Below are 56,616 nucleotides of genomic sequence, written 5' to 3' on the forward strand. Positions count from 1 at the left end.
CCGTCGCGAGGCCGCCAGGTGGCGACCAGCTCGGTGCGCGCCGGGAGGACCGCGGCGAGATCAGCGAGGTCGCCCTCCGCCTCCGCCGACGTCGGCCAGCAGCAGACGAGCTCCGCCGAACCCCGCTCGCCCGCCCGGAGCGCCGTCCAGAAACGTCCCGTCGGCCCGAGCCCCGCCGCGTGCACTCGGGTGGCGAGCGCGCCGAGGATCTCGTTCGCCTCGTCGTCGCCCGGCCCGTCGGCCTCGTCCAGGGCGATCGTGAGGACCTGGCCGACGTACGGCTGCGCCGGCATCGTCCGCTCGGCGACCTCGACCGGCACGGCGAGCGCCCGCAGCGTCACCTCGGCGGCCTCGAACGCCCGGTCCTCCTGCTCCCGCTCCGCGAGCACGCGCTCCGTGTGCGCCAGCAGCGCCTCCGCCGCGGTGCCGGCTCGAGTCGCCGCCGCGACCTCGGGCAGCGGGACCCCCGCGCTCCGGAGCGCGCCGATCACGACTCCGACCCGGACCTGCGCGTCGGCGTACCGGCGGTACGACGACCGCTCGTCGACCTCCGCCGGGACCAGCACGCCCTTCTCGTCGTAGTGCCGGAGCGCCTTCACGCTCAGACCCGTGATGCCTGCGTACTCCCCGATGCCCACCATGCCTCCAGCATCCCGTCTCCCCCGGCGGGAGGGTCAACGGGCGGCGAGGTCGACCGGCAGGAGGGTCGACCGGCGGGACGGGTCGACCAGCGGGACGGCTAGCAGCGGAGCCGGGCGGGAGGCGACGCGACCGGCGTCGGCGGACCCGACCCCGCATCACGCCACGCGCCCCCGCCTCAGCCCGCCCGCCTCACCGCGCGCTCACCAGCCCTCGGGCCCCGCGCTCCCTGCCTCGTACTCGTCCAGTGGAGCGTCGCCCGCGGCCCAGGCGGAGAGCACCGGAGTGATGATGCGCCAGCACTGCTCGGCCACGTCGCCCGGGACCGAGAGCAGGGTGTCGCCCTGCAGGATCCCGGCGAGGACCTGCGCGTAGGGGTCGAGCGTGGCCGCGCCGGGCTGCGCCGTCAGGGTGGTGCGCTCGAGATCGGTCAGCTCGTCGGCGCTGTTCACGACCAGGTCGAGGCTGACGTCGCCGCCCTTGAGGCCGATCCGGAGGACCGTCCCGGCGTCGCCCTCGGCCGCCTGCAGGCCGCGCGGGGGCGTGGCGGCGCGGAAGTGGATCGCCACCTCGCGGCGCGGGTCGCCGATCGCCTTGCCGGAGCGGAGGACGAAGGGGACGCCCGCCCAGCGCGGAGTGTCGACCTGGAGCAGCAGCTGCGCGAGGGTCTCGGTGCCGGTCTCGGGGTCGACGTCGGGCTCGTCGACGTAGGAGGGGAAGAAGCGGCCGTCGACGCGGCCCTCGGTGTAGCGGGCTCGGCGGGCGGAGGAGGGGTCGTCGCGCCAGAGCCGCACGGCGCCGAGCACCTCGGCCATGCGCGCGTGGACCTCGTCGGGCGCGACCTCGTCGGGGCGCTCCATCGTGGTCAGCGCGAGCACCATCAGGAGGTGGCTCTGCAGCATGTCGCGCAGCGCGCCGGTCTTCTCGTAGAAGGCCGCGCGGCCCTCGATGCCGAGCGTCTCGTCGTAGACGATCTCGACCTTCTCGATCCACTCGGCGCTCCAGCTCCCCTCGAGCAGGCTGTTGCCGAACCGCAGGCCCAGCATCCCCAGCACGGTCGCGTTGCCGAGGAAGTGGTCGATGCGCCAGAGGCGGCTCTCGGGGAGGACCTTCGCGAACGCCGCGTTGAGGGCGATCGCGTCGTCGAGGTCCTCGCCGAACGGCTTCTCGATGGCGACGACCAGCTCCTCGGGGAGGTCGAGCTCGGCGAGCGAGGCGGCGACCTTGTGCCCCATCGCAGGCGGCAGGGCGACGTAGAGCACCGGGGTCGACGGGCAGGCGTCGAGGAGGGCCTTCAGCTGCTCCGGGTCGGAGGCGTCGGTGGCGACGAAGCGCGCCCGTGACGCGAGGGCCTCGACCGTGTGCGCGGCGACTCCGGCCGCCTCGAGGCTGCGGCGGACGAGGCCCTGCCACTCCTCGTCGGTCTGGGGCGTGCGCGCCGCGCCGATCAGCGTGAGCTCGAGGTCGCGCGCGAGCTCGGCCACCCGGCCCAGGCCCGGCAGCAGCAGCCGCTCGGTGAGGTCGCCGCCCGCTCCGAGGATCGCGATGCTCCGCCGCTCGCTCCCCAGTGCCGCGGCCTCGGGGATTCCGATCTGCTCCGTCATGGTGTCTCCCTCGTAGCCGTCGTGAGTCAGCGGCCACAGTACGCGCCGGGCCCTGGCGCGAGGCCGGGAGCCGGGAGGGGTTGAGGAAGCGGGCGCGGAGTGGCAGGGCGGCGCGGTCGGGAGCGAGAGAGCTGGACAACCTCCGCTGAGACGCGGCCTGCCGTGTCGGGGCAGGGACCCCCCTTCTCAGCCGACGTCGGGCCGCGACCCACGACGCCCGGCCCGCCGCAGCCGTCCCGCACAGCACGTCATCCCTCTCCGGTGCCGTCCGGCGGTACCCTGCCCGCATGCGCCTGCGCCAGGTCGTCCTCGACACGGAGGACGCCCGCGCCCTCTCCGCCTTCTACCTCGCCCTGCTCGGCGGCGAGTACCGCCCCGGCGACGAGCCGCCCGCGGACGGCTCGGACGACGAGGCAGAGTGGGTCGCGATCGTCACCGCCGACGGCGCGAAGCTCACGTTCCAGCGGGTGGCCGCCCTGCCGCGCGCGACCTGGCCGGAGGGGCCCGTCCCGCAGCAGCTGCACCTCGACTTCATGGTCGCGGACGCCGACGAGCTCGACCGGCAGAAGACCCGGGCGCTCACCCTCGGCGCCGAGCTGATCGAGGACAGGAGCGAGGACCCGGAGGAGGCGCTCCACGTCCTCGCCGATCCGGCCGGCCACCCGTTCTGCGTCTTCGTCGCGCCCGACTACCCGGCGGAATAGGGGCGCGCGGCTTCAGCGAGTCGCACGCGTCGGATCACATGCCGGTGATCGTGACCGTCGTCGTCGCCGCGATCACCGCGGCTCCCGTGACGCTCGCGGCGGTTCCCGCGAGGACGGCGGCGGCCGCCGGCCCTGCCCAGTGCTGCGCCGCGAGCGACCGGATCGCCTGCCGGTCCGGAATGCCGGGCCTCGGCGAGAGCGCTCCGGCCGCGTCGAGCAGGCCGATGAGCGCCGCGTCCGACGGAAGGGGCGCCGTCCGAGCCGCGAGGACCTCGGCGACCCGGATCCGCAGCCGCTCGTCCTCCGCCGGCTCCACGGCGGCGACCCGCTCGAGGAGGGCGGCATGCAGCTCCCTCCGCGTGAGGCGGGCGATCCACCAGGAGACGCTGCGCGGTGCTCGCTCCGCTGCGATCCACCCGAGTGCCCCGTCGAGCACGGCGTCCCCGAGCGCCGACCGCTCCGTCCCGAGGGCGACCGCTCCGGCGTCCACCTCGACGCGCCGCTGGAGGGAGAGCTCCGCGAGGACGGAGGCGGCCAGGACGGTGTCGAGAGCGCCCGACGAAGCCGCGGGCCGCCCGTCGCTCCGCCGCAGCAGGAGGAGGAGAGCGACGGGGAGGGGCGGCTGCCCGGCTCCGGGGGGCGCAGCGGCCGGCGGGGTGGTGGGAGGCGGCTGTTCCGAGGAGTTCCGTGTCGAGTCGTCCATCCCTCGAGCCTGACACCGACCCCTCGAGACCGCATCCGCCGGGCGACGGGTCCTCCGTCGTCCCACCGATCGACCGGCCGGACACGCCCGAGAGCCCACGTCGCGCCCCGAAGCGGACAGCCCCTCGGCCCGTCCGGCGTCAGACCACCCCCGCCGCCGTCCCCGATACGATCAGGTCGGCGCGGTCGCGAGTGGCCTCGATCAGCAGCGCGTTCCGCCCGTCGACCTCGGAGGCCCAGGCGGAGGCCGCCTCGGGGGCGCGGCCGAAGGAGACGTGGCGGTCGACCAGGCGCTCGAAGCGCTCGGTCTCGGGAGTCGCGCAGAACCAGGCCTCGTCGAACTCGGCGCGCAGCAGCGCCCACGGGCCCTCGTCGACGAGGAGGTAGTTGCCCTCCAGCACGACGAGCGACGCGGAGGGGTGCACCGCCAGCGCGCCGGCCACTCCCTCGTCGACGGTGCGCTCGAAGGTGGGCGCGTAGACGACGTGGTCGGTCTCGGCGCGCAGCCTCCGCACCAGGGCGAGGAAGCCCCAGCCGTCGAACGTGTCGAGGGCGCCCTTGCGGTCGTGGCGGCCGAGCTCGTCGAGCGTGGCGTTGGCGAGGTGGAAGCCGTCCATCGGCACGAAGGCGGCGGTCCCCTCCCCCGCGAGCTCGTTCGCGCGGGCGACCACGGCCCGGGCGAGCGTGGTCTTGCCGGCCCCGGGGCTGCCGGCGATCGCGACGATCGCGCGGCGGCCCGGCGAGGTCAGCGCGAGCGCGCGCCCGGCCAGCTCGTCGAGGCCGGGCCGCACCGCGTCGGGCGCGACCTCGGTCTCAGGCCTCGCCACGGCTGCTCTCCAGCGCGTTCACCAGGAAGCCGTGGGCGTGGCGGGCGAGCGCGGGGCCGTCGTTCCAGAGGTTCCGCCACACGGCCAGGTCGTTCGAGAGGGTCGGCGAGACGACGGCCGACGAGAACGACTCGAAGGTGATGGGTCCGCGGTAGTCGATCGCGGCGAGGGCGTGGAAGAACGTCGTGAAGTCGAGGTGGCCGCTGCCGAGGTAGCCGCGGTGGTTCTCGCCGATGTGGACATACCCGAGACGATCCCCGACCAGCAGCACCGGGCGGAAGAAGTCGTCCTCCTCGATGTTCATGTGGTACGTGTCCAGGTGGATCAGGACGTTGTCGGCGCCGATGTCGTCGGCGAGGCGCAGGGCGTCCGCGGCGGTGTTGATGACATTGGTCTCGTAGCGGTTGCAGATCTCGAGGCCGAGGGTCATGCCCTTCGTCGCAGCCTCGGCGGCGAGGTCGGTCAGCACCGAGACGACGTTCGCGCGGCCCGCGGCCGAGAGGGGCGCGCTGTACTTGCCGAGCGCGCTGTAGAGGGCGCCGGTGAAGTGGGTGCCGCCGAGCGCGTGGGTGGTCTCGAGGGAGTCGGCGAGCAGCTTCGCGCCGCGGGCCACCACCTCCGGGTCGTCGCTGGAGACGTCGGCCGAGAAGGCGAGGCCGCGCGAGCAGACGATGCCGAGGTCGTTCGCCTCGAGGGCGGCGCGGGCGGAGGCGGTGTCGAGGTTCTGCACGTCGTGCAGCGAGAGCTCCAGCAGGTCGAATCCGGCCGCCTTGGTCTGCTCGATCGTCGCGGTCACTTCGTCGGGGGTGGTGCCGCCGGCGAAGACGAGGGCGTGCACTCCGAGAGGGTTCGTGGTCATGGTGGTGCTCCTTGGTTCGAGAGGTTCAGGAGCGGCGTCGGGCCGCGGGGTCGGTGTCGAGCAGGTCCGCGAGGAACGCGTGACCGGAGGTCGCGAGGGCGACGGGGTCGTGCCAGAGCTCGCGCCAGAGGCCCATGCCCTCGGCCGAGGCCGGGGGCTGGACGGCGGGCGAGAAGCTCTCGAGGGTGAGCGGGCCGCGGTAGCCGGAGTCGGCGAGCGCCGCCGCGAGCCCGGTCCAGTCGGTGCTCCCGGTGCCCAGCTCTCCGCGGTGGTTCTCGGAGGCGTGGAGGTAGCCGAGCAGGTCGCCGGCGTCGCGGACGGCGCTCGCGAGGTCGACCTCCTCGAGGTGGGCGTGGAAGGTGTCGAGGTGCAGGAGCACGTTCGGCGCGTCGAGCTCGCGGAGGAACGCGGCGGTCTGGGCGGCCGTGTTCAGCAGGTTGCTCTCGTAGCGGTTCACGTACTCCGCTCCGACGACGACGCCGGCGGGAGCGGCGGCCGCGGCGACCCTCCGCAGCACGTCGAGCGAGCGCGAGCGGGCAGCCGCGTCGGCCGCGTGCTCGTACTTGCGCATGGCCGAGTAGGTGACTCCGCCGACGTACCGCGCGCCGATCGCCTCGGCGAACCGCACGGCCGCCAGGAGCCGCTCCTCGCCGCGGCCGGCCGTGGCCTGGTCCGTGATGTCGGAGTCGGCGTCCAGCGCGAGCGAGACGACCGCGTCGATCCCGTGCTCGTCGAGCAGGTCGGCGGTCCACGCGGAGGCGTCGGGGTCGTCGGGCGCCGGGATCTCGATCAGGTCGAAGCCGATCGAGGCGGCGGCGCCGATCGCGCGGCGCCCCGACTCCGGCGTCCAGTCGCCGACGAGCAGGCCCGCGTGGACCCCGATCGGCGACGAGCGCTCCGTGCTCCCGCGGTGCAGGAACTCGGGGTGCATCAGGCGGCCTTCGCGCCCGTGATCAGCGAGACGAGCTCGTCGCCGCTGGTCTCGGCGGTGCGGCGGCCGGCGACGGCGAGGCCCGCGCGCATCACCCACACCTGGTCGCTCAGGCGCATCACCTGGTCGAAGTTGTGGCTGATCAGCAGCACGGCCACTCCGGCGTCGCGCAGCTTGAGGATGATCTTCTCGACGCGCGCCGTCTCCTGGACGCCGAGCGCCGCGGTCGGCTCGTCCATGATCACGATCTTGCTGCCCCAGCCCGCGGCCCGGGCGATCGCGACCGCCTGGCGCTGGCCGCCCGAGAGGCGGCGGACCTTGCTGGTGACCGGCGGGACGTTCACGGCGAGGTCGCCGAGCAGCTCCTGGGCCGTCTTCTTCATCTGCGTCCGGTCGAGGAACCGCACCCCGGGCACGCCCTTGGTGAGCTCCCGGCCGAGGAAGAAGTTCTGCCACACGGTCAGGTCCTCGACCAGGGCGAGGGTCTGGTGCACCGTCTCGATGCCGCCGTCCCGGGCGCCGAGCGGAGTGGTGAAGTGCACCACGTCGCCGTCCAGGGTGATGGTGCCGGAGTCGGCGGGGTGCACTCCGGAGAGGCAGCGGACGAGGGTGGACTTGCCCGCGCCGTTGTCGCCGATCAGGGCGGTGATCTCGCCGCGGCGCATCGACATCGACGCTCCCTTGAGAGCGTGGACGCCGCCGAAGGACTTCTTGATGTCCCGCGCTTCGAGCAGGATGTCGCTGGTCATGGCTGGGCTCACTTCTTCTGGTAGCGGGTGATGAGGGCGGCGAGCACGACCACCAGGCCGACGGCGAGGGGCTGGTAGAACTGCGAGACGCCGAGCAGGGTCAGGCCGTTGGTCAGCGCGGTCAGGAGGAACGCTCCGATGATCGGGCCGACGATCTTCGCCTTGCCGCCGGTGAGGCTCACTCCGCCGAGCACGACGGCCGCGATGGAGTTGAGCAGGTACTGCGTGTTGATGGCCGGCTCCGCAGCGCCGACGCGGGCGACGAGGAGGAGCGAGCCGACTCCGGCGAGGACGGCGGCGATGATGTACACCGCGATGCGCACGCGTCCGGCCTTGATGCCGTTGGCGACCGCGCTCTCCTCGTTGCCGCCGACCGCCTGCACGTGCAGGCCGAAGCGGGTGCGGAACATGACGACCCAGGCGACGACTCCGATGACCGCGGCCAGGATGATCGGGTAGCCGATGATCCCGATCGAGCCGGTGGTGAGGCGGAGCAGCTCGGGGCTGCCGACCGTGATCGGCTTGCCGTCGGAGACGATCAGCGCGAGGCCGGTCGCCACCGAGAGCGTGCCCAGTGTCGCGATGAAGTCGGTGACCTTGCCCTTCGCGATCAGGAAGCCGTTGATCACTCCGATCAGCCCCGCGAAGAGCAGGGCCGCGAGCGCCGAGAGCCAGAAGCCCCAGCCGGCGCTCCAGCCGATGCCGAAGCCGACCGCTCCGACGGTCATCGTCGCCGAGATCGAGAGGTCGATGCCGCCGGTGGTGATGACGAAGGACTGGCCGATCGAGAGGATGACCAGGATCGCGGCGGCGACGAGCATCGCCTTGATGTTGCCGAGGCTGAGGAACGTCGGCGTCGCGATCGAGAACACGATCACCAGGGCGACGAGCCCGATCGGTGCGGCGTTCTCGGCCCAGAAGCTGAGCTGACGCAGGTTCGCCAGCAGCGGGGAGGCGCTGGCCGGGGGTCGGGCGGTGACTGAGGTCATGGTCGCTTCCTGGGTTGCCATGGGCGGGAGGTCCTACTTGCTGGGGACGAGCGCGGCGAGCGGGTTGTCGAACTCCTCGAACGGCTGGGGGAAGGCGCCGAGGGCCTGCTCCGCGGTCTCGGAGGTCACGAGCGCGGTGGGCGACTCGATCTCGGCGGGGATCTCCTCGCCGGCGCCGACGGCCTCGCACGCCTGCACGCCGAGCTGGCCGATCGCGTAGGGGTACTGGGCGACGGTGGCGGTGAGCCCGCCGTCCTTCACCGACTGCAGCGCGTCCTCGTTGCCGTCGACGCTGACCACCTGGACGGAGCCGGTGAGGCCCGCGTTCTCGACGGCCTTGACGATGCCGAGGCCCATGTCGTCGTTCGCGGCGAAGAACGCCTTCACGTCGGGGTTCGCGGCGAGGATGTCGGTCGCCTTGGTCAGCGCGACCTCGCGCTTCCAGTCGGCCGCGGCCTCCTGGACGACGGTGAGGTCGGAGCCGATCGCGGCGGTGAAGCCGTCGACGCGGGCGGCGCTGGTGACGTCTCCCGAGACTCCGCCGATGACGGCGACCTCGGAGCCGGCGGGCAGCTGCTGCAGGAGGAAGTCGCCGGCCTTGCCGCCCGCGGCCTCGTTGTCGGTGCCGATGTAGGTGGTCACGTCGAGGTTCGCGGCCTCGACCGCGTCGGGGTCGAGCGGGCTGTCGATGTTGACGATCGTCTTGCCGGTGGCGGAGGCGAGGGCCTGCACCAGGTTCGTGCCGCTGATCGGGTTGACGATCAGGCAGCCGAAGTCCTGGCCGGCGACCGTGGTGAGCTTGTCGGCCTGGCCGGTGGTGTCGCCGATGTCGGCGGCGGCCTGCACCGAGACGTCCACGGAGTCGTCCTTCGCGGTGTCCTCGATGCCGTTCTCCATCGCCTGGAAGAAGGGGTTGTCGAGGCCCTTGATGACCGCGGCGACCTTGGTCGATCCGGAGCCGCCGGCGGCCGTGTCGCCACCCGAGGCGCAGCCGGTGAGGAGGAGTGCGAGGGCGCCGACCGGTGCGAGAACCGGGAGGAGGCGGCGTGCTGTGCGGTTCATCGTCATCCTTGAGGATCAGTGGCACCACTGCGTGCCGGTGTGTGAAAACTACCGGGGCTTTCGCGTTACCGCAATACGAAAGTCGGGGAACTTCAGGTTTCCCGTCGGCAGGCATGTACGCTGACCGTGACAAGAGGGGGAGCGATGACGGGGTACTCCACCGGCGAGGCCGGTTCGCACGTGGCCGACGTCCTCGCGCTGTTCCGCGAGCAGGGCGAGGTCTCGCGCAACGCGGTGATGGAGCAGACGGGGCTCTCCCGCTCCACCGTCAACCAGCGCCTCGCGACCCTTGTGGAGCTCGGCCTGATCGCCCCCACCACCGGCGGCGAGTCGACCGGCGGGCGCCCCTCGAGCATGTTCGCGATGAACCTCGTCGGCACGGTGTTCCTCACCGCCGACATCGGGGCGAGCGGATTCGTCGCCGCCGCCTGCGACCTGCGCGGCACCCCCCTCCGGCACGAGAGCGGCGTCGTCGACGTCTGGGAGGGACCGGACGCCGTGCTCTCGCTGGTGCTCGCCGCGTTCGAGCGGCTGCAGCAGGGCGACGCGGTCGCCGGCATCGGCGTCGGAGTCCCGGGGCCGGTCGAGTTCGCCGCCGGGCGCGTGCGCAATCCGCCGATCATGACCGGCTGGGACGACTTCGACATCGCCGGCTACTTCGCCCAGCCGTACGAGGGCGTGCAGGTCGTCATCGAGAACGACGCGAACGCCCGCGCCCTCGCCGAGTCGCGCCACCACGGCTCCGACAACCTGATCAGCCTGAAGCTCGGCACCGGCATCGGCTCGGGCCTCGTCTTCAACGGAGCGACGATCCGCGGAGCCGTCGGCGCGGCCGGCGACATCGGCCACACCCGCGCGGTCACGGGCACGGTCGACGCGGATCCGCTGCCCTGCCGCTGCGGCAACGCCGGCTGCGTGGAGGCGTATGCGAGCGGCTGGGCCCTCGTCCGCGACCTCTCGGCCGACGACCCCTCGATCAAGCACGTCGCCGACGTCACGGCCCGCGTGCTCCGCGGCGACATGCGCGCCACCCAGGCGGTGCGCCAGGCCGGCCGCGTCCTCGGCGAGGCGGTCGCCGACCTCGTCAACATCCTCAACCCGCGGACCATCGTGATCTCGGGCCAGCTCGGCGACTGCGGCGAGGTGCTGATGTCGGGCCTGCGGGAGCGCGTCTACCTGCGCACCCACCCGCTCGCCACGCGGCACCTGACCATCCACACGTCGGACCTGGGCGAGCTGGCGGGCGTGATCGGCCTCGCTCTGACGACCGCCGACCAGGTCTTCAGCCGCGAGCGCTTCGACCGCGAGGCGAGCGCCGAGAGCCCCCGCGCGGCGGCCGCCGCGAGCTGAGCGGGAGCGGGTTCAGTGACGCAGGGTCGCGGTGATCCGGCAGAGCACCTGGACGTGGGACGGGGCCTCGGGGTTCACCTTCTCGGCGACCGCCTCGACCTCCCATCCGGACGCCATGAGCGCGGCGACCTCACCGCACAGCCAGTCCGGCACCCATCCGATCCGCTCGCCGGACACCGAGGCCACCTCGTAGGCCTCCGGGTTGCGGAGGTTCGAGGCGTCGGGCACGAGGACCAGCCCGTCGCCCTGCTCGAGAGGCAGCACCGGAAGCGGGAGCTCGGCCCGATGGCGGACTCCCGCCACGAAGAAACGACTGATGAGGGTCTGCGCGGTGCGGAGAGGCTTCTCCACGACATGGAAGGTGTCGGTCGCTCGCGCCGCGCCGGTCCGGACCATGATCTCGACGGGGAGGTCGGGGGACGCCGCCTCGAGACCGAGCCACCCCAGGTACTCCTCGTACGAGCCGCGCTCGGACGACATCACCCTGTTGGCGAAGAACGGCGGAAGGGACGAGCTCCGGTACTCCGCGTCCACACGGGGGAACTCCGCGAGCGGGAAGAAGTCCTCGTCGGCGACAGCCGCCGGCTCGTACCGGAAGAGGAAGCCGTCGACCCCGACGGACAGCACCGCCGCGCGGAGGAACCGGCGAGTACGAGGGTTCTGCCAGACGAGCAGCAGCTCGCGGACACCAGGGGTCGGACGCGGCGCCGGTCGATCAACGAGGAGAGTCATCGAGGATCCTCCTCCGTGTCGCTGCCAGCAGTCCTTCCGTGAAACTAGCGCACGTCTCCGACATCAGGGTCGGAGGCACCGCCGCGAGGACCTCGCGGACTGCAGAGGGATCGACCGCTCGGAGGCGAGCAGGCCAGAACGCCTGCGCCTCCGGAGAGGCCGCCGCGAGGGCCTCCGCTGCGAGGTCGACCAGCAGCGGTCTCCCGGCGAAATGGTGACTCCTTCCTCTCCGCACCCACCGGTCGAAGAGAGCCTCATCGGCGAGGCAGGCGGCGCGCTTCTCCTCGGTCTCCTGGAACCCGAGGGCATTGCCGTGATCGAACGAGGGCGAGAGGGTCCGATGACCGCGTCCGGCGATGACGGCCCAGTTCTCGTCGTGTCGATCCCGTCCAGCTACCCAGGCATCGAACAGCAGGTAGCCCGCCCACACGTCGAAACCGCTCAGTCCGGCGACGGCGTCGAAGCCTGCAGGAGCGTCGACGCCGTCGAGAGCACGTCTCACCGCATCGACGGTGTAGCGGTCGTTGGGCCGCCTCCGAGCGTGGTCGTAGTGGCGATCGGAGTGGCGCAGCAGGCTGTTCCCGATCTCGAGGCTCTGGATCTGCTCGCGCTCGATGACGTTCCTCGACATGATTCCGCGCCGACCGCCCACCGTCGCAGGTCGGATCTCCGCGCACGGGACGTCGAGCATCCGCGCGAGATGGAACGACACCCACTCCGCCCAGTCCTCACCGCGGGTCTCGTCTCCTCGCTGGCGGGCGAACTTGAAGAGCCACAGATCGCCGTCGGCGACGAGCCAGAACTTCTCCTTCGTCCCCATCGGCTCGTCCGACCACCCCTCGTCGAAGGCGCGCTCGATGGTCGTCGACTCCCACTTCGGCTGCATCCGGTCGCGGTAGCCCGCGTGCTGCCGGCCGCGGCGGTCCTGTCGCGTCTCGCGGCCGCGACCCCCTCCGCCCCGCGCACTGTTACGCCCGGCGACGAAGGGTTACGCCGGGCGACGCGGGCCGGGACGGGCGGGCCCGCGGTGCTCCATCATCGTGTCCGGGACGACGCGGAGAGGCCGCGGCCGCCCGACCCGTCCGAAGGAACGCGATGATCCGGCTCGAGCAGCTCAGCAAGTCGTACGGTCCGGCGACCGTGCTCGACCGCCTCGACTTCTCGGTCGCGACCGGCGAGATCTTCGCCGTCGTCGGCCCGAGCGGCGCAGGCAAGAGCACGCTCGCCGCCTGCGTGAACCTCCTGGAGCGGCCCACCTCGGGCACGGTCGTCGTCAACGGGGAGGCGCTCTCGCAGCTCTCGGAGGAGCGGCTGCGCGTCGCCCGCCGCCGCATCGGCACCGTCTTCCAGTCCGACGGACTCTTCAGCCGCCGCACGGCCGAGCAGAACGTGGCCCTGCCGCTGGAGTACCTCGGCGTCACCGCCGCCGAGACGAAGCGCCGCGTCGCGGAGCTGCTCGAGCGCGTCGGCCTCTCGGACCGCGCGCGCTACTACCCGCACCAGCTCTCCGGCGGTCAGCGCCAGCGCGTCGGCATCGCCCGCGCTCTCGCCCTCCGCCCCTCGGTGCTGCTCTCGGACGAGGCCACCTCGGGCCTCGACCCCGCCTCGACCACCGCGATCACCACGCTCCTGAAGGAGCTGCGCGACGACCTGGGCCTCTCGATCCTCTTCATCACCCACGAGATGGAGACGGTGCGCCAGGTGGCCGACTCCGTCGCCCGCCTCGACCACGGCCGCATCGTGGAGTCAGGCCGTCTCGTCGACCTGCTGCGCGACCCCGCGTCCCCGCTCGGCCTCGCCCTCAACCCGGTGCGCCCCGCCGTCGCGCCCGGCCCGGGTCTGGGCGAATGGGTGGTGGGCTACTCCCGCTCCGGAGTGCCGACCGACTGGGTCACCCGGCTCGCGGAGGCGGTCGGCCCCGTCTCGCTGCTCGGCGCGGCGATCGAGACGGTGGACGGGCAGGCGGTCGGCCACGCGACGATCGGGCTCGGCCCGGTCGACGAGGCGCGGCTCACCCGTGCGGCGGCCGAGCTCGGCCTGTCGGTCCGGCCCGCCGGCGTGCGCGTCCTCGCCGAGGAGGTGGCGGCATGATCCTCCACCTCGACAACAAGGTCCCGCTCGAGCAGATCCCCGCGCTGGTGCTGCCGGCGCTCGGCGAGACGCTGATCATGGTCGGCATCGTCATGGCGATCGTGGTGCTGGTCGGCGTGCCGCTGGGCGCTCTCGTGCACAACCTCGCTCCGGGCGGGCTGGCCGAGAACCGGGCCGCTCACCAGGTGCTCAGCGCCGTCATCAGCGTCGGCCGCTCGCTGCCGTTCCTCATCCTGATGGCGTCGATCATGCCGTTCACGCGCCTGATCACCGGCACCAACATCGGGATCGCGGCGGCCGTCGTGCCGATGTCGATCGCGGGGATCGCCTTCTTCACCCGCATCGTCGAGAACGCGCTGCGCAGCGTGCCGCTCTCGCTCACCCGCGTCGCCCGCGCCTCCGGAGCGTCGCGGCTGCAGGTGGTGCGGACCGCCCAGCTCAGCGAGGCGGTGCCGCAGATCATCGGCGGCCTGACGATCAACACGATCGCGATGATCGAGTACTCGGCGATCGCCGGCACGATCGGCGCCGGCGGCATCGGCTACGTCGCGGTGACCTACGGCTACCAGCGCTTCGACACCACCGTCATGCTCGCCACCATCGTGATCCTGGTCGCCACCGTCGCGACCGTGCAACTCACCGGCGACGCCCTCGTCCGCGCGACCACGCCCGGCGCCTCCCGCTCGCGGCGAGCGCCGCGGGTCGCGGCCGCCGTCTAGAACCACCACTCCTCCTCCTGCGCCCTCGGGCGCCCCTCCCGCGCGCCCGCGCACCCCCTCTTCGAAAGGCACCGCCATGTCCACTCCCGTTGACCTCGGATTCGATCTCAAGAAGAAGCGCCGCTGGCCCTGGATCGCCGGAGCGGCCGTCGTCGTGGTCGGCGTCGCCTCCGCGATCGCCGTCCCGCTCCTCTCCCCCGCCGTCTCGGCCAACGAGCAGGAGGGAGCGACGCTCTACGTCGCGACCGCCGAGGGCAATGCCTCCGAGCAGGCCCTGGTCGACTTCGTCGCGAAGGAGGTGGCGCCGCGCTACGGCATCACCGTCGCCTTCAAGGGGCTCTCGGACAGCAACACCATCAACCGCGCGGTGAGCGAGGGCGAGGTCGCGGCCACGGTCTACCAGCACAAGCTCTGGCTGGGACAGGTGCTCGAGGCCAACCCCGACTTCGAGGAGGAGGCGGCCACCCCCGTCTTCCGCTGGGGCTTCGGGCTCTGGAGCGACAAGTACTCCGACGTCTCCCAGATCCCCGACGGCGGCACGGTCTCGCTCTACTCCGATCCCGCCAACGAGGCGCAGGGCCTCTGGCTGCTGCAGAACGCCGGCCTGATCACGCTGAAGCCGGGCACGGAGCCGGGCACCGCGACCCAGGACGACATCGCCGAGAACCCGAAGAACCTGCAGTTCACCCTGCTCGACTTCGCCGCCCAGTCGCGCGCGCTGCCGGACCTCGACGCGGCCGTCGGCTACACCGAGTACTACCTCGCCGCCGGCATCCCGATCGAGCAGCAGATCTTCGCCCCGCAGGCCCCCGACGACTTCGCCGGGCAGCTCACCATCGGCTCGAAGTACCGCGACACCGAGAACGTGAGGAAGCTCGTCCAGGCCTTCCAGGATCCGGCCGTGCAGGAGTTCCTCGCCACGGACGAGACGGTGAAGGGGATCCTGCTGCCGATCGACGGCTGAGCAGGGCCGGAGCGACGGGGTCGCCTGAGGAGTCGCGCGCGGCTTCTCGGGCGACTCGGCGTCTGCGGACGTAGCGTGGGCTCATGAACACGTTCACTCTCCACAACGGTGTCGAGATCCCCGCCCTCGGACTCGGCGTCTTCCAGACTCCGCCCGACGAGACCCGCGCCGCCGTCGCCGCCGCGCTCGACGCGGGGTACCGGCACATCGACACGGCGGCGGCCTACGGCAACGAGCGCGAGGTGGGCGAGGCGATCGCCGGCCGCGACGACGTCTTCCTCGAGACGAAGGTGTGGATCAGCGACTACGGCTACGACGAGACGCTGCACGCCTTCGACAAGAGCGCGGGCAAGCTCGGCGTCGAGCGGATCGACCTGCTGATCCTGCACCAGGCCCTGCCCGAGGCCTTCGACCGCACCCTCGACGCCTACCGGGCGCTCGAACGGCTGCTCGCCGACGGGAGGGTGCGGGCGATCGGCGTGAGCAACTTCATGGTCGAGCACCTCACCCGCCTGCTCACCGAGACCGACGTCGTCCCCGCGGTGAACCAGCTCGAGGTGCACCCGTACTTCCAGCAGCGGCGGGTCGAGCGCTTCGGCTGCGAGAACGACATCCTCACCCAGGCCTGGTCGCCGATCGGCGGCATCACCGCCTACCGCGACTCCCCGCGCCGCAGCTTCGACGACCCGGTGCTCCTCGAGCTCGGCGCCAAGTACGGGAAGACGGCCGCGCAGGTGATGCTGCGCTGGCACCTGCAGGAGGGCCGCCAGGTCATCCCCAAGTCGACCCGCCCCGAGCGCATCGCCGAGAACATCGACGTGTTCGACTTCGCGCTCTCCGGCTCGGAGCTCGCCCGGATCGACGCCCTCGAGGCCGGCGTGCGTGGCGGACCGGAGCCCGAGGCCGTGACGCTGGAGGCGTACGGCCGTGACATCCCCGAGGCGTGAGGACGGCGCCCGCGACGGGAACACCGGAGCCGTCGCGGGCGTTGCCCTCACCATGAGCGTTCCCCTCTCCATCCTCGACCTCGCCCCCATCGCCCCCGGTGAGACCGCTCGCGACAGCTTCGCCGCCTCCGTCGCCCTGGCCCAGGAGGCCGAGCGGAACGGCTACCGCCGCGTCTGGTACGCCGAGCACCACAACATGGCGAGCATCGCCTCCAGCGCGACCTCGGTGCTCATCGCGCACGTCGCCTCGCAGACCTCCACGATCCGCCTCGGCTCCGGCGGCGTCATGCTGCCGAACCACTCCCCGCTCACCATCGCCGAGCAGTTCGGCACCCTCGAGACGCTGCACCCGGGCCGGATCGACCTCGGACTCGGCCGCGCCCCCGGCAGCGACCAGGCGACCTTCCGCGCGCTCCGCCGCGACCCCGACTCCTCCGAGCGCTTCCCGCAGGACGTGCTGGAGCTGCAGGCCTTCCTCGCCGGCGAGTCCCGCATCCCCGGAGTGAGCGCGACGCCCGGTGCCGGCACCCGCGTCCCCCTCTACATCCTCGGCTCCTCGCTCTTCGGCGCGCAGCTGGCCGCCGCGCTGGGCCTGCCGTACGCGTTCGCCTCGCACTTCGCTCCGGACGCGCTGCACCAGGCCGTCGCGGAGTACCGCCGCGGCTTCCGCCCCTCCGAGCAGCTCGACGCGCCCTACGTGATCGCCGGGATGAACGCCATCGCCTCCGACACCGAGGAGGACGCGCAGGAACAGTTCGCGCAGATGAAGCGCGCCCGTTTGATGATGCTGCTGCGCCAGAGCGGGCAGATCCCCGTCGGCCAGACCTTCGACGATGAGGAGCTCGACGCCCTGCTCAGCGCCCCGATCGGCGCCCACGTCGCGAGCATGACCACCTACACCGGTGTCGGCACCGGCGACCAGGTGGCTGACTACGCAGCCGACTTCGCCCGCTCCGCCGACGCCGACGAGGTCATCGTCGCCCACGCGTCGCTGCAGACGGAGGCGCGCCTGCGCTCGGTCGCTCTCCTCGCGCAGTCGAACGCGCGCGTCGCCGTCTGAGCCCGTCCGCAACCGAGGTCGAGCGGCCCGGCACCGGCCTGATGGCCACTGTCGGACGCTCCGGGCCTCGGTTGCGCACGGCCGGCCCTGGGCAGAGTGGGGGTCGGGCGGCGCACATCAGCGGACGCGAGCAGAAGTGAGCCTCTAATGGGGGCCACCTCTCGGGGCACGACCCCGGGAGGAGCGCGTCCGCGGTGCCAGGCTGAGCCCTGTGTCGACGATGACGGGCAAGCGGCGTGAGCCCGGGGACGGCCCTGCGCGGTCAGCGGCCCTGCTGCTGCGGGTCTGCGCGGGCGACCGGACCGCCTTCCGGCAGCTCTACTCGCTCACCGCGGGCCGGGTCGTCTCCGTCGCGGACGCCGTGCTCGACGACCGCGCCGCAGCCGAGGAGGTCGCGCAGGAGGTCTACCTCGAGCTCTGGCGCACCGCGCGCTCGCTCGACCCGGGCCGTCCCGTGCTCGCCTTCCTGGCCCAGGTCGCGCACCGCCGTGCCGTGGACCGCGCCCGGGCGGACCGGTCGGCGCGGCGCCGGGAGCTGCAGTACACGGTCCTCGACCGGCCGCGCGATCACGAGTGGGAGCGCTCGGACGTCCGGCTGGCCCTGGCGCCCGCGGCCGGCGCGATCCGGCAGCTCGCCGCCATCCACCACGACGTCCTCTACCTCGCCTACGTCCGCGGGTACAGCCACTCCGAGATCGCGGAGGAGCTGTCGATCCCGCTCGGCACCGTCAAGACCCGGCTGCGCATCCGCCTGCACACCCACCTGCAGTCCGCCGGCCCGGCGGATCCGGACGGCGGACCGGGACGGCGCATCCGGCACTGACCGGTGGCGCGAACACCTCTACGCGACCGGGGTTCCACGCTTCAGGACCGTGTCCGGCCCGCTCAGCCCGCCTGCGTCGCGCCCGAGACCGCGAGCCCGACGATCACCGTGAGCACCGTCGTCCACAGCGCGATCGCGACGCCCTGCCAGAGCAGGATCCGCCCGCGGCCGACTCCGGCGCCCGCCAGCATCACCGCGGTGAAGTGCGTCGGGAGCAGCAGCGGCCCCAGCAGGCTCACGCCCGGGACGCCGTAGCGGGTGAAGGCCCGCTGGAACTTCTTGCGCCGCGGAGTCGTCCGCTTCGCCTCCGAGCGGCCCGTGATCGCCGAGCGGACGCCGGTGCCCAGCAGCACGAGCAGCGCCACGCAGACGAAGTTGCCGATCGCCCCCGCAAGCCCGGCGACGACCGGGTGGATGCCGCCGATGATCCCGATGCTCGCCGCCCCCTCGCCCTCGATGAAGGGGACGGCCCCGGCCGCGGCGACGACGAGGGGCTGCACGAGCTCGGGAACGCGGCCGATCAGGTCCTGGAATCCGAGGATCGCGTCGCTGATGATCGTCATGGTCGTGCCTTCCGGTACGTGGCCCCGGCTCTCGGGACTCCTCCATCCGACCGTGTCCGCGCCCGCTGCGGCAGTGCCGCCGGATCACCGCGTCCCGGGAGGATCGACGGCCCGAGGGGTGACAAGTGTCATGGTCGTAGCCTGGGCCGCATGGTGAACACGACCGAGGCGGATCCGCCCGTGCGCGCAGGCCGCGGCGTCGCCGTGACCTGGTGGTACACCCTCGCGTCGGCCGCCTCCTTCGTGGTGGTCGTCCTGGCCGTCTGGTCCGTGGCGGTGCTGAGCGCCGAGGCCGAGGAGTGGCGGAAGGCCGCCTACTTCCTGGGCGCGGCCGCCTGGGTCGCGGTGTTCTCGCCGACCGCGCTCGCGTACCGGCGCGCCGACCGCGAGGGCCCGGTGCGCCTCCGGGCCGCGCCGACCCTGGTCTTCTGCCTCGGAGTGGCGGCCGCCGCGCTCACCGGCACGGCCGCCGGGAGCCTCGCGCTCGGGCTCTCGCTCGCCGCGACCCTGGTCGCCGTGCTGCCCTGGCAGAGCGGCGTGCGGCTCCGGGTGATGGTGCTCTGCACGATCGTCCTCGCGGTCGCGGCGGTGCTCGAGCAGACGCGCGCGGCGCCGGACACGTCGGCCGCGCTCTCGACCCTCCTGCTGTTCGCGACGCTGCTGCCCCTGACGGTCGTCAGCGCGCTGTGGTGGTGGGACATCGTCCGCGAGCTCGACCGGGCGCGCGCCGCCGAGGGCCGGCTCGCCGCGGCCCAGGAGCGCCTGCTGCTCGCCGGCGACGTGCACGACCTCCAGGGCCACCACCTCCAGGTGATCGCGCTGCAGCTCGAGCTCGCCGAGCGCCTCCTCGGCAGCGACCCGGACGCCGCGCTCGAGCAGCTGCGCGCCGCCCAGCGCTCGGTCGACGGCGCCCGCACCGGCACCCGCGAGCTGGCGACGCGCTTCCGCAGCGTCCCGCTCGTCGACGAGCTGGCCAACGCGGCCGACCTCCTCCGCTCGGCCGGGCTCCGCGTCGAGCTCGAGGTCGACCCGGCGGCGGCTCACGCGCCGGCCGAGACGTTCGGGCCGGTGGTCCGCGAGACGACGACGAACATCCTCAAGCACGGCGGCGGCTCCAGCGCGCGGCTGCGGCTCGCGCGGGAGCAGGACGAGTGGCGGTTCGAGGCGGTGAACGACCTGGCACCGGACGCGGAGGAGGCGGACGGGACCGGCTCGGGCGTCCTCGGCATGGCGGAGCGGGTCGAGCGGGCAGGGGGGACGCTGCGCGCCGGGGCGGTCCGCCGCTCCTTCGAACTGGACGCGCGCCTGCCGGTGGGGAGCGACTCGTGATCCGGGTGCTGATCGCCGACGACGAGGACATGATCCGCACGGCGCTGGCCGCGCTCCTCCGCCTCGAGGAGGACCTCGAGATCGTGGGCGAGTGCCGCGACGGCGAGCAGGCGGTCGCGGAGGCGCTGCGCCTGCAGCCCGACGTGTGCCTGTTCGACGTCGAGATGCCCGGGCTCGACGGGATCGAGGCGGCGGAGCGGCTGCGCCGGGTCTCGGCGACGCGCGTCGTGGTCGTCACCCGGCACGCGCGGCCGGGGGTCCTGCGGCGAGCGCTCGGAGCGGGCGTCAGCGGCTTCCTGCCGAAGTCGCGCCGGGTCGAGGACGTCGCCGAGGTGATCCGCCAGGTCGCGAGCGGACGCCGCTACGTCGATCCGGAGATCGCCGCCGACGCCCTGGCGAGCACGCGCAGCCCGCTGACCGACCGCGAGCTCGACGTGCTCAGCGCCGGCTCCCGCGGCGAGACGATCGGCGAGATCGGCGCGGCGCTGCACCTCTCCTCCGGCACCGTCCGCAACCACGTCTCGTCGATCCTGCGCAAGCTCGACGTCGACACCCGCCAGCGCGCGGTCATCGAGGCCCGCGAGCGCGGCTGGATCTGAGCGCAGGCGCCGCAACGGCAGCCACTCCGCAGGAGTCGTCGCACTCGCGCTCGAGTGCGACGACTTCTGCGTTCTCGCGAGCGGTGCCCGTCAGGCCGTCGGCGTCCAGATCCGCATCGTCGACGGTCCGCGGTTCGCCCAGCGGTGGTACGGCCGGAACTCCGCCTCGAAGCGGCGCCCCTCCTCCACAGGCACGGAGCCGTAGGGCCAGCCGGATGCCGCCTCCCGCGCCACGAGGGACACGCGCGCTCCCTCCGCCGTCACGACGGGCGGCACCGACGCGTCGACCGCGATGTGCTCGGTGTCCAGGCCCTCGGGCAGGTCGAGCGACTCGATCGCGAGCACGAACGGCCCGCGCTCGAGGGCGACCTGGCCGCGCACCGCGTCGATCCGGGGGTGCGGGGCGACGAAGCGGGCCGTCATCGGCAGCGAGAGCCGCACGGTGTCGCCGGCGGAGAACGCCCGGCGGACGGTGACGGTCGGCGTCGAGACCGGCTCGCCGTCGAGCAGCGCCGAGCGCCGCGCGAACGGCGGGACCCGCAGCGTCAGCGCGAACTCCGCGTCCTCGAGGATCCGCACGACGATCTCGCCGTCGGCCGGGTACTCCGTCTCGACGCGCAGCGCGACGCCTCCGGTGCGCACCTCGTACGCGCCGTACTGGTGGAGCTGCACCCCGTCGTCGGTGGCGGTCGCGAAGCCGAGCTCCACGCTCGCCAGGGTGCGGGCGGTGTTGGTCGGGCAGCACGAGACCCAGAACCAGGGCGCGCGGAGGCTGGACTGCGCGCGGTCGGTCTCGCGCGACTCGTCCGGCGCCACTCCGTCGACGCGCTGCTGCAGCGTGTTCGTGTAGAAGAAGGCGCGGCCGTCCTCGCGGGTCGCGGGGAGCACCGCGTTCAGCAGCGTCCGCTCCATCAGGTCCGCGTAGCGGTGCTCGTTCGAGCCGAGCAGGAGCCGCCAGCTGAGCATCGTGGAGCCGATCGCCGCGCAGGTCTCGGCATAGGCGCGATCCGGCGGCAGCTCGTAGTCGGCGCCGAACGCCTCGTCCTGGTGGTGCGAGCCCATCCCGCCCGTGACGTAGGTGCGCCGCTCGACGGTCGCCTCCCACTGGCGGCGGACCGCCTCCTCCAGCTCGGCGTCGCCGGTCTCGACCGCGACATCGAGAGCCCCGGAGGCGAGGTAGAGGGCCCGCACCGCGTGGCCGCGCAGCACCTCCGCGTCGCGCACGGGCACGTCGTCCTGGAAGTACTCGGCGCCGAACGCGATCGGCTTCAGCGTCCCCGTCCCGCGCCGCTCCACGAACAGGCGGGCCAGCTCGAGGTAGCGCTCCTCCCCCGTCGCCCGCGCCAGCTCGGCGAGCGCCAGCTCGATCTCGGGGTGGCCGCACACGGCGACCCTCCCCTCGGGCCCGAACTCGCGGTGCACGTGGTCGGCGAGGCGCCGGGCGACCTGCGGCAGGAGGTCGTCGTGCCCGGTGCGCAGCCGCGCCACGGCGGCCTGGATCAGGTGCCCGAAGCTGTACAGCTCGTGGCCCCACTCCAGGTCGGAGTAGCGCGCACGCTGGCCGGGCCGGCCGAAGCTCGTGTGCAGGTAGCCGTCCGGGTCCTGGGCGGAGGCGACCCGCGCGACGAGGTCGTCGTACCGCTCCTGCAGCCCGGCGTCGTCGCTCCGGCCGAGCTCCCACGCCATGGCCTCGAGGAGCTTGTAGACCTCGGAGTCCACGAACTCGATGCCCGCGTGCGCGTCGCCGCTCTCGGCGGACGAGATCGAGCCGTCGGCAGCGCGGTCGAAGTTGCCGGCCCAGCCGACGCGCTCGATCCACGAGCGGCAGTGCTCGATGACGGCGGAGGAGTTGAGGTCCTGGTAGTGCTTCCAGAAGCCGCCGGTGAGGCGGATCTCGTCCTGGCGCAGCGGCCGGAGCACGCTCCGCGAGGGGGCGACCGGGCCGCCGAGGGCGGTGGCGGTGGGGGCGGTGAGGGTCACGGTGTCTCCTTGGAGGGACGGGTCAGTCCTTGACGGCGCCGGCGGTGACTCCCGCCGAGACGTACCGCTGGGCGACGACGAGGAGGACGGCGGCCGGGAGCGAGGCGACCACGGCGGTCGCCATGATCGAGTTCCACTCCTGGTTGTTGTTGCCGATGTACTTGTAGATGCCGAGGGTGATCGGCTGGAGCTTCCCGCCGCTGTCGAGCGTCGAGGCGAAGATGAAGTCCGACCAGGCCCAGAGGAACGCGAACAGCGAGACGGTGACGACGGAGTTGCGGCTGATCGGCATGATCACCGAGGTGAAGGTGCGCCAGGCGCTCGCTCCGTCCATCCGGGCCGCCTGGGTGAGCTCGTCGGGGATCCCCGACATGAAGGCCGTGAAGATCAGCACGCCGAACGGCACCGCGATGGTGGAGTCGGCCACGATCAGGCCCGGGATCGAGTTGAGCAGCCCCAGGTTGAGGTAGATGGCGTAGAAGCCCATCGCCATGATGATCGCCGGGATCATCTGCGCGATCAGCAGCACGAACGAGAGCGCCTGCCCGCCGCGGGGCCGCAGCTTCGCCAGCGAGTAGGCGGCGGGAGCGGCGATCGCCACGGTCAGCAGCACCGTGCCGAGGCCGACGACGAGGCTGGTGCCCAGGTAGGGCAGCTGCTCGCTCAGCACCGCCTGGTAGCCGGTGAACGTGGGCGAGAACGGGAACCAGTCCGGCGGATCCTTCCGCATCGAGCCGGTCGGAGTGAGGGAGACGTTGATCATCCAGTAGACGGGGAACAGCATGACCGCCGTGAGGGCGATCCCGACCACCGTCAGGTACCAGGGGCGGCGGGCGGTCACGAGTCGGCCTGCTTCCGCTGGACCCGGATGTACACGAGGCCGAAGACGAGGGCCAGGATGATCAGCAGGTTGCCGACGGCCGCGGCCGGTCCGAAGTCGGGCAGCATCGAGCCGAAGCCGAGCTGGTACGTCCAGGTGGCGAGCGTGGTCGAGGAGTCGGCGGGGCCGCCCTTCGTCATGATCCAGATGATGTCGAACACCTTCAGCGTGTAGACGAGGCCGAGCAGGATCGTGATCGCCGACACCGGCCGCAGCAGCGGCAGCGTGATCCGCCAGAACTGCTGGGCGCCGGTCGCGCCGTCGAGCGAGGCCGCCTCGTAGAGGTCCTGCGAGATGTTCTGCAGGCCGGAGTAGAGGATCACCAGATTGAACGGGATGCCGATCCAGATGTTCGCGATCAGGACCGCGATCAGCGAGGTGGTCGGCGAGGTGAGCCAGTTGATCTGGCCGATCCCGAACGACTCCAGGAACGCGTTCACGATGCCGGAGTCGCTGTTGAGCATCCACGACCAGGTCGAGGCCGAGACGATCAGCGGCAGGAGCCACGGCACCAGGAACAGCGCCCGGAGCGTGCTCGCCAGCGGGAAGCGGCGGTAGAAGAACACGGCGAGCGCCAGCCCCAGCGTGAACTGGAAGAGGAGCGAGACGCCGGTGAAGATCGCCGTGTGCAGCAGCGCCGGGCCGAAGGTCGCGTCCTGGAACACCTGGACGTAGTTGTCGAACCAGACGAAGGGCGCGTTCCCCTGCACGAACGAGCGGACCGTGTAGTCCTTCAGGCTCAGCTCGAGGTTGCGGTAGAGCGGGAACGCGTAGAAGACGAGCAGGTAGGCGACGAGCGGGGCGAGGAACGCCCACGCGACCAGGCGGCCGCCCTCGGGGCGCCGGCGGCGCCGACGGCTCTCGGCGGCCGGGGCGGGCGGGGCCGGCGGCTCGGTGCCGCGCCGCAGAAGGCGGGCGGTCTCGGTGGCAGTGGTCATGGTCTCTCCCGTCCCCCCGGCCGGTGCGCGGAGCACCGGCCGGGGGGACCTCGTTCGGGGAGCGGGAGCCCCCGGTCGTCCTACTTCGTGGCGGATTCGGCGGCCGACTGGGCGGCCTTCAGGGCGTCCTCGGGAGACTGCGAGCCGCTGAGCACGGTCTGCACCGCGCCCCACAGCTGCTCCGAGATCTTCGGGTACTTCGTGCCGAGGTCGTCCGAGGTGCGGCCCTTCGCGGCCTGCACGGCGGTGACCCACGGCTCGAGGTCGGCGTTGCCGGCGACCTGCTCCTGCTGCGCCTCGGCCGTCGGCGCGATGTACGAGAGCGTGTTGTCGGTCGTGACCAGGCTCTCCGTCGAGGTCAGGCACTCGGCGATCTGCTTCGAGGTCTCGTAGCGCGCCGTGTCCGACTGCACCGGGAGGGTGAGGAACTCGCCTCCGGTCGGTGCGGGGGCCGCTCCGCCGTCCTTCGACGGGATGGTCAGGACGCCGTAGTCGATGCCCGAGGCCTTCGCGTTGGCCAGCTGCCAGGTGCCGTTCTCGCCGAAGGCGTACTCGCCGGTCTCGAACTCCTGCCAGCTCGTGGTCTGCGTGTTGCCGATCACGGAGTTGGGCGCGTAGCCCTTCTCCAGCCAGTCGCTCCAGAGCGAGACGGCGTCGACCGCGGCGGGCGAGTCGAGGTCGGTCAGCTCGGCGCCGGAGCCCCAGAACCACGGCAGGAACTGGAAGGTCCCCTCCTCCGTGCCGATGCCGGAGAACGTGATGCCCTTGCCGCCGGAGGCGGTGACCTTCTCGAGCGCGTCGGTCAGCCCGGCCCAGTCGGTGATGGAGGCGGCGTCCACGCCGGCCTTCTCGAGCACGGCCTTGTTGTAGTACAGCGCGAGCGTGTTGGCGCCGATCGGCACGCCGAAGGTGTCGCTGCCGGTCTGGCCGGCCGCGAGGATGTTCGCGTCGATCCCCTCGGTGGAGAGCCCGGACTCGGCGGTCGTGGTCAGGATGCCCGACTCCGCGAGCGTCGAGACCACGGGGTTGTCGACGAGCAGGAGGTCGGGCGAGTTGCCCTGCTGACCGGCGAGCAGCGCCTTGTTGGTCAGGTCGGTGGTGTCGTAGCCGGTGCGCTCGACGGTGACGCCGGCCTCGGTCCCGCAGGAGTCGATGAGCTTCGCCCAGTCGGACGACTCGTCGAACTGGGGGTACGGGTCCCAGAACGTGTAGCTGCCTCCCGCGGCGGAGCCGGAGTCTCCCCCGGAGCCGCTCGCGCAGCCGGTCAGTGCGGCGGCGGCCGTCCCCAGCAGGACGGCGGCGGCGAGGCCCCGAGCGTGCTTCCTCGTCTTCACGGATGATCCCTTCGTCGTTGACGGATTCCTCGGCAGTCGTCCCGATCGTCTGCGCCGGGCCGAAACTACTTTCTGTCGGGTAAACCTAGGCAGGGGCGGTCAGCGCGTCAAGAGATGCGACCTTTTCGGTCTTTTCGGTTTTTCGCCGGAGTCGTGCGAGGATCGACGCGGCGGCCCACCGGGCCCGGAACGGAGGCGCGGTGCCACCACGCAAGCCCACCGGCACCATCACGCTCACCGACGTGGCGGCCGCCGCCGGCGTCTCGATCGCCACAGCCTCCAAGGCGCTCAACGGCCGCGACCAGGTGCGCGCCGAGACCCGCCAGCGCGTGCTGGACGCCGCCGAGGCCCTCTCCTTCACCCCGAACCCGTTCGCGCAGGCCCTCAACTCCCGGCGCACGGGCACTATCGGGATGCTCACGAACGACCTCGACAACCGTTTCGTGCTCCCCGTGCTGCTCGGCGCCGAGGACGCGTTCGGCGCCGGATCGACGTCGGTGCTCCTCTGCGACGCCCGCGGCGACTCGATCCGCGAGCAGCACCACATCAAGAACCTGCTCGCCAAGCGCGTCGACGGGATCGTGGTGCTCGGCCGGACGACGAACCCGCGCCCTTCGATCACCCGCACCATCCCGGTGCCGGTCGTCTACGCCTATGCGCCCTCGGAGGATCCGCGCGACTCCTCCTTCACGCCCGACAACGTGCAGGCCGGCGTCCTCGCCGCCCGCCACCTGATCGAGCGCGGACGGACCAGGATCGCCCTCGTCAACGGCGAGCCGAGCTACACCGCCGCGCACGACCGCGCCCGGGGCGTCGAGCAGGCGCTGACGGAGGCGGGGCTCCCGCTGGTCGGCGGCGGCGTCCTCTTCGGGCAGTGGTCCGAGAGCTGGGGCCGCCAGTGCGCAGAGACGCTGCTGCGCGCGCATCCGGACCTCGACGCGATCATCTGCGCGAGCGACCAGATCGCCCGCGGCACCCTCGACCACCTGCGCGAGACCGGCCGGCGGGTGCCGCAGGACGTGGCCGTCGTCGGCTTCGACAACTGGGACCTCCTCGTCGAGGCCGCCCGCCCGCCGCTCTCGAGCATCGACATGATGCTCGACACGCTCGGCCGCGCCGCCGCGGAGGAGCTCTCGAACGCGATCCACGGACGTCCGACCGCGGGCGTGCAGGCCATGCCCGTCCGCCTCGTGCCGCGGGAGTCCTCCGGCTGACGCCGCCCTCCGCGAGAACGCGGACGTCGTCGCACTCGAGCTCCGGAACGACGACTCCTGCGTTCCCGCGACGTGCCGACCGGGGCTCGCGGAATCATATGTTGACGCCGCGCTCTCGGATGTGTATTTTCCAGTTATACGAATAACCGAGACCACGAGGAGGTGGGTCATGGCCGGACGGACGGCGACGATGAGGCAGGTCGCGGAGCGCGCCGGCGTCTCCCAGGCCACCGTGTCCCTCGTGCTCAACAACGCTCCCGGCAACCGCGTCACCGAGGCCACCCGAGCCCGCGTGATGGAGGCGGTCGAGGATCTCGGCTACCGCACCAACGCCTTCGCGAAGTCGCTCCGTAGCGGGCAGTCGGGGATGATCGGCTTCGTCTCGGACGAGGTCGCCAGCTCCCCCTTCGCCGGCCGCCTGCTGAAGGGCGCGCAGATGCGGGCCTGGGAGAGCGGCCACATCATCCTCAGCGTCGACACCTTCGGCGAGCGCGCCCTCGAGGAGTCGGCGATCGACATGATGCTGTCGTACCGCGTGCTCGGCGTCATCTACGCCTCGATGTACCACCGCGTCGTCGAGGTGCCGGAGGCGCTGGGCGACGTGCCCACCGTGGTCGTGAACGCCCAGTCCGCCGGCGGGCGCTTCTCCAGCGTCTTCCCGGACGAGGAGGAGGGCGGGTACACCGCCACCCGCCAGCTGACGGGCGCCGGCCACCGCCGCATCGCCTACATCGACATCCAGCCCGCCGACAGCGACCTCCCCGCGGGTGTCGGACGGCGGGCGGGCTACCGCCGCGCCCTCGAGGAGGCGGGCCTCACCGTGGACCCCCGCCTCGTCCGGCACGGCTCCGGCGGCACCGTCGAGGACGGCCTCGCCCTCACCGCGGAGCTCCTCGACGAGGCCGATCCCCCCACCGCGATCTTCTGCGGCAACGACCGCACCGCCTGGGGCGCCTACCGGGCTCTCGAGGCGCGCGGCCTCCGCGTGCCCGAGGACTGCTCCATCGTCGGCTTCGACGACCAGGAGACCCTCGCCTCCTACCTCGACCCCGGCCTCACGACCGTCGCGCTCCCCCACGAGCGCATGGCCCGCGACGCCGTCTCCCTCCTCCTCGCGGAACCGCGCGAGGAGCCCCGACCCCATCCCATCCATTGCTCACCGGTCCTCCGCGGATCGGTGACGAGTGCAGAGGTGCGCGCATGACGACGATGAAGTCCGCCCCCGGGATCCCCCGGCCACGGCGCCTCCTGAGCCCGAGGCAGCGCCTCGGCTCCGCTGCGAGGCGCGCCCTGCGCTCCTGGCAGTTATACGTACTACTGACCCCGGCGCTCGTCTTCGTGGCGCTGTTCAAGTACTGGCCGATGTACGGCGCCCAGATCGCCTTCCGCGACTACAACCCGTCGCTCGGCTTCTCGGGCAGCCCGTGGGTGGGCCTGGACAACTTCACCCGCTTCGTCTCGTCGTTCCAGTTCGGGCGCCTGATCGAGAACACCCTGACGGTGAACGCCCTGGGGCTGCTCATCGCCTTCCCGGTGCCGATCGTGCTCGCGCTGATCGTCAACCAGCTGCAGAGCGAGCGGTTCAAGAAGTTCACGCAGACGGTGCTCTACTCGCCGTCCTTCATCTCGGTCGTCGTGGTCGTGGGCATGATCCACCTGCTCTTCTCGCCGCGGTCCGGGATCGTGAACAGCGCGATCGTCGCCCTCGGGGGAGAGCCGGTGTTCTTCATGGGCTCGCCGGACTGGTTCCGGCCCCTCTACATCGGCTCCGACATCTGGCAGAACGCCGGATTCTCGATGATCGTCTACCTCGCCGCCCTCACCGCGATCGACCCGGCTCTGCACGAGGCCGCCCGCGTCGACGGAGCGAGCAAGTGGCAGCGGATCCGCCACATCGACATCCCGGGCATCCTGCCGGTGATCACGATCCTGTTCATCCTGGCGATCGGCAATCTCTTCAACCTCGGATTCGAGAAGGTCCTGCTCATGCAGACCGACCTCAACCTCCCGACCTCCGAGGTGATCCAGACCTACGTCTACAAGGCGGGGCTGCAGCAGGCGCAGTTCAGCTACTCGGCCGCCATCGGCCTCTTCAACTCCCTGATCAACCTCGTCCTGCTGGCGACCTTCAACCAGGTCGCCCGCCGTGCGGGCCAATCGAGCCTCTGGTGACGACGCCATGACACAGACCATCCACCCCGACCGCGCCGTCCGCGAGCCGTCGGCACCGACTCCCCCTCGCCGCACCGCCCCGGCGAAGCGCACCGGACGGTACGCGGACCCCGTGTTCAACACGATCGCGATCGCCGTCCTGCTCCTGGCGATCGTCGCGATCGTCTACCCGATGTACTTCATCGTGATCGCCTCGTTCAGCGAGCCGTCGCAGATCCTCAACGGGAACGTCTGGCTCTGGCCGGCCGGCTTCACGCTCGAGGGCTACGGGCGCATCTTCTCGGACGGCGCGATCTGGCAGGGCTTCGGCAACTCGGTCCTGTACACGGTCGTCGGCACCGCGATCAGCGTCAGCACGATCCTCTGCGCGGCCTACGCCCTGTCGAGGAAGGACCTCTACGGGCGGACCGTCTTCCTCCTGATCTTCATCCTCACGATGTTCATCGACGGAGGCCTGATCGCCCGCTACCTGGTGGTGCGCGACCTCGGGATGCTGGACACGATCTGGGCCGTGGTCCTGCCCGGCGCGGTCGGGGTCTGGAACCTGATCATCGCCCGCGCCTTCTTCGAGAACAACGTGCCGGGCGAGCTGCGCGACGCCGCTCAGATGGACGGCGCGAGCGACTTCCGCTTCTTCTTCAGCATCGTCCTGCCGCTGTCGAAGCCGCTGATCTTCCTCATGATCATGATCCACCTCGTGGCCAATTGGAACGCCTTCTTCGACGCCCTGATCTACCTCGACGACGAGAGCAAGTACCCGCTCCAGCTGGTGCTGCGCAACGTCCTGATCCAGTCCGAGGTCACCTCCGCAGGCGGCTCCGGAGCGATGGACTCCTACGCCGCCGCCCAGCGCCTGGGCGAGCTGATCAAGTACGGAATGATCGTCGTCTCGACGATCCCCCTCTTGATCGTCCTGCCCTTCATGCAGAAGCACTTCACCAAGGGCGCCCTTCTCGGCGCCGTGAAGAGCTGACCCTCCGCCCCTCCCGCACCACCCTTTCGACAAGAGAAACACGAACGATGAGACACCGCAGTTTCTTCACCACCACCGCACTCGCCCTCTCCGGCGGACTGCTCCTGGCCGGCTGCACGACCGGCGGCGGGAACGACCCCGTCCAGGACCGCTCGAGCGAGGTCGGCTTCAACGAGACCGGCCTGCCGATCGTCGACGACACGCTGTCGCTGACCTTCGGCGGCACCAAGTCCGCCCTGTCCCCCGACTACTCCTCGATGCAGCTCGTGCAGCAGTGGGAGGAGGACACCAACATCTCGATCGACTGGAAGAACCTCCCCGAGCAGGTCTACGCCGAGAAGAAGAACCTCCTCCTCGCCAGCGACGACGTGCCGAACGTGCTGTTCAACTCGGGCCTCACCGACGCCGAGATCGTGCAGTACGGCGAGAACGGCACGCTCCTCCCGCTCGAGGACCTGATCGAGGAGCACGCGCCGACCCTCTCCGCGATCCTCGAGGACCGGCCCGACATCCGCGCCGCGCTCACCGCCTCGGACGGCCACATCTACACGCTGCCCTCGGTCGAGGAGCTCGGGATCCTCCAGTACCCGAACTTCCTCTTCATCAACACCGCCTGGCTCGACGCGCTCGGCCTCCCGATGCCGACGACGATCGAGGAGTACCGGGCCGCGCTCGAGGCCTTCAGAACCGGCGACCCCAACGGCAACGGCAAGGCCGACGAGATCCCGCTGTCCTTCCGCACCGACTCCTTCTGCGGCAACCCGCACGACCTGATCGCGGCGCTCGGCGGCCAGCCGGAGAACAACGACCACCGCATCGTGGTCGACGGGAAGGTGCAGTTCACGGCCGACACCGACGGCTACAAGCAGGGCGTCGAGGCGCTCTCCGACTGGTACGCCGACGGGCTCATCGACCCCGAGTCGTTCTCGCAGGACGACGTCGCCTTCCTCTCCAAGGGCAAGGCCGACACCCCGGTCCTCGGCTCCTTCTTCTGGTGGGAGGCGAAGGAGATGGTCGGCGAGGACCGCCTCGGCGACTACGCGATCCTCGGCGTGCTCGAGGGCGTCGACGGCGAGAAGCGCGCCAGCGTCACCAGCAACCAGGAGATCAACCGCGGCGCGATGGCGATCACCCGCTCCAACGAGTACCCCGCCGCCACGATGCGCTGGGCCGACCGCCTCTTCGACCCCGAGATGAGCGCCCAGAGCAGCTGGGGACCCCTCGGCGTCACGCTCCAGAAGGACGAGGCCACCGGCCTCCTCGTGCAGATCCCCGCCGCCGCCGGCGAGGCCGAGGGCGAGCGCCGCCAGAAGGTCGCCCCGGGCGGCCCGAAGATCACCACCGAGAAGGACTTCGAGACCGTCGTGGCCCCCGAGCCGCGCGCGAAGGAGCGCCAGGACCTGGTGAACGAGTACTACCTCCCCTACAAGGCGAACGACGCCTACCCGCCGGTGATGCTCTCGAACGACGAGCTCGACCGCGTCTCGTACGCGCTGACCGACATCAACACCCTGGTGAAGGAAAAGTTCGCCGCCTGGATCGTCAACGGGACCGTCGACAGCGAGTGGGACTCCTACGTCTCGCAGCTGGAGTCGATGGGCGCCTCCGACGTGACCGCGACGTACCAGCAGGCCTACGACCGCTTCCAGAACGGCGGCGAGTAGTCCCCGGGGGCGCGGGCGGCAGCCGCCCGCGCCCCTCGTCCGGCCGCACCGAACCCCTCTCCTCAGGAGCCCTTGTGACCATCACCACGACGACGGACGCCTGGCGTCCGTCCGCCCACTTCACCGCCCGATCCACCTGGCTGAACGACCCGAACGGGCTACTCTTCCACAACGGCACCTACCACCTGTTCTTCCAGAACAACCCGACCGGCAGCACCTGGGGCAACATGTCCTGGGGCCACGCGACCTCGACCGATCTGGTGTCGTGGAGCGAGCAGCCCGTCGCGATCCCCGTCCTCGACGGCGAGATGGCCTTCTCCGGCAGCGCGGTCGCCGACGTCCGCAACACGGCGGGCTTCGCCGGCCCCGGCGAGACGGCCCTCGTCGCGGTCTACACGGCCGCCCGCGACGCCCTCCCGGACGGCACCGGGGCCTCGCAGGCCCAGGCACTGGCCTACAGCGTCGACGACGGCGCCACCTGGACCCGGTACGCGGGCAACCCCGTCCTCGACATCGGCTCCGCGGAGTTCCGTGATCCGAAGGTCTTCTGGTTCGGCGGGGACGACGGCCACTGGGTGATGGTCGCCGTCGAGGCGGTCGACCGCCGCGTCGCGGTCTACACCTCGCCCGACCTGATCGCGTGGACCCGGCGCTCCCACTTCGGCCCCGCCCATGCCACGGGCGGCGTCTGGGAGTGCCCGGACCTCTTCCCGCTGCGCGTGCGCGGCACCGACGAGGTCCGCTGGATGATGATCGTGAGCCTCAACCCGGGCGGCATCGCCGGCGGCTCCGGCAGCCAGTACTTCCTCGGCGACTTCGACGGAGCCGAGTTCACCGCCGACCGGATCAGCGCGTCCGAGGACCCCGCCGACTACGACTGGCTCGACTACGGCCGGGACTACTACGCGGCCGTCTCCTTCAACGACGCTCCCGAGGGCCGCCGCCTCACGATCGCGTGGGCCAGCAACTGGGACTACGCGAGCGAGACGCCCACCGGCCCGTGGCGCTCGTCGATGTCGCTCGTGCGCGAGCTCGACCTCGTCCGCGGGGCCGACGGCCGTCTCCGCCTCGCGCAGCGGGCGGTCCTCCCGACAGGGCCCGCGTCCCGCGACGTCCGCGTCTTCGACGTCGACGTGTCCCGCCTCCCCGGCAACCGCACCGAGCTGCGCCTGCTCACCGGCACGACCGACGACGAAGTGGTGCTCACGGTCGACGGCGACGAGGGAGTGCTGACCTGCGACCGCACGCGCAGCGGCGCGGTGGACTTCGCGGCGTCCTTCCCCTCGGTCGACTGGGCTCCGCTGCCCGCGCCGGACGAGTCGGGGCGGATCCCGGTCCGCATCGTCGTCGACGCCTCGGTGGTCGAGGTGTTCCTCGGCGGGGGTCTCAGCACCCTCACCCAGCTCGTCTTCCCGTCGGCGCCGTTCACGACGCTGCAGGTCCGCGCGGCGGCGGAGTGAGCGGGCCCGGCGCGGGCTCCGGCAGCGGCCCCGGCTCGGACTCCGGCTCTCGCGTCCTCGTCGTCGGCGAGACCGTCGTCGACGTCGTCGAGCGGGACGGGAGCCGGTCGGAGCACGTCGGCGGCTCGCCCGCGACCGTCGCCGTCGCCCTCTCCCGGCTCGGCCGCTCCGTCCGCTTCGCCACCGCCCTGGGCGACGACGAGCGCGGACGCCGGGCCCGGGCGCACCTGGAGGAGTCCGGAGTCGCGGTGTCGGCGCCCGCGCGCGGCACCACGTCGACCGCGGCGGCGGTCATCGGCGCCGACGGGTCGGCCCGGTACGAGTTCGACCTCAGCTGGAACCCGGACCGCGTCGATCCCGACGGAGCCGCGCACCTCCACACCGGGTCGATCGCCGCCTTCCTGCATCCCGGCGCAGACACGGTCGCGGACCTGCTCGACCGTCTGCCGCCCGGGACCTCCGTCAGCCTCGACCCCAACATCCGGCCCGAGGTGCTCCCTCCGCGCGCCGAGGTCCACCGCGTCCTCGAGCGGCTCCTCCGGCGCTGCCATCTGGTGAAGCTGAGCGACGAGGACGCCGAGTGGCTCCACCCCGGCGACTCCGTCGACGCCGTCCTCGACCGCCTCCTGGCTGCCGGCCCTTCGCTGGCGGTCGTCACGCGGGGCGGCGAGGGCATGGTCCTCGCGTCCCGCCGGGCCCGGGTCGTCGTCCCCGCCTCCCGCATCGCCGTCGCGGACACCATCGGCGCCGGCGACACGGCGATGGCCGGGCTGATCGACGCCCTCCTCGACAGCGGGACCACCGCTCTCGACGAGGACGCCCTCCTCGCGGCGGGCCGGTGGGCGGCCCGGGCGGCGGGAGTCACCGCCTCCCGCATCGGCGCGGACCCGCCCCTCCGAGCCGAGCTGGCCGGGGTCTGACGACCGGGCGGAGCGGATCCCGGCATCGAGCGGACGCCCGCGTTCCGAGCAGAACGGTCGCGCACTCCTCGCATGCCGCCTTCCGCCCCGAGGCACTGCCCCTACCGCGATGTCCCGGCGATCGGAGCGGCGTCTCGACGCACGAGCGGGCCCGACGGCACCGGGATACACCCGTGTCACGAGCAGTGCGTGCTCACCAGGACGCGCACCCGCCTCCTGCCCGGACACCGCCCCACGTCCGAGACACCGCCTGCTCAGCGGTGCCCCGACGCTCGGAGCGGCGTCTCGACGCACGAGCGGGCCTGCGCGCATCGGCGAGGACACCCGAGGGACGGGCGGAGCGCGATCGTGGGCGCAGACGTGCGCCGGACCCCTCGGGAGTCCGGCGCACGGCCTGGCGGTGATCAGCTGCCGGTGATCAGCCGGGATCAGCTGCCGGTGCGCTCACTGCGGCGTCGGAGGGTGAGGATCAGACCGCCGCCGACCAGGGCGAGCAGGCCCAGCACTCCGGCGGTCGCCGTCGTTGCGGCGTCCACTCCGGTCGAGGCGAGAGCCGGACCGCGGGGACCGTTCGACCCGGACACGGGAACGACCGCGGCGTGGGAGGGCGCCGGTCGCGGCGCTGTGGTCGCGGTCGGAGTCGGCGAGGCCGTGGGCGTCACGGTCGGCGTGACCGTGGGGGTCACGGTCGGCGTCACGGTCGGCGTGACCGTGGGGGTCACGGTCGGCGTCACGGTCGGCGTGACCGTCGGGGTCACGGTCGGCGTCACGGTCGGCGTGACCGTCGGGGTCACGGTCGGCGTCCCGGTCGGCGTGACCGTAGGGGTCACGGTCGACGTGACCGTCGGCGTCACGGTGGGCGTGACCGTCGGCGTCACGGTCGGCGTGATCGTCGGCGTCACGGTCGGAGTGATGGTCGGAGTCGCCGTCGGTGGGCTCGCAGCCCGGCTCGGTGAAGTCGTTGGAATCGAGCGTGACCGCTCCCGTGCGGGCCAGTGCGCGGCCCTCGACGGAGACGCCCGTCGTCACCGTGATCGAGGCCGAGGCGAGCACGGAGCCCACGAAGTCCGAGTCGGTGCCGAGCGTCGCAGAGCTGCCGATCTGCCAGTAGACGTTGCAGGCCTGCGCTCCGTTGATCAGGGCCACCGTGCTCGACGAGGCCGTCGTCAGCGTCGACGCGGCGCGGATCACGAAGACCGCCTCGTTGACGCCCTCGGCGTCGAGCGTGAGCGTCCCTGTCACTCCGACCGGTCCGGCCGCGGTGTAGACCCCGGGTTTCAGCGTCCGGCCGCCGATCTCGGCGCCGATCTGCGCCGTCGTCGCCTGCGAGGCGAGCTGTCCGTAGGCGGTGCCCACGTCGGCCTGGGCCTGCGCCGCCTCCGCGTCTCCGCGATGGATCACTCCGTCCGTCCGCCCGGGCGGGAACCCGGTGACGGCGGTCAGCGGGCTGACCCCGACGTTCTGGTCGAGGACGCTCGACCCCGTGTTCGTCACGGTCGACGCGGCCAGGACCGAGTAGTCCTCCGCCGTGCCGAGGTCGGGAGCAGTGGCCGCCTGCGCCGAGACGCCGGCGAAGAGCGCGGCGCCGACGACGGCGAGGACGACACCCGTCCCGATCGCCCCTCTTCTGCGGTTCTGCCGATGACGGCGGAGCGAGGTGCGAGAGGACACGTGCGGCATGAGGCCAGCGATCTGCCCACGTCAGCGTGAGCTCAATAACCCGAGGTGGGAGGCTCGAACCGTGGGTCGCGCTCCTCGCCCGCGTCTACGCCGCGACCCTGACGGGGGGCAGGATCCGCCGACGACGTCCCCCGACCCGGGACATCCTCGCCACCGGAGTCCTCGCGCCGGTGACGGCGGACACGGCCGGCGGAGCGGATCAGCGGTGACGCCCGCGGCACTTGAACCGGTCGGAGTGCCGTGCGTCCCGGGAGCCCTCAGCCGAGAGCCGCCACCCGCTCGATCACGCCCTCGCCCAGCCGGGCGACGTACCCCTCCGGATCCGGCCCGGCCGGCGCCAGCTGCACGTGGTCGATCCCCAGCGCCGCGTACTCCTCCATCGCGCGGACGAAGCCGTCGGGGTCGCCGATCGGATCGCCGCCCCCGGTGATGGTCTTCGTGATCGTCGCGTAGTCGCGCCCGAGGTCGTCGCAGTGCCGCTTCAGCACGTCGAGCTTGTGCGCCACGTCGTCCGCGCCGGTGCCGAACAGGTTGCAGGCGTCGCCGTACTGAGCGACCAGCCGCAGCGTCTTCCTCTCGCCTCCGCCGCCGATGAGGATGGGCGGGCCGGGCTGCTGGATCGGCGCCGGGTGGTTCAGCGTCTCGGCCAGCCGGTAGTGCGTCCCCTCGAACGGCCCGTCGTCGTCGCTCCACATCTGACGGCAGATCCGCAGCGTCTCCTCCAGCCGCTCGAACCGCTCCTTCAGCGGCGGGTACGGCACGCCGAGCCCGAGGTGCTCGCGCTCGTACCAGGCGGCGCCGATGCCGAGCATCGCGCGCCCGCCGGAGAGCACGTCGAGGGTGGTGACGATCTTCGCGAGCAGTCCCGGATGGCGGTACGTCACGCCGGTGACGAGGAGCCCCAGCCGCATCCGCTCCGTCCGGCCGGCGACGAAGCCGAGCGAGGTGTAGCCCTCGAGCATCGGATCCTCGCTCGTCGCGAAGTGCTCCATCTGGAAGTAGTGGTCCATCAGCGTGAACCAGGCGCAGCCGACGTCCTCGGCCGTCCGCGCGGTCGCTCCGAGGATCGGCGCGATCCCCGCGCTCCCGCCCGGGAGCGTGAAGTCCATGAAGTGAATGCCGAGCTGCACGCGCGTCTCCTGTCGTCCCGGGATGTCCAGGAGCCAGTGTGCGCCGAGCCACCGCTCAACACGCCGACGCGCCCGCCTATCTGGCTTAATTGACCGGCGGAATCTCTGCCCGTGATCACTAGCGGCGAACACGCTACCACTTAGCTACTGGCAAGCAACCGGCTAAGAGCTCGCGACCACCATCCATTTAACACCGAGATCTCGGGAGATTTTAGCTATTTCGAGCGATGCTTCAACCGCGGATCGCTTTTGCGAAGGAAGCTTTTGAAGCTCTCGGGCAAAGCTATCATCTTCCTGAACAGCACGAGCTCGATCGCCCGACCGAAGTTTCGATTTCCGCACATCAGCGAGGGAACGAACTTTCTGTACCCTATTCGCTTCGCTTCTAATAATATCTGCATACTCAAGATTACGAGGCAGGTTTGTAGAATATTTCTCCAGGTTCTCGCTGAAGGCTTCTCCGTTCTCAACGTCCATTAAACGCCCGTCTGGGTTGGGCATCCCTACATCCGGGCGTTTCGTCTGAAAGGTCCATCGACGGTGATAAGGGTCCCGGCCATTCACGTCGATCAATTTATCAGGTGACACGAAAACTGAGTTCTCCAAAAGAGAGTTCGCGCCAAAAAGGCCGTACAGATCATTCTTCGTCCAAATTGTAGGACACGCATATCGGACTAGAGCAGATGCACCGAGACTCTGAGATAACTGATCAAGGGCTGTCACCTGATCGAAGTGGTATCCGCCCCCCAGTGACGACTCAGATACGGTGAATCTCAGGTACTCTTCTCGCCGGTCCCAGAGCGTAGATCGATGGCCACGCTTAAAGAATTCAGGTCTTTTGTATTGAATAAAGACGTTTAGAAAACTGGTTGACTGTGACAGCGGCACTGCAAGCTGAGTCAGTTGAGCGTTTGTTGCACCTGGGGCACCCGGGGTTGCACCGAACAATCGTCGATGGATTGGCGAGTACTTCTCTACGTGCGTTGCGAAATCGAACCCGAGTGTCTTTTCGAGGACCTGGCCCGGACTGAACACTTGAACTGAGCGCTTACGCATAATCTGCTCAGAAACGAATGCCACGTTTGCTAGCGTCTCAAATTCTTTTTCTTCGAATTCTGACCAAACGCCCACGCGTTCTCCTCTCGAAGCAGATTACTCGCCGACCGCGCGGTCGACAGCCTACGCGATCCATTGAATCGCGCTAGGCAGATGAATCAGCGCCTCAACGGCTGCCAAAACTCCTTACTTCCGGCCGCCCTCACTCGCAGACGCGGAAGCGGTTCCGGTCGAACCCGACGACGTCGCCGACGGCGAGCTGGCGCCCGCGGCGCAGATCGACTTCGCCGTTGACGGTCACCATCCCCTCGGCGACCGCCTCCTTGGCCTCGCCGCCCGAGAGGATCCCCGCGAACTTGAGGAACTGGCCCAGGCGGATCGACCCGCCCCCCAGCGGGACGTCGACGGGCTCGGGGACGGCAGCGGCACCTGTCACGTCAGACCGCCGGGATGTCGGCGAAGCGCGAGAAGTGGCCGTGGAAGCCCACGGTCACCGTGCGGGTCGGGCCGTTGCGGTGCTTGGCGACGATGAGGTCGGCCTCGCCCGCGCGCGGGTTGTCCTTCTCGTAGGCGCTCTCGCGGTGCAGGAGGATCACCATGTCGGCGTCCTGCTCGATCGAGCCGGACTCGCGGAGGTCCGAGATGGCGGGGAGCTTGTCGGCGCGCTGCTCGGGGCCTCGGTTCAGCTGCGAGAGCGCGATGACCGGCACCTGCAGCTCCTTCGCGAGGAGCTTGAGGGCACGCGAGAACTCCGAGACCTCCTGCTGGCGGCTCTCGACCTTCTTGCCGGAGGTCATCAGCTGCAGGTAGTCGATGACGACCATCTTGAGCCCGACCCGCTGCTTGAGCCGGCGGCACTTCGCCCGGATCTCGACGAGGGTCATGTTGGGCGAGTCGTCGATGTAGAGCGGCGCGTCGTTGATCCGGCCGCGGGTGGAGGCGATGGTCGTCCAGTCGCGCTGGTCGACCGTGCCCTTGCGCATGTGCTGCAGCGGCACGGACGCCTCGGCCGAGAGGAGGCGCATCGCGATCTCGCTGCGCCCCATCTCGAGGGAGAAGAAGATCGTGGCCATGTTGTGCTTGATCGCGGCGGCGCGGGCGAAGTCGAGCGCCAGCGTCGACTTTCCGAGCGCGGGGCGCGCGGCGACGATGATCATCTGCCCGGCGTGGAAGCCGTTGGTCAGGTCGTCGAGGTCGGCGAAGCCGGTGGGGACGCCGGTGAAGCTGCCGTCCTTGTGAGCGGCCGCCTCGATCTCGTCGATCGCGACGGTCACCGCGTCGGTCAGCGGGACGTAGTCCTCCGCCGTCTCGGAGCCGGTGACGTTGTAGATCTCGGCCTGCGCCGTGTTGACGAGGTCGAGCACCTCGCCCTCGCCCTGGTAGCCCATCTGCGCGATGCGGGTGCCCGCCTCGACGAGGCGGCGCAGCAGAGCGCGCTCGGCGACGATGGAGGCGTAGTAGCCCGCGTTGGCCGCGGTGGGGACCATCGAGGTGAGCGTGTGCAGGTAGTCGGCGCCGCCGGCCCGCTGCAGCTCGCCCTGCTTCGTGAGCTCGTCGGTGACCGCGATGACGTCGGTGGGCTCGCCGTGCGAGTAGAGGGCGAGGATCGCGTCGAAGACGATCTCGTGCTTGGGGATGTAGAAGTCGGTGCCCTTGACGCTCTCGACGACGTCGGCGACCGCGTCCTTCGAGAGCAGCATGCCGCCCAGCGCCGACTGCTCGGCGAGGAGGTCGTGCGGAGGGGTCCGCTCGTTCCCGCGCGACTCGCCGCGGTCTCCGCGACCGTCCCGTCCGTCCGAGCCGGGTACCGCCAGGTGCGCGATCGTCATGCCTTCGCCTCCTCCTGTCGGGTGCTGCGCGTCCGGTCGAGCCGGTGCCGGGATCCGGTCTACCAGCGACCTCCGACAGCGGCGCACGGGCGCCTGCCCGCACCCCTCGCGGGGCGCTGCGCCACCCTACGGACCGCCGCCCGCGGCACGCAAACCGCCCTGTGGAGAGAGCTGTGCAGAACCGAGGGGAAACGCCGGGCCCACTGTGGGCAACATGTGGACAACCCTGTGGGATCAGCGGCTCTCAGCAAGTTTTTTCTGGCCTCTGACCAGGCATTCACCGCTTTCCACAGGTGTGTGGGGAAACGAGTCTCAAGACCACAGTGAAGGTTGGTCCCGCTGAAGGGTGTATGTGGATGGAGCTGTGGAGAACGGGAACGACGAAGGGCGGTGCGAGGGACTCGGAAGTCCCGTCGCACCGCCCTCCGCGGCGTTCTCGCGGCCTTACTTGGCCGCGACCACCTGCAGCTTCACAGTGGCCTGGATGTCGTCACGCAGACGCACCACGGCCTCGTGCTCGCCGACGTGCTTGATCGCGTTCGAGATGACGATCTTGCGCTTGTCGAGCTCGCCAAATCCGGCCGCCGCCACCGCGTTCGCGATATCGGAGGTCTTCACCGAGCCGAACAGGCGGCCGTCCTTGCCGGCCTTGACCGTCAGCTTCACGCGGTTGGCCTCGAGGACCTGCTTGGTGTGCTGGGCCTCTTCGATGGTCTTGTGCTCACGAGCGGCTCGCGCCGACTTGATCTGCTCGACCTGCTTCTCGCCACCGCGGGTCCACGCGACGCCGAAGCCCTGCGGGATGAGGTAGTTGCGGGCGAACCCGTTCTTCACGTCGACGACGTCGCCGGCCGAGCCGAGTCCGTCGACCTCGTGGGTCAGGATGACCTTGGACATACCGTTACCTACCTTCCGCTGCCGGCGTAGGGCAGGAGCGCCATCTCGCGGGCGTTCTTGACGGCACGGGCGATGAGGCGCTGCTCCTGAACGGAGACGCCGGTGATACGACGGGCGCGGATCTTCCCGCGCTCCGAGATGAACTTGCGGAGGGTCGCGACGTCCTTGTAGTCGATGACACCCACGCGGACCGACTTCGCGGGGGCCGCGTTCTTCGCGCCCTTGCCGCGGATCGGCTTGCGGCGGTCGCCGCTGCTCTTTCCAGCCATAGTGGTTTCCTTAGATTCTGGTTCGCCCCTGCCCCGCCGCGAGCGATCGCGGTGCGGGGGAGGCGTGATTCAGGTGAGGAGAGCGTCCGAGCCGAGGCTCAGAACGGCGTCTCGTCGTTGTAGCTGCCCGGCGTGCTCCACACGTCGCCACCGGCGGGAGCGCTCGGCGCCCACGGCTCCTCGGCCTGACCGCCACGGTTGCCGCCGGCGTTGCCGGAGCCCCCCTGACCGCCGCTGCCGAAGCCGCCCTGGCCGCCGCCGATCTGACCGCCGTTGCCCTGGCCGCCACCGGCCTGGCCGCCACCGGCCTGGCCGCGTCCGCCTCCACCGGAGGCGCGCGTGACCTGCGCGGTCGCGTAGCGCAGCGAGGGCCCGATCTCGTCGATCTCGAGCTCGATGCTGGTGCGCTTCTCGCCTTCCTTCGTCTCGTAGGAGCGCTGCTTCAGGCGGCCGGTCGCGATGACGCGGCTGCCCTTGGTCAGCGTTCCTGCGACGTTCTCGGCGAACTCGCGCCAGACGGAGGCGCGGAGGAACAGCGCTTCGCCGTCCTTCCAGTCGTTCGCCTGACGGTCGAAGGTGCGCGGCGTGGAGGCGATGGTGAAGTTCGCGACCGCGAGCCCGCCCTGCGTGTAGCGCAGCTCGGGGTCGGCGGTGAGGTTCCCCACCACGGTGATGATCGTCTCGCCGGCCATGAGCGCTACGCCTTGGGAGCGGCCGAGGCCTTGGCGGCCTTGCGGGCGGCCTTCTCGTCGGCGAGCTTCGCGGCGGCCGCGACCTGGGCGATGCCCTCTTCGGCCCGCAGCACCTTGGTGCGCATGACGGCCTCGGACAGCTTCAGCTGACGGTCGAGCTCGTTCGCTGCGGCGGAGGTCGACGTGAAGTCGACGACGGCGTAGATGCCCTCGGACTTCTTGTTGATCTCGTACGCCAGACGACGGCGGCCCCAGACGTCGACCTTGTCGATGGATCCACCATCGGTGCGGATGACGTTGAGGAACTTGTCGAGACTCGGAGCGACGGTGCGCTCATCGATCTCGGGGTCCAGGATGACCATGATCTCGTACTGATGCGTCACTAACCCACCTCCTTCGGACTGAACGGCCACGGTATTTCCGTGACAGGAGGGTATGTAGCATCTGCCCACTCCCGCGGACGCGAGTGCGTCTGGTCGTGGACAACCTGTACAGACTACAACAGGACCGCCGCGACGCGCCGGACGGATCCGCTCGAGGCGCACCATCCCGGGCGCAGGGCGAGGCGAGCACGGGGCCCGGCTCAGCGCCTCAGCGCGACGCCCACCACTCGCGGAGCCGCTGCGTCGCGACCTCCTCGCCGAGCGGACCCTCCTCGAGCCGCAGCTCCAACAGGAACCGGTACGCCTGCCCGACCTCGGGGCCCGGGGCGAGGCCGAGGATCTCCATGATCCGCGTGCCGTCGAGGTCGGGGCGCTTGGAGGCGAGCTCCTCCTTCTCGGCGAGCTCCGCGATGCGCGCCTCGAGGTCGTCGTAGGCGTGCGCGAGCCGGTCGGCCTTGCGGCGGTTGCGCGTGGTCACGTCGGCGCGGGTGAGGATGTGCAGCCGCTCGAGCAGGTGCCCGGCGTCGGTCACGTAGCGGCGCACCGCGGAGTCGGTCCACGCGCCGTCCGTGTACCCGAAGAAGCGCAGGTGCAGCTCGATGAGGCGGGCCACGTCCTTCGTCGTCTGGTTGTCGAACTTCAGTGCGCGCATCCGCTTGATCGCGAGCTTGGAGCCGACCAGGTCGTGGTGGTGGAAGCTCACCGCTCCGCCCGGCTCGAGCCGCCGCGTGGCCGGCTTCCCGATGTCGTGCAGGAGGGCGGCGAGCCGCAGCACGACGTCGGGCGCGGCTCCGGGGTGCCGCGACTCCTCCAGCGCGATCGCCTGCTCCAGCACGGTGAGGCTGTGGGTGTAGACGTCCTTGTGGTGGTGGTGCTCGTCCTGCTCCAGGCGCAGCGCGGGCAGCTCCGGGAGGAAGCGACCGGCCAGACCGGTGTCGACGAGCAGCTCCAGGCCGGCACGGGGCGTGGCGGTCGCGAGGAGCTTCCGCAGCTCCTCCTGCACGCGCTCCGCCGAGACGTCGTCGATCCGTCCGGCGAGCTCGGCCATCGCCCACTCGACCTCGTCGGTGGTGCGGAAGCCGAGCTGCGAGGTGAAGCGCGCGCCGCGGAGCATCCGGAGCGGATCGTCGCCGAAGGAGAGGTCGGCGGGGGAGGGGGTGCGCAGCCGGCCGGCGAGCAGGTCCTCCACTCCTCCCGAGGGATCGACGAGGACGACCTCCGGAAGCCGCAGCGCCATCGCGTTGACCGTGAAGTCGCGCCGCACCAGGTCGCCCTCGAGCGAGTCGCCGAACTCGACCTCGGGCTTGCGGCTCACCCCGTCGTAGCTGTCGCTGCGGTAGGTCGTGATCTCGACCGTCTCGCCGGCCACGCGAGCGCCGATCGTGCCGAAGGCCCGGCCGATGTCCCAGTGCGCCTCGGCGATCGGAGCGACGATCCGCACGATGTCGTCGGGGCGTGCGGAGGTGGTGAAGTCGAGGTCGTGCACGCCGTGGCCGAGGAAGGCGTCGCGGACCGGGCCGCCGACCAGCGCGAGCTCGTGGCCCTGGGCTGCGAACGCCTCCGCCAGCCGCGTCACCGTGGGCGTCCCCGCGAGCGCGCGGAGGGTCTCGAGAGCGGTCTGGACGCTGTGCATTCGCACGATCCTAGTGGCGGGGGGTGTCCCGGCAGCGGGTGACCGTGCCAGGGGGTTACGGGGGGGGAACCGCCTGCACAGCGGACGCACCGCCTGCCCCGAGGAGGGCTGCCCGTAGAATCACCCGCATGGAGGCCGAGTGAGTCCGATGCATCGGCGCGACCCCTCCCTCCGCTCCCGCCGCTCGCGGGCGGCCCTCCTCCTGCTCCGCTCGGCAGGTGCCGCCGCTCTCGCGCTCGGCCTGACCGGCGTGGCCTCCCCCGCCCTCGCGGCCCCGGTCGCCGCCGCGACGGCGACCTCGACGCCCGCTCCCGGCACCGTCACCACGACCGCCGGGGCCGGCAGTGACGGCGTCCTGCGGCCCGGCCAGGACCTCGAGCTCTCGATCGCCGTGCGCAACGGCACCACCGAGGCGATCGACAGCGCCGACGTGACGGTCGCCCTCTCCTACGCCACCCTCGACACCCGCGCGGAGCTGCACGACTGGCTCGACGCCGAGGCCGACAACGACACCGACCCGGTCCGTGCGACCGCCCAGCTGCGCCTGCTGCCCTCCAGCACCGCCGAGGCCGGCCTCACCGTGCCGGTCGACCAGATCCCCTTCTCCAACGACCGGACCGCGCTCGGCACCCACGCCGTCCTCGTCACGGTCACCGGTCCGGGTGGTGTCGTCTCGACCGCTCGCACCGCCGTCGAGCTGACCGACGACGCGGTGGCCCCGGAGCGCGAGACCGGCGTCAGCGTCCTCGTCCCGCTCACCGTCCCGGACACGGCCGACGGCCTGCTCTCGGCCGAGGCCCTCGCCGACTACACCGACGGCACGGGGACCCTCACCCGGCAGCTCGACGCGGTCGCGGGGAAGGGCGTCACGATCGGGGTCGACCCGCGCATCCTCGCTTCGATCCGGATCCTCGGCAGCGCCGCTCCGGAGTCGGCCCTCGACTGGCTCGACCGGCTGCAGTCCGTGCCGAACGAGCGCTTCGCCCTGCCGTACGCCGACGCCGACGTCTCGGCCCAGGCGCAGGCCGGGCTCTCCGTCCTCCTCTCTCCCACCTCCTTCGAGTACGCGATCGACGACACCCGCTTCGCCGCGGTCCCCGGCACCGCCAGCCCGGCGCCCACGGTCGCCGTCGACTCCGACCAGCCGGCCGAGGACCTGCCGGCGCGTCCGAGCACCGAGTCGCTGCTCGCCTCCGACTGGAGCACCTCCCTCGGCAGCGTCGCCTGGCCCGACGAGGGCACTCTCCGGGGGTCGGACCTCGACGTCTACGCGGCCAGCGGCATGAACCGCACGGTCGTCCCCTCATCCGGTCTCCTGCTGCCGGAGGAGGTGACCACGACCTCGCGCGCCACCGTCGGCGACTCGGACCTGGTCGTGGCCGACTCGCGCCTCACCGAGGCGTTCGACGCGGCCGCGACTGCCACCGACGACACCGAGTGGCGCGCCCGCATGTCCGAGATCGCCACCGATCTCGCCGAGGTGCAGGAGGAGGGGACCGCGCCGGACGTCGTGCTCACCCTCGGTCGCGGCTCGGCGATCGGCGCCGCGCGCCTCTCCGAGACCCTCGACGCGATCGAGTCGCTGCCCTGGGCCCGCGGAGTCGCCCTCTCCACCGCCCTCGCCGTCCCCGCGACCGAGGGCGCGAGCGTCGTCGACTCGCCGGAGTCGGAGTCGCGGCTCGACCGGGTGCGCGACCTGCTCGACGCCGGCTCCGAGGTCGAGGCGTTCTCCTCCGTGCTGCAGGAGCCGGAGCTGCTGTCGGGCAAGAGCCGCAACGACGTGCTGGCGCTGCTCTCGGTGACCTGGCGCGGAGACGGCAGCGGCTGGGGCGACGCCGTCGGCGTGGCCATGACCGAGGCCGACCGGACGCTCTCGCTGGTGTCGATCGACGCGACCGGCAGCATCCTGCAGGTCTCCCGCGACTCGAGCATCCCCGTGTACGTCCGCAACGAGCTCCCCTGGCCGATCGCCGTCCGCATCCAGGCCTCGACCTCGAACGCCGTCCTCGACATCGACGAGGAGGCGATCGAGACCACCGAGATCGACGCCCGCTCGCAGGGCCGCGTCCTCATCCCCGTGAAGGCCCGGGTCGGCAACGGCGAGACGAGCCTCGGCCTGCAGCTGACCTCGGCGCAGGGCGTCCCCATCGGCACCCCCACGGGCATGACGACCAGCGTCCGCGCCGACTGGGAGACCGTCGGCACCCTGGTCATCGGGATCGCGCTCGTCGTCGTCTTCGGAGCCGGCATCCTCCGCAACATCCGCCGTCGCCGTCGAGGCGACACCCCTGAGGACGAGGAGGACCCGAACGCCGTGCTCGAGGTCCAGCCCGATCTCGACGACCAGCGATCGGACCCGCGTGGCTAGCTTCTCCCTCGGACGCGCGAGCGCCGTCCTCGCCTCCGGCACGATGGTCTCGCGGATCCTCGGCTTCATCATGTCGATCGTCATGGCGAACACGATCGGAGCCGCGGTCGCGCCGGGCGCGGACGCCTTCACGACGGCGAACCTGCTGCCCAACACGATCTACTCGATCATCGCGGGCGGCGCTCTGAACGCCGTCCTCGTCCCGCAGATCGTGCGGGCGGGCCTCGACGCCGACGGCGGCCGCGGCTACATCAACCGCCTGCTGACCCTGGCGCTCGGCCTGCTCCTGGTGACCACGATCGCCGCCACGGTCGTCGCTCCCCTGCTCGTGCGCCTCTACGCGCCCGGCTACGGACCGGAGCAGTACCAGCTGGCCGTCGCCTTCGCGTTCTGGTGCCTGCCGCAGGTCTTCTTCTACGGCCTCTTCACGATCCTCGGCGAGGTGCTCAACGCCCGCGGCTCGTTCGGCCCCTTCACCTGGGCGCCCGTGCTGAACAACGTCGTGGTGATCGCCGGGCTCGTCGCCTTCATGGTGCTGTTCGGCGCCGATCCGGAGGGGAACCGTCCGGTCGACTCGTGGTCCCCGGCGATGGTCACCCTCCTCGGCGGGAGCGCGACGCTGGGCATCGTCGTCCAGTCGCTGTTCCTGATGCTCTTCTGGCGGAGGGTCGGCCTCAGCTACCGCCCCGACTTCCGCTTCCGGGGCGTCGGCCTCGGCACGGCCGGGCGGATGTCGCTGTGGTCGTTCGCCACGGTGCTGCTGACCATCGTCGCCGGCATCGTCGAGAGCCAGGTCTCCTCCGCCGCGTCCGGCGAGGGGCCCTCGGCCGCGGCGCTGCAGAAGGCGTGGCTGATCTTCATGCTGCCCCACTCGGTCATCGCGATCTCGATCGCCATGGCCTACTTCACCAAGATGAGCGGCCACACCGCACGGGGGGAGATGAAGGAGTTCCGCTCGGACGTCTCCACCTCGCTCCGCCTGGTGCTGATGATGCTCGTCTTCGCCGCCGCCGCGATCGTCGTGGTCGCAGTGCCGTTCGGCTCCGTCTTCACCGACTCGTTCGCGGACGCGCAGGCCATCGGAGCGATCGCCGTGGCCTACGTGATCGCCCTGCCGCTGTTCTCCTCGATCGCCATCATGCAGCGCGCGTTCTACGCCCTGAGCGACGGAGCGCGGCCGTTCCTGTTCACCCTGGTGCAGGTCGTCGTGGCGGTCGCCGGGTACCTGATCGTGCTCCGGCTCCCCGCCGACCGCACCGCTGTCGGCATCGCCGCTGCGACCTCGCTCGGCATCTGCGTGCAGGCCCTCGTGGCGGCCCTCCTCCTGCGCCGCCGGCTCGGCGGCCGCGGAGGCAGGCGGATCCTCGTGAGGCTCGCGCAGTACGTCCTCGCCGCGGTGCCCTCGGCCGCCGCCGGCTACGGCGTCCTGGTCGCCCTCGGCGGCACGCGCGCGGGCGGTTTCGCCGTCTCGAACTACGTGGAGCCGCTGCTCTCGATGGCCGCGATCGGCACCGTGATGGCGCTCGTCTACTTCGCGGTCCTCTGGTTCCTCCGGGTGCCGGAGCTGCGCGCCGTCCTGGCTCCGGTGCTCCGCCGACTCGGCCGCTGATGCTGCTCCGGTAAAAGCCTGGTCAGATCGCATTTCCTGGGCTGCTGCATCGAGCGGCGCGTGGCACGACCGGCACTCCCGGGCCCGCGGAATAGTGCCCGCCTAGGATGTGTTGTAGCCCACGGAGCCGCGGAACGATTCGAGCGACCGGCTCCGGGTGCTCGGCTCCCGCCCCACCCGTCACCGCTCGTACAGACCCCGAGGAGTTGCCGTGCGCGACATCGTCATCATCGGATCCGGCCCCGCCGGCTGGACCGCCGCCATCTACGCGGCGCGCGCCGAGCTGCACCCGGTGGTCGTGGCCTCGTCGGTCGAGATCGGCGGCGACCTGATGAACACGACGGACGTCGAGAACTTCCCCGGCTTCCCCGACGGCGTCCTCGGCCCCGAGCTGATGACCTCGATGCAGGCGCAGGCCGAGAAGTTCGGCGCCGAGACCTTCTACGACGACGTCACCTCCCTCGATCTCGAGGGCGAGGTCAAGACCGTCCATCTCGGCTCCGGCGAGAGCATCGAGGCGAAGACCGTCGTCGTCGCGACCGGATCCGCGTACCGCAAGCTGGGCCTCCACGACGAGGACCGCCTATCGGGACACGGTGTCTCGTGGTGCGCCACCTGCGACGGCTTCTTCTTCAAGGGGAAGACCATCGCCGTCGTCGGCGGGGGCGACTCCGCCATGGAGGAGGCGACCTTCCTCACCAAGCACGCCGCGAAGGTCTACGTGATCCACCGCAAGGACTCGCTCCGCGCCTCGAAGGTCATGCAGAAGCGCGCCTTCGACAACGAGAGGATCGAGTTCATCTGGAACGCCGAGGTCACCGGCATCACCGGCGAGAACCACGTCGACGGCGTGAAGCTGCGCGACACGGTCGACGGCACCGAGTCCCACCTCGACCTCGACGGCCTGTTCATCGCGATCGGCAACGACCCGCGCACGCACGTCGTGCACGGCAAGCTCGACCTCACCACCGAGGGCACCATCTCGGTGGTCGGCCGCTCCTCCCAGACCTCCGTTCCCGGCGTCTTCGCCGCCGGCGACGTGATCGACCCGACCTACCGTCAGGCCGTCACCGCCGCGGCATCCGGAACGGTCGCCGCCCTCGACGCGGAGCACTACCTCGCTTCGCTCGCCGATGGCACCGCCCACACCGAAGGCTCACCCCGGGCCGAGCTCATCACCCGCTGACCGTCCGGTCATCGCACATCGGAGCCGGCAGCCCGCCGACTCGTGAAGGAGAGAACACCATGTCCACCGCGAAGAGCGTCACCGACGCATCGTTCCAGTCCGACGTCCTCGACTCCGAGAAGACCGTCCTGGTCGACTTCTGGGCCGAGTGGTGCGGCCCCTGCCGCATGGTCGCGCCGATCCTCGACCAGATCTCGGCCGAGCACGGCGACAAGATCGAGATCGTCAAGCTGAACGTCGACGAGAACCCGCAGACCGCTGCGAAGTACCAGATCACGTCGATCCCGGCGATGAAGGTCTACCAGAACGGCGAGGTCGTGAAGACTGTCATCGGCGCCAAGCCGAAGCCGGCCCTCGAGGCCGACCTGGCCGCGTTCCTCTGAGTTCGCACCCCTGACCGCCCTCTGCGGTCTCCGAGAGCCCCTGTCACGTCGTGACGGGGGCTCTCCTCGTTCCCGGGGCTGTTTCACGTGAAACAGACCCGCTGGGGCGCAGGCCACGATCCCTGCGGTGGCGCCCGACCGCCCCGCCGCAGCACAGGACCGGCCGGTACTGTGGATCCACCCGGCTCCGGCCGGAGAAACACTGTCCACCGAGCGAAGCGGAACCATCGTGACCAACCGCGGCACCAACCTCGACCCCTGGTACAACTCCTATGCGGAGCGCACGGCCGGTCTGGCCGCCAGCGAGGTTCGAGCCCTGTTCGCCGTCGCGTCACGCCCCGAAGTGGTCTCGCTCGCCGGCGGCATGCCGTTCGTGTCCGCGCTCCCCCAGGACCTGGTGACCGGCGCCATCGACACCGTGATGCGGGAGCAGGGGCCCGTCGCGCTGCAGTACGGGTCGGGCCAGGGCGTCCCCGTCCTGCGCGAGCAGATCCTCGACGTCATGGCCCTCGAGGGCATCTCCGCCAGCGCGGACGACATCGTGGTCACCACGGGCTCTCAGCACGCCCTGGAGCTCGTTTCGAAGCTGTTCCTGGACCCGGGGGACGTCGTCCTCTCCGAGGGCCCCAGCTACGTCACGGCGATGGTCATCTTCCGGTCGTACCAGGCCGAAGTCGAGCACGTCCCCATGGACGAGCACGGGCTCATCCCCGCGGCCCTCCGCGAGCACATCGCCCGCGTGCGCGCCGCCGGGAAGACGATCAAGTTCCTGTACACGATCCCCACCTTCCACAACCCCGCGGGCGTGACCCTCAGCTGGGAGCGCCGCGTCGAGATCCTCGAGATCTGCAAGTCCGAGGGAATCCTCGTGCTCGAGGACAACCCGTACGGCCTCCTCTACTTCGAGGACGTCCCGCCGAAGGCGATGCGCTCGCTGGAGGAGGACGGAGTGATCTACCTCGGCACGTTCTCGAAGACGCTCGCTCCCGGCTTCCGGGTGGGCTGGGCTCTCGCTCCGCACGCGATCCGCGAGCGGCTGATCCTCGCCAACGAGGCGGCCGTCCTCAGTCCGTCGTCCTTCAGCCAGCTGGTCATCTCGAAGTACCTCGAGACGGCCGACTGGCGCGGACAGATCGACACCTTCCGCGGCGTCTACCGCGAGCGGAAGGAAGCGATGCTGAAGGGCCTGCAGACCCATCTGCCCGGCCTCAGCTGGACGAACCCGAACGGCGGCTTCTACGTCTGGGTCACGCTGCCCGAGGAGCTCGACTCCAAGGCGATGCTGCCGCGCGCAGTGAAGGAGCTCGTCGCGTACACGCCGGGCACTGCGTTCTACGGTAACGGAGACGGACGTCAGAACATCCGCCTCTCGTTCTGCTACCCGACGCCGGAGCGCATCGGTGACGGCATCCGCCGCCTCGCCACGGTCATCAACGGAGAGCTCGATCTGCTGTCGACCTTCGCGGGCACGGGCCGGCTGAGCAACGCCGACGCGAGCAAGCGTGACGCCGTCCTGCCGCCGAACGTCTCCTGACACCGCTCCTTCGATAAGAAAGCCCTGGTCATGACCGATTTCTCTGTGCTCGACCGTACACTCGACATCGTCGTCATCAGCGGTGGCATCAGCCACGAGCGCGACGTCTCCCTGCGGTCGGGCCGTCGCGTGGCGGATCGTCTCTCCGCGATGGGCCACCGCGTCTCCCTGCACGAACCGGACGCCGGCCTCCTCTCGACGCTCCTGCAGAAGCGTCCGGACGTCGTCTGGCCCGCGGTGCACGGGGCGAGCGGTGAGGACGGTGCGCTCCTCGGGCTCCTCGAGGCGGCTGGCTTCGCCTACGTCGGCTCGCAGACGGACGCGGCGCGCCTGGCCTGGTTCAAGCCGACCGCGAAGACGCTCGTCGCTCGCGCGGGCTTCTCGACCCCGCGCTCCGTCACCCTCCCCCGCGAGACCTTCCGCGAGCTCGGAGCCGCCGGGATTCTGGAGCAGGTCGAGGCGCACCTGCCGGGCTCCCTCGTGGTGAAGCCCGCTCAGGGCGGTTCGGCCCAGGGCGTCAGCATCGTGACGGAGTCGTCGCAGCTCCCGCGAGCGATGGTCGAGGCGTACACCTATGGCGACGTCGTGCTCATCGAACAGCAGATCCAGGGGACCGAGGTCTCCGTCGGTGTTCTCGACCTCGGTGACGGTCCTTTCGCCCTGCCGCCTGTCGAAATCGCACCCGTCGCGGGCCAGTACACATTCGAGGCGCGCTACAACGCGGGGGAGACGCACTTCTACACGCCGGCACGGATCTCGCCGGAGATCACGGAGGAGGTGTCCCGCGTGGCCGTTGCGATCCACGAACTGCTGGGACTCCGCCACCTGTCGCGGCTCGACTTCATCATCGACGACGCCGGACTCCCCTGGTTCTTCGACGCGAACGTCCTTCCCGGAATGACCGAGACCTCACTCGTTCCCCAGGCCATTGAGGCATCCGGCCGCTACCTCGGCGACGTCTACTCCACCCTCGCGAAGCTCGCCGCCTCCTGACTCCATGCCGTTTCACGTGAAACGGTCCGCTGCGCGTCCGCTCCTGGTCGCGAGGCTGCAGCGCTGTGAACAAGTGCGCGAAACCATGCCAGACGAGTAGCCGGATCGCGGCATATCGAGACCTGCGATCGCCCCCTTCTCCTAAGACATGGGTCGAGTAGCCGCCCAACAACGTGTCTTGGTCTTCGTCAGCAGACCAGTAGTGCCGACTCGAGAGAAGAACCCGAGGCCGCGCCTCGACTCCCACAACGCCAGACATCCATCGCCGCGCCGGTCGAGTATCCGTAGATCCGCGTGGTCAGACCCCCTCGTCGCGCTGAACCCACCAGGAATCGACCTGGCCCATGGCTTCCATCGGCACCTGGTCCTCGTCGTCATGCTGGTCGAGGAAGCGCATTGCTGAGTATCAAGACCCGGACACCCTCGGTGGGTACCAGGTGAGGCATTGCCTGGGGCAAGATATCCACGCCAATCGCTTCCTCATATGAGCAGACATACCGGCGAAGAGCAGTAGTGCGTCGAATCGAGGCTCACCACAATCGCCACCCGCGCTATCTCTGGGAAACAACTCGTTCTATCGACGCTGATCGACGCCAGCACCCGTCGCCATGCTCGTCGAGTAGCCACACCGCGACGTATCGAGACCCACGGCCGGAAGGGATCCCTCTCGCTTGGTTCTCCGACCTCAACTCCGCCTCGGGGGGTGGTGCCTGAATCTCGTTAGTCAGGCGAGCGATCTCTTTCGAACACTGCGGTCGAAGTCCGTCCCACGATGATCTGCACGTGCGTCCAGGGTTCTCGGCAGGGGCGTTTCACGTGAAACGCTTCCGCGGCCGTTGAGCAACTTCAATCGGAAAAGTTGCGCCCTGTGGAGGGAGTCCAGCCGACGAGGGCCTCCTGATTGACCCGACGAGATCGTAGCTCTTCAATGGCCAGGCCGCCCTAGAGCGCACCGTTTCACGTGAAACGGCCCTTCCATTGAGTCTTTCAGTGCCTCTGGGGGCGACCACCGACTGGGTCCTCCGTAAGACATCGGCGAACCCACTCATCACATCGGCGTCGATCCGCGAAAATGGAGGGTACTGTATTTCGTCTTACTTGCCCGCCCGCCAGCCAATGCCTGGAGGCCCAGGAGGCGCTCCTCCCGAGGGACATGGGATGCACGGTCGGCCAAGGGAGTCCTCATCTCAGCGGCGGATGGACGGCTGTTTCACGTGAAACATTGCTCCCGCCAACTATCGGCGATGAGGGCGTCGCCCCTGGCAGAGGAGAGCCGCACCGAGTGCGACCAGTCCAAGTGCCAGTCCAGCGCCGCCAGCGAGCCACTGAACGCGACAAGAACTACGGAGACCGACGATCTCTGAACTCAGCCAACCCTAGATCCGGCGCTCCACGCCTACTCAACCGCCATGTAGGCGCATCGTGCGCTGCTCTATCCAGAGATCAATGCCCCAGATACCCGGCGATCGTCACCGTTCGGCAATACCAGCCGTATTCTCGACCAGGACCGGAGTAAGCAGGGCCCCGCAGAACCTGGAACCACTTCATCGGACTGTACCAGTCAGAAGGGCCTATCAATCAGAGAGAGGACGACAACCGAGAATCCTCAGCTCACAAAGCATCTCGAAGATCGCCCCAAGCGTGCTGATCTGCGATCGCGGTGCCGACGAGGGGAGCGGATACCGCCACATCGGCGATTGCGGCCAAGAACACAGCGCGAGCACGCGCACGCCAGCCGCACGGCGAATCAGTGGCCGCCGCTAGGCCGGCCCTCTACGGAGCGAGCGACACCTCGGTCGGCTCCCCGATCTCGGCGAGGATGCGGTTCAAGTCCTGGATGGTGGCGAAGTCGATGACCATCTGGCCCTTACGTGCGCCCAGGGTGACCTTGACGCGCGTATTCAACCGGTCGCCGAGGTGATCCGCGATCGACGAGAGGTGTCCGGAGTGCCCGCCCTGCTCCTCCACCACGGGACGCGTGGTCGTCCGCGGCGCCTTCATCTGCGCCGCGGCGGCCTCGGCGGCGCGGACGGACAGGTCCTCGTTGACGATCTTGTCGGCCAGGCGGCGCATCATCTCGACGTCGTCGAGGGACAGAACCGCACGCGCGTGTCCTGCGGTCAGGACGCCGGCAGCGACGCGGGCCTGCACATCGGCCGGGAGCCGCAGGAGACGGAGCGTGTTCGAGATCTGCGGCCGCGAACGTCCGAGCCGCGTCGCCAGGGCCTCCTGGGTGATCCCGAAGTCGCTGAGGAGCTGCTGGTAGGCGGACGCCTCCTCGAGCGGGTTGAGGTCGGCGCGGTGCAGGTTCTCCAGCAGCGCGTCGCGGAGCATGTTCTCGTCGGCCGTGTCCTTGACGACCGCGGGGATGGTGGTCAGTCCAGCGGCCTTCGAGGCGCGGAACCGGCGCTCACCCATGACGAGCTCGTACTTCGCTCCGCCGCGAGCCGTCACGGGCCGAACGACGATCGGCTGCAGCACTCCGAACTCGCGGATGCTGTGAACGAGTTCCGCGAGGTCGTCCTCGTCGAACACCGACCGCGGCTGCGCCGTATTCGGGGTGATGTCGGCGAGGGGGATTCGCGCCAAGCGCGCTCCGGGGACCTCGAGGAGCTCCTCGGCACGGGCCGAATCGCCGACCTGATCAGGGAAGAAGACGTCGACGGGCCGGGAGCGCGACTCGTCGCTGGTCGGGATGAGCGAGCCGATCCCCCGGCCGAGTCCCGTGCGCTTGGTCGCCATCAGCGTGCCTCTCCTTCGTGTGCCGTCTCGGGTGTCTTCCGGGCTCCGCGTCGTGCGATCTCGGCGGCCGCCTCCAGGTACGCCAGCGAGCCGGACGACTGCGGGTCGTAGCTGATCACGCTCTGTCCGTAGCTCGGCGCCTCCGAGATCCTCACGTTGCGCGGGATCACCGCACGCAGCACCTCCTTCGGGAAGTGCTCTCGGACATCCGCTGCCACCTGCTGGGAGAGGTTGGTGCGGCCGTCGTACATGGTCAGGAGGATCGTCGAGACACCGAGGTTCGGGTTGAGGTGCCGCTCGATCAGGTCGATGTTCTTGAGCAGCTGACTGAGCCCCTCGAGCGCGTAGTACTCGCACTGGATCGGGATGAGCACCTCGCGAGCGGCGACGAACGCGTTGATGGTCAGCAGACCGAGCGACGGCGGGCAGTCGATGAAGACGTAGTCGAACGGCTCGTCCATGGTGTCGAGCATGCGGTCGAGCGCACGACGGAGACGCTGCTCGCGTGCGACGAGCGAGACCAGCTCGATCTCGGCGCCGGCCAGGTGGATGGTCGCCGGCACACCGTAGAGCGAGGCGAACTCCGGGCTCTTCTGCACGACGTCCGCGAGGGGAGTGTCGTTGACGATCACGTCGTACACGCTGGCCGTCTCGGCGCGGTGCTCGATGCCCAGGGCCGTCGACGCGTTGCCCTGCGGATCGAGGTCGATGACGAGCACCTTCGCCTCACCGCGGGCGAGCCCGGCGGCGAGGTTGACGGTCGTCGTCGTCTTGCCGACGCCGCCCTTCTGGTTCGAGATCGTGATGACGCGCGTCGACTCGGGCTTGGGCAGCGGCTGGGCGTTCAGCAGTGCGCGCCGGCGGGTCATGTCCGCGATCTCCCGGGCCAGGGGAGTCGAGGAATCGAAGCCTCCGGTCAGACCGGCGGAATCGGTTTGTTTCACGTGAAACCTTCGCTCAGCGAGTGGGACGGACATCAGCACCGAGGAGTCGACGGACGAGGAGTCGGGGGCTCACTGCGGCGTCGTGGCGATCAACCCACTGTAGCCCGGACGACCCTCGTCACCTCGGAGAGCACGCCGCCGCCGAGCACGACGACCTCGGGCGGGGAGAGCCGGAAACGACGGATCTGCTTGGCCGCCGCCTCGATCTCCTTCTCGGCGTTGATGCCCTTCAGCAGGACCAGCTCGCCTCCGGGCCGCAGCAGCGGCGCGGTCAGCGGGATCAGCTTCGAGAGGGCGCTGACCGCCCGAGCGGTCACCTGGTCGAGAGGCTCCGCGAGCTCCGCCTCTTCAGCACGGGCTCGAAGAACTGAGACATTCTCGATTCCGAGTCCGTCCACCTGCTCCTGAAGCCAGACGACGCGACGCTCCATCGGCTCGATGAGCACGAAGCGGACGTCGGGCCGCACGATGGCCAGGACGAGCCCGGGAAGGCCCGCGCCACTGCCGACATCACCCACCAGTCCCGGACGCAGGAGAGGGGCCACCAGGGCGCTGTTGAGCACGTGCCGCGTCCAGAGACGGGGGAGCTCCAAGGGCCCGATCAGGCCGCGCTCCTCACCCTGGTCGGCGAGAGCCTCCGTGAACCGCCGCAGGAGGGGCAGGCGGTCGCCGGCGATCGCCGCAGCGGCTGCGGGCTCGGCCTCGAGGGTCGACTCCACGCCGTTCAGCCGCGGGTGATGACGGTGTGGCGCTCGCGCGCCTCGCCGCGCGACTCCGACACGAAGCCGCGCTCGCCCACCATGTCGTGGACCAGCTTGCGCTCGTACGACGACATGGGCGGGAGCGAGGCCGACGTGGCGCCGTCCTCGATCCGCTCGATCGCGCGGTCGACCAGCTGGGCGAGCTCAGCCTCGCGGGCGTCGCGGGAGCCGCCGATGTCGAGGATGAGGCGGGAGAACGCTCCGGTCTTCGTCTGGACCGCCAGGCGCGTCAGCTCCTGCAGTGCCTGGACGGCGTCGGGGCGGGAGAGCACCCGGAGGTTCGTGTCGCCGGAGGCGGTGACCGAGAGGTAGGCGCGGCCGTTGCGGACCTCGATGTCGATGTCGCCGTCGAGGTCGCAGATGTCGAGGAACTCCTCGATGTAGTCGGCGGCGACGTCGCCCTCGTCCTCGAGCTGCGAGAGCGTGGACTCGGGCGCCTCGTCGACGGCGGACGCGTCCACGTCCGCGGGTGCGGACGCGTCGTCGGTGATGGTCTGCATCGGATCGGTCATGGCGGCTCTACTTCTTTCCGGCTTGCTTCTTGGAGCGGTTCTTGCTCACGGGCTGCGTGCGCTGCACGGCCTTCTTCTCGACGAGGGTGACGTCGCCGGCGGCCGTGGTCTCCTCGACCAGCTTGCCCTTGCGGCGCAGGCGCTCCTCGCGGGCCTTGGCGGCCTCGCTGCCCGGCGTCGGCATGTTCCGGATGACGATGAACTGCTGGATCATCGTCCAGATGTTCGAGGTCAGCC

The 56,616-nt window shown here is 70.7% G+C and carries 54 protein-coding genes (1 of these 54 only partly in view); 23 read left to right on the top strand and 31 right to left on the bottom strand.

Features of this window, described 5'->3' with window-relative positions; translation table 11 throughout:
• The coding region (locus tag C5C36_RS03825; RefSeq protein WP_104309297.1) for a MerR family transcriptional regulator at window positions 1-641 on the bottom strand (641 nt) is incomplete at its 3' end.
• A 201-nt stretch (window positions 642-842) separates the two neighbouring features.
• On the bottom strand, window positions 843-2,243 hold the full coding sequence (locus tag C5C36_RS03830) for a glucose-6-phosphate dehydrogenase (protein WP_104309298.1): 1,401 nt from the start codon (window positions 2,241-2,243) through the stop codon (window positions 843-845).
• Window positions 2,244-2,530: 287 nt separating this feature from the next.
• Between C5C36_RS03830 and C5C36_RS03835 the strand changes: the two genes are divergently transcribed.
• Window positions 2,531-2,947 (top strand): VOC family protein, encoded by a 417-nt coding sequence (locus C5C36_RS03835; RefSeq protein WP_104273387.1) that lies wholly within the window; start codon window positions 2,531-2,533, stop codon window positions 2,945-2,947.
• A gap of 34 nt (window positions 2,948-2,981) precedes the next feature.
• Here the strand turns inward: C5C36_RS03835 and C5C36_RS03840 are convergent, their stop codons facing one another.
• The 7 genes from C5C36_RS03840 to C5C36_RS03870 form a co-directional block, all read right to left on the bottom strand.
• Window positions 2,982-3,650 carry a GPP34 family phosphoprotein gene (locus C5C36_RS03840; RefSeq protein ID WP_104309299.1) on the bottom strand — a complete coding sequence of 223 codons (669 nt, stop codon included), beginning with the start codon at window positions 3,648-3,650 and terminating at the stop codon, window positions 2,982-2,984.
• A 139-nt stretch (window positions 3,651-3,789) separates the two neighbouring features.
• Window positions 3,790-4,476, bottom strand: coding sequence for a nucleoside/nucleotide kinase family protein (locus C5C36_RS03845; RefSeq protein WP_208543338.1), 687 nt, complete (start codon window positions 4,474-4,476; stop codon window positions 3,790-3,792).
• Entirely contained in the window at window positions 4,463-5,335 is an 873-nt protein-coding gene (locus tag C5C36_RS03850) for a sugar phosphate isomerase/epimerase (RefSeq protein WP_104222717.1), read from the bottom strand. Before C5C36_RS03850 ends, C5C36_RS03845 begins: the two co-directional genes overlap by 14 nt.
• Before the next feature lie 25 nt (window positions 5,336-5,360).
• A complete protein-coding gene (locus tag C5C36_RS03855; RefSeq protein ID WP_104309300.1) occupies window positions 5,361-6,266 on the bottom strand; it encodes a sugar phosphate isomerase/epimerase in 906 nt (301 codons plus the stop codon).
• Window positions 6,266-7,015, bottom strand: coding sequence for an ATP-binding cassette domain-containing protein (locus tag C5C36_RS03860; protein WP_104222715.1), 750 nt, complete (start codon window positions 7,013-7,015; stop codon window positions 6,266-6,268). The genes C5C36_RS03855 and C5C36_RS03860 overlap by 1 nt, the downstream gene beginning before the upstream one ends.
• Before the next feature lie 8 nt (window positions 7,016-7,023).
• Window positions 7,024-8,004 (bottom strand): ABC transporter permease, encoded by a 981-nt coding sequence (locus C5C36_RS03865; protein ID WP_104222714.1) that lies wholly within the window; start codon window positions 8,002-8,004, stop codon window positions 7,024-7,026.
• Window positions 8,005-8,037: 33 nt separating this feature from the next.
• A complete protein-coding gene (locus tag C5C36_RS03870; RefSeq protein WP_104222713.1) occupies window positions 8,038-9,066 on the bottom strand; it encodes a substrate-binding domain-containing protein in 1,029 nt (342 codons plus the stop codon).
• A 144-nt stretch (window positions 9,067-9,210) separates the two neighbouring features.
• On the opposite strand from C5C36_RS03870, the gene C5C36_RS03875 reads away from it, so the two are divergent.
• On the top strand, window positions 9,211-10,416 hold the full coding sequence (locus C5C36_RS03875; protein WP_104222712.1) for an ROK family transcriptional regulator: 1,206 nt from the start codon (window positions 9,211-9,213) through the stop codon (window positions 10,414-10,416).
• A 12-nt stretch (window positions 10,417-10,428) separates the two neighbouring features.
• Here the strand turns inward: C5C36_RS03875 and C5C36_RS03880 are convergent, their stop codons facing one another.
• Window positions 10,429-11,148: an HIRAN domain-containing protein gene (locus tag C5C36_RS03880; protein WP_146079454.1), complete on the bottom strand. Its 720-nt coding sequence runs from the start codon at window positions 11,146-11,148 to the stop codon at window positions 10,429-10,431.
• Entirely contained in the window at window positions 11,132-12,034 is a 903-nt protein-coding gene (locus tag C5C36_RS03885; RefSeq protein ID WP_104222710.1) for a hypothetical protein, read from the bottom strand. The genes C5C36_RS03880 and C5C36_RS03885 overlap by 17 nt, the downstream gene beginning before the upstream one ends.
• Before the next feature lie 209 nt (window positions 12,035-12,243).
• Here C5C36_RS03885 and C5C36_RS03890 point away from each other — a divergent pair, with 209 nt between their 5' ends.
• The 6 genes from C5C36_RS03890 (at window position 12,244) to C5C36_RS03915 (ending at window position 17,752) form a co-directional block, all read left to right on the top strand.
• Window positions 12,244-13,239 (top strand): methionine ABC transporter ATP-binding protein, encoded by a 996-nt coding sequence (locus C5C36_RS03890; protein WP_104257782.1) that lies wholly within the window; start codon window positions 12,244-12,246, stop codon window positions 13,237-13,239.
• A complete protein-coding gene (locus tag C5C36_RS03895; protein ID WP_104222708.1) occupies window positions 13,236-13,958 on the top strand; it encodes a methionine ABC transporter permease in 723 nt (240 codons plus the stop codon). Before C5C36_RS03890 ends, C5C36_RS03895 begins: the two co-directional genes overlap by 4 nt.
• A gap of 76 nt (window positions 13,959-14,034) precedes the next feature.
• Window positions 14,035-14,922 carry a MetQ/NlpA family ABC transporter substrate-binding protein gene (locus C5C36_RS03900; protein ID WP_104309301.1) on the top strand — a complete coding sequence of 296 codons (888 nt, stop codon included), beginning with the start codon at window positions 14,035-14,037 and terminating at the stop codon, window positions 14,920-14,922.
• Window positions 14,923-15,005: 83 nt separating this feature from the next.
• Window positions 15,006-15,869, top strand: a complete 864-nt coding sequence (locus tag C5C36_RS03905; protein WP_104309302.1) for an aldo/keto reductase — start codon at window positions 15,006-15,008, stop codon at window positions 15,867-15,869.
• Between the two features lie 52 nt (window positions 15,870-15,921).
• Entirely contained in the window at window positions 15,922-16,929 is a 1,008-nt protein-coding gene (locus tag C5C36_RS03910; protein WP_104247036.1) for an LLM class flavin-dependent oxidoreductase, read from the top strand.
• Between the two features lie 220 nt (window positions 16,930-17,149).
• Window positions 17,150-17,752 (top strand): sigma-70 family RNA polymerase sigma factor, encoded by a 603-nt coding sequence (locus C5C36_RS03915; protein WP_258072191.1) that lies wholly within the window; start codon window positions 17,150-17,152, stop codon window positions 17,750-17,752.
• Between the two features lie 62 nt (window positions 17,753-17,814).
• On the opposite strand, the gene C5C36_RS03920 is transcribed toward C5C36_RS03915, so the two are convergent.
• Complete coding sequence (locus C5C36_RS03920) at window positions 17,815-18,315, bottom strand: small multidrug efflux protein (RefSeq protein WP_104309304.1); 501 nt, start codon at window positions 18,313-18,315, stop codon at window positions 17,815-17,817.
• Window positions 18,316-18,465: 150 nt separating this feature from the next.
• Between C5C36_RS03920 and C5C36_RS03925 the strand changes: the two genes are divergently transcribed.
• Both C5C36_RS03925 and C5C36_RS03930 read left to right on the top strand, forming a co-directional pair.
• A complete protein-coding gene (locus C5C36_RS03925) occupies window positions 18,466-19,644 on the top strand; it encodes a sensor histidine kinase (RefSeq protein ID WP_104247034.1) in 1,179 nt (392 codons plus the stop codon).
• A complete protein-coding gene (locus C5C36_RS03930) occupies window positions 19,641-20,243 on the top strand; it encodes a response regulator transcription factor (RefSeq protein WP_104222701.1) in 603 nt (200 codons plus the stop codon). Before C5C36_RS03925 ends, C5C36_RS03930 begins: the two co-directional genes overlap by 4 nt.
• A 90-nt stretch (window positions 20,244-20,333) precedes the next feature.
• Here the strand turns inward: C5C36_RS03930 and C5C36_RS03935 are convergent, their stop codons facing one another.
• From C5C36_RS03935 to C5C36_RS03950, 4 genes are all read right to left on the bottom strand, one after another.
• Window positions 20,334-22,223 (bottom strand): glycoside hydrolase family 127 protein, encoded by a 1,890-nt coding sequence (locus C5C36_RS03935; RefSeq protein WP_104309305.1) that lies wholly within the window; start codon window positions 22,221-22,223, stop codon window positions 20,334-20,336.
• Window positions 22,224-22,245: 22 nt separating this feature from the next.
• The gene (locus tag C5C36_RS03940; protein WP_104222699.1) at window positions 22,246-23,064 is read right to left on the bottom strand and encodes a carbohydrate ABC transporter permease; all 819 of its coding nucleotides are present in this window, start codon (window positions 23,062-23,064) and stop codon (window positions 22,246-22,248) included.
• On the bottom strand, window positions 23,061-24,041 hold the full coding sequence (locus C5C36_RS03945; protein WP_104309306.1) for a carbohydrate ABC transporter permease: 981 nt from the start codon (window positions 24,039-24,041) through the stop codon (window positions 23,061-23,063). The genes C5C36_RS03940 and C5C36_RS03945 overlap by 4 nt, the downstream gene beginning before the upstream one ends.
• 80 nt (window positions 24,042-24,121) lie before the next feature.
• On the bottom strand, window positions 24,122-25,375 hold the full coding sequence (locus tag C5C36_RS03950; RefSeq protein ID WP_104247031.1) for an extracellular solute-binding protein: 1,254 nt from the start codon (window positions 25,373-25,375) through the stop codon (window positions 24,122-24,124).
• A gap of 200 nt (window positions 25,376-25,575) precedes the next feature.
• Between C5C36_RS03950 and C5C36_RS03955 the strand changes: the two genes are divergently transcribed.
• From C5C36_RS03955 to C5C36_RS03985, 7 genes are all read left to right on the top strand, one after another.
• A complete protein-coding gene (locus tag C5C36_RS03955) occupies window positions 25,576-26,589 on the top strand; it encodes a LacI family DNA-binding transcriptional regulator (RefSeq protein ID WP_104225800.1) in 1,014 nt (337 codons plus the stop codon).
• Between the two features lie 169 nt (window positions 26,590-26,758).
• Complete coding sequence (locus tag C5C36_RS03960; RefSeq protein ID WP_104282809.1) at window positions 26,759-27,793, top strand: LacI family DNA-binding transcriptional regulator; 1,035 nt, start codon at window positions 26,759-26,761, stop codon at window positions 27,791-27,793.
• Window positions 27,790-28,761 carry a sugar ABC transporter permease gene (locus C5C36_RS03965; protein WP_244229528.1) on the top strand — a complete coding sequence of 324 codons (972 nt, stop codon included), beginning with the start codon at window positions 27,790-27,792 and terminating at the stop codon, window positions 28,759-28,761. The genes C5C36_RS03960 and C5C36_RS03965 overlap by 4 nt, the downstream gene beginning before the upstream one ends.
• A 7-nt stretch (window positions 28,762-28,768) precedes the next feature.
• The gene (locus C5C36_RS03970; RefSeq protein WP_104268804.1) at window positions 28,769-29,734 is read left to right on the top strand and encodes a carbohydrate ABC transporter permease; all 966 of its coding nucleotides are present in this window, start codon (window positions 28,769-28,771) and stop codon (window positions 29,732-29,734) included.
• Window positions 29,735-29,781: 47 nt separating this feature from the next.
• Complete coding sequence (locus tag C5C36_RS03975; protein WP_104288931.1) at window positions 29,782-31,398, top strand: ABC transporter substrate-binding protein; 1,617 nt, start codon at window positions 29,782-29,784, stop codon at window positions 31,396-31,398.
• Window positions 31,399-31,472: 74 nt separating this feature from the next.
• The gene (locus C5C36_RS03980; RefSeq protein ID WP_104309307.1) at window positions 31,473-32,858 is read left to right on the top strand and encodes a glycoside hydrolase family 32 protein; all 1,386 of its coding nucleotides are present in this window, start codon (window positions 31,473-31,475) and stop codon (window positions 32,856-32,858) included.
• Complete coding sequence (locus C5C36_RS03985; protein ID WP_104309308.1) at window positions 32,855-33,778, top strand: carbohydrate kinase family protein; 924 nt, start codon at window positions 32,855-32,857, stop codon at window positions 33,776-33,778. The genes C5C36_RS03980 and C5C36_RS03985 overlap by 4 nt, the downstream gene beginning before the upstream one ends.
• 444 nt (window positions 33,779-34,222) lie before the next feature.
• Here C5C36_RS03985 and C5C36_RS17855 read toward each other — a convergent pair whose 3' ends face one another.
• The 10 genes from C5C36_RS17855 to C5C36_RS04035 form a co-directional block, all read right to left on the bottom strand.
• Complete coding sequence (locus tag C5C36_RS17855) at window positions 34,223-35,449, bottom strand: ice-binding family protein (RefSeq protein ID WP_219814881.1); 1,227 nt, start codon at window positions 35,447-35,449, stop codon at window positions 34,223-34,225.
• Window positions 35,450-35,715: 266 nt separating this feature from the next.
• Window positions 35,716-36,588 (bottom strand): LLM class F420-dependent oxidoreductase, encoded by an 873-nt coding sequence (locus C5C36_RS04000; protein WP_181068329.1) that lies wholly within the window; start codon window positions 36,586-36,588, stop codon window positions 35,716-35,718.
• Window positions 36,589-36,750: 162 nt separating this feature from the next.
• Entirely contained in the window at window positions 36,751-37,719 is a 969-nt protein-coding gene (locus C5C36_RS17280) for a hypothetical protein (protein ID WP_146085305.1), read from the bottom strand.
• A 127-nt stretch (window positions 37,720-37,846) separates the two neighbouring features.
• A complete protein-coding gene (locus C5C36_RS04005) occupies window positions 37,847-38,080 on the bottom strand; it encodes an RNA-binding S4 domain-containing protein (protein WP_104247028.1) in 234 nt (77 codons plus the stop codon).
• A gap of 1 nt (window position 38,081) precedes the next feature.
• Window positions 38,082-39,473 carry a replicative DNA helicase gene (dnaB, locus tag C5C36_RS04010; RefSeq protein WP_104225797.1) on the bottom strand — a complete coding sequence of 464 codons (1,392 nt, stop codon included), beginning with the start codon at window positions 39,471-39,473 and terminating at the stop codon, window positions 38,082-38,084.
• Between the two features lie 444 nt (window positions 39,474-39,917).
• On the bottom strand, window positions 39,918-40,370 hold the full coding sequence (rplI, locus tag C5C36_RS04015; RefSeq protein ID WP_104222692.1) for a 50S ribosomal protein L9: 453 nt from the start codon (window positions 40,368-40,370) through the stop codon (window positions 39,918-39,920).
• 8 nt (window positions 40,371-40,378) lie between these two features.
• Window positions 40,379-40,639, bottom strand: a complete 261-nt coding sequence (gene rpsR, locus C5C36_RS04020) for a 30S ribosomal protein S18 (RefSeq protein WP_055784551.1) — start codon at window positions 40,637-40,639, stop codon at window positions 40,379-40,381.
• Between the two features lie 98 nt (window positions 40,640-40,737).
• Window positions 40,738-41,331 (bottom strand): single-stranded DNA-binding protein, encoded by a 594-nt coding sequence (locus tag C5C36_RS04025; RefSeq protein WP_104309309.1) that lies wholly within the window; start codon window positions 41,329-41,331, stop codon window positions 40,738-40,740.
• 5 nt (window positions 41,332-41,336) lie between these two features.
• A complete protein-coding gene (gene rpsF, locus C5C36_RS04030; protein ID WP_068207796.1) occupies window positions 41,337-41,714 on the bottom strand; it encodes a 30S ribosomal protein S6 in 378 nt (125 codons plus the stop codon).
• A gap of 208 nt (window positions 41,715-41,922) precedes the next feature.
• A complete protein-coding gene (locus C5C36_RS04035; RefSeq protein WP_104262571.1) occupies window positions 41,923-43,347 on the bottom strand; it encodes a CCA tRNA nucleotidyltransferase in 1,425 nt (474 codons plus the stop codon).
• A 148-nt stretch (window positions 43,348-43,495) separates the two neighbouring features.
• Here C5C36_RS04035 and C5C36_RS04040 point away from each other — a divergent pair, with 148 nt between their 5' ends.
• From C5C36_RS04040 to C5C36_RS04065, 6 genes are all read left to right on the top strand, one after another.
• Window positions 43,496-45,715 (top strand): DUF6049 family protein, encoded by a 2,220-nt coding sequence (locus C5C36_RS04040; RefSeq protein ID WP_104262572.1) that lies wholly within the window; start codon window positions 43,496-43,498, stop codon window positions 45,713-45,715.
• Complete coding sequence (murJ, locus tag C5C36_RS04045) at window positions 45,708-47,324, top strand: murein biosynthesis integral membrane protein MurJ (RefSeq protein ID WP_258072183.1); 1,617 nt, start codon at window positions 45,708-45,710, stop codon at window positions 47,322-47,324. The genes C5C36_RS04040 and murJ overlap by 8 nt, the downstream gene beginning before the upstream one ends.
• Window positions 47,325-47,535: 211 nt before the next feature.
• On the top strand, window positions 47,536-48,510 hold the full coding sequence (gene trxB, locus C5C36_RS04050) for a thioredoxin-disulfide reductase (RefSeq protein ID WP_104225794.1): 975 nt from the start codon (window positions 47,536-47,538) through the stop codon (window positions 48,508-48,510).
• A 59-nt stretch (window positions 48,511-48,569) separates the two neighbouring features.
• Window positions 48,570-48,893: a thioredoxin gene (gene trxA / locus C5C36_RS04055; protein WP_104247024.1), complete on the top strand. Its 324-nt coding sequence runs from the start codon at window positions 48,570-48,572 to the stop codon at window positions 48,891-48,893.
• Window positions 48,894-49,095: 202 nt separating this feature from the next.
• Entirely contained in the window at window positions 49,096-50,427 is a 1,332-nt protein-coding gene (locus tag C5C36_RS04060) for a PLP-dependent aminotransferase family protein (protein ID WP_374953301.1), read from the top strand.
• Window positions 50,428-50,457: 30 nt separating this feature from the next.
• On the top strand, window positions 50,458-51,420 hold the full coding sequence (locus tag C5C36_RS04065) for an ATP-grasp domain-containing protein (protein WP_104262573.1): 963 nt from the start codon (window positions 50,458-50,460) through the stop codon (window positions 51,418-51,420).
• A 1,773-nt stretch (window positions 51,421-53,193) separates the two neighbouring features.
• On the opposite strand, the gene C5C36_RS04070 is transcribed toward C5C36_RS04065, so the two are convergent.
• The 5 genes from C5C36_RS04070 to yidC all read right to left on the bottom strand — a co-directional run.
• Window positions 53,194-54,162 carry a ParB/RepB/Spo0J family partition protein gene (locus tag C5C36_RS04070; RefSeq protein ID WP_104262574.1) on the bottom strand — a complete coding sequence of 323 codons (969 nt, stop codon included), beginning with the start codon at window positions 54,160-54,162 and terminating at the stop codon, window positions 53,194-53,196.
• Window positions 54,162-55,031: a ParA family protein gene (locus tag C5C36_RS04075; RefSeq protein ID WP_104247021.1), complete on the bottom strand. Its 870-nt coding sequence runs from the start codon at window positions 55,029-55,031 to the stop codon at window positions 54,162-54,164. The genes C5C36_RS04070 and C5C36_RS04075 overlap by 1 nt, the downstream gene beginning before the upstream one ends.
• 164 nt (window positions 55,032-55,195) lie before the next feature.
• Complete coding sequence (gene rsmG, locus C5C36_RS04080) at window positions 55,196-55,825, bottom strand: 16S rRNA (guanine(527)-N(7))-methyltransferase RsmG (protein ID WP_181133770.1); 630 nt, start codon at window positions 55,823-55,825, stop codon at window positions 55,196-55,198.
• A gap of 5 nt (window positions 55,826-55,830) precedes the next feature.
• Complete coding sequence (locus C5C36_RS04085; RefSeq protein ID WP_244229531.1) at window positions 55,831-56,379, bottom strand: R3H domain-containing nucleic acid-binding protein; 549 nt, start codon at window positions 56,377-56,379, stop codon at window positions 55,831-55,833.
• Between the two features lie 7 nt (window positions 56,380-56,386).
• Window positions 56,387-56,616, bottom strand: the end of a protein-coding gene (gene yidC, locus C5C36_RS04090; protein WP_104222681.1) for a membrane protein insertase YidC. 730 nt of this gene lie beyond the right edge of the window; 230 of the gene's 960 nt are visible here — the last part of the coding sequence; its start codon lies beyond the right edge, outside the window; the stop codon is at window positions 56,387-56,389.

The sequence above is a fragment of the Rathayibacter sp. AY1G1 genome (assembly GCF_002932095.1).
In the GTDB taxonomy this organism is placed as follows: Bacteria; Actinomycetota; Actinomycetes; order Actinomycetales; family Microbacteriaceae; genus Rathayibacter.

Excerpts from the sequence above, each read along its gene's own strand:
- C5C36_RS03925 (WP_104247034.1), top strand. The coding sequence starts at position 18,466 with ATGGTGAACACGACCGAGGCGGATCCGCCCGTGCGCGCAGGCCGCGGC.
- C5C36_RS03960 (WP_104282809.1), top strand. The coding sequence starts at position 26,759 with ATGGCCGGACGGACGGCGACGATGAGGCAGGTCGCGGAGCGCGCCGGC.
- C5C36_RS03860 (WP_104222715.1), bottom strand. The coding sequence starts at position 7,015 with ATGACCAGCGACATCCTGCTCGAAGCGCGGGACATCAAGAAGTCCTTC.
- trxA (WP_104247024.1), top strand. The coding sequence starts at position 48,570 with ATGTCCACCGCGAAGAGCGTCACCGACGCATCGTTCCAGTCCGACGTC.
- C5C36_RS03895 (WP_104222708.1), top strand. The coding sequence starts at position 13,236 with ATGATCCTCCACCTCGACAACAAGGTCCCGCTCGAGCAGATCCCCGCG.
- rplI (WP_104222692.1), bottom strand. The coding sequence starts at position 40,370 with ATGTCCAAGGTCATCCTGACCCACGAGGTCGACGGACTCGGCTCGGCC.
- C5C36_RS03885 (WP_104222710.1), bottom strand. The coding sequence starts at position 12,034 with ATGCAGCCGAAGTGGGAGTCGACGACCATCGAGCGCGCCTTCGACGAG.
- C5C36_RS03865 (WP_104222714.1), bottom strand. The coding sequence starts at position 8,004 with ATGACCTCAGTCACCGCCCGACCCCCGGCCAGCGCCTCCCCGCTGCTG.
- C5C36_RS03850 (WP_104222717.1), bottom strand. The coding sequence starts at position 5,335 with ATGACCACGAACCCTCTCGGAGTGCACGCCCTCGTCTTCGCCGGCGGC.
- C5C36_RS03905 (WP_104309302.1), top strand. The coding sequence starts at position 15,006 with ATGAACACGTTCACTCTCCACAACGGTGTCGAGATCCCCGCCCTCGGA.
- rpsR (WP_055784551.1), bottom strand. The coding sequence starts at position 40,639 with ATGGCTGGAAAGAGCAGCGGCGACCGCCGCAAGCCGATCCGCGGCAAG.
- C5C36_RS03875 (WP_104222712.1), top strand. The coding sequence starts at position 9,211 with ATGACGGGGTACTCCACCGGCGAGGCCGGTTCGCACGTGGCCGACGTC.
- C5C36_RS03880 (WP_146079454.1), bottom strand. The coding sequence starts at position 11,148 with ATGACTCTCCTCGTTGATCGACCGGCGCCGCGTCCGACCCCTGGTGTC.
- C5C36_RS04075 (WP_104247021.1), bottom strand. The coding sequence starts at position 55,031 with ATGACCCGCCGGCGCGCACTGCTGAACGCCCAGCCGCTGCCCAAGCCC.
- C5C36_RS03840 (WP_104309299.1), bottom strand. The coding sequence starts at position 3,650 with ATGGACGACTCGACACGGAACTCCTCGGAACAGCCGCCTCCCACCACC.
- C5C36_RS03835 (WP_104273387.1), top strand. The coding sequence starts at position 2,531 with ATGCGCCTGCGCCAGGTCGTCCTCGACACGGAGGACGCCCGCGCCCTC.
- C5C36_RS03855 (WP_104309300.1), bottom strand. The coding sequence starts at position 6,266 with ATGCACCCCGAGTTCCTGCACCGCGGGAGCACGGAGCGCTCGTCGCCG.
- C5C36_RS04070 (WP_104262574.1), bottom strand. The coding sequence starts at position 54,162 with ATGGCGACCAAGCGCACGGGACTCGGCCGGGGGATCGGCTCGCTCATC.
- C5C36_RS04025 (WP_104309309.1), bottom strand. The coding sequence starts at position 41,331 with ATGGCCGGCGAGACGATCATCACCGTGGTGGGGAACCTCACCGCCGAC.
- C5C36_RS03890 (WP_104257782.1), top strand. The coding sequence starts at position 12,244 with ATGATCCGGCTCGAGCAGCTCAGCAAGTCGTACGGTCCGGCGACCGTG.
- C5C36_RS04035 (WP_104262571.1), bottom strand. The coding sequence starts at position 43,347 with ATGCACAGCGTCCAGACCGCTCTCGAGACCCTCCGCGCGCTCGCGGGG.
- C5C36_RS03975 (WP_104288931.1), top strand. The coding sequence starts at position 29,782 with ATGAGACACCGCAGTTTCTTCACCACCACCGCACTCGCCCTCTCCGGC.
- C5C36_RS03870 (WP_104222713.1), bottom strand. The coding sequence starts at position 9,066 with ATGAACCGCACAGCACGCCGCCTCCTCCCGGTTCTCGCACCGGTCGGC.
- C5C36_RS03915 (WP_258072191.1), top strand. The coding sequence starts at position 17,150 with ATGACGGGCAAGCGGCGTGAGCCCGGGGACGGCCCTGCGCGGTCAGCG.
- C5C36_RS04040 (WP_104262572.1), top strand. The coding sequence starts at position 43,496 with ATGCATCGGCGCGACCCCTCCCTCCGCTCCCGCCGCTCGCGGGCGGCC.
- C5C36_RS03970 (WP_104268804.1), top strand. The coding sequence starts at position 28,769 with ATGACACAGACCATCCACCCCGACCGCGCCGTCCGCGAGCCGTCGGCA.
- C5C36_RS03900 (WP_104309301.1), top strand. The coding sequence starts at position 14,035 with ATGTCCACTCCCGTTGACCTCGGATTCGATCTCAAGAAGAAGCGCCGC.
- C5C36_RS03920 (WP_104309304.1), bottom strand. The coding sequence starts at position 18,315 with ATGACGATCATCAGCGACGCGATCCTCGGATTCCAGGACCTGATCGGC.
- C5C36_RS03910 (WP_104247036.1), top strand. The coding sequence starts at position 15,922 with ATGAGCGTTCCCCTCTCCATCCTCGACCTCGCCCCCATCGCCCCCGGT.
- dnaB (WP_104225797.1), bottom strand. The coding sequence starts at position 39,473 with ATGACGATCGCGCACCTGGCGGTACCCGGCTCGGACGGACGGGACGGT.
- C5C36_RS03965 (WP_244229528.1), top strand. The coding sequence starts at position 27,790 with ATGACGACGATGAAGTCCGCCCCCGGGATCCCCCGGCCACGGCGCCTC.
- C5C36_RS04085 (WP_244229531.1), bottom strand. The coding sequence starts at position 56,379 with ATGACCGATCCGATGCAGACCATCACCGACGACGCGTCCGCACCCGCG.
- C5C36_RS03830 (WP_104309298.1), bottom strand. The coding sequence starts at position 2,243 with ATGACGGAGCAGATCGGAATCCCCGAGGCCGCGGCACTGGGGAGCGAG.
- C5C36_RS04065 (WP_104262573.1), top strand. The coding sequence starts at position 50,458 with ATGACCGATTTCTCTGTGCTCGACCGTACACTCGACATCGTCGTCATC.
- C5C36_RS03945 (WP_104309306.1), bottom strand. The coding sequence starts at position 24,041 with ATGACCACTGCCACCGAGACCGCCCGCCTTCTGCGGCGCGGCACCGAG.